This window comes from Microbacterium sp. SCN 69-37 (assembly GCF_001724435.1).
GTDB classification, from domain to species: domain Bacteria; phylum Actinomycetota; class Actinomycetes; order Actinomycetales; family Microbacteriaceae; genus Microbacterium; species Microbacterium laevaniformans.
Genome location: NZ_MEEL01000029.1, coordinates 1 through 57,671, shown reverse-complemented (window position 1 = coordinate 57,671; position 57,671 = coordinate 1). Strand labels below are relative to the sequence as shown.

Genomic DNA, 57,671 nt, shown 5'->3' with positions numbered 1-57,671 from the left:
TTCGGCTACGACGAGTTCCGCGGCGATCAGGCCGACATCGTGGCGCACGTCGTCGCGGGCGGCGACGCCGTGGTGCTCATGCCCACCGGCGGCGGCAAGTCGATCACGTATCAGGTGCCCGCGCTCGTTCGTGCCGGCACGGGGCTCGTGATCAGTCCGCTCATCGCACTGATGCACGACCAGGTCGACGCCCTGCGGGCCAACGGTGTGCGGGCGGCGTACCTGAACTCCACCCAGAATGCGGCCGAACGTGCCGGCGTCGAGCAGGACTTCCTCGCCGGCGAGCTCGACCTGCTCTACGTCGCGCCCGAACGCCTCAGCGCTCCCGCGACGAGCGCCCTGCTGCAGCGGGGCACACTCAGTGTGATCGCCATCGACGAGGCGCACTGCGTCAGCCAGTGGGGTCACGACTTCCGTCCCGACTACCTCGCCCTCGGCGACCTGACCGATCGGTTCCCCGGGGTGCCGCGCATGGCGCTCACGGCGACGGCCACGCGCGCGACCCATCAGGAGATCACCGAGCGGCTGCGCCTGCCCGACGCGCGGCATTTCGTCGCGAGCTTCGACCGGCCCAACATCCAGTACCGCATCGAGCCGAAGGTCGATCCGCGCCGTCAGCTGCTGCAGTTCGTCCGCGCCCAGCCGGCCGGCTCTGCCGGGATCGTCTACGCCCTCAGCCGCAAGTCGGTGGAGCAGACGGCCGAGTATCTGCGCACGCAGGGCGTGGACGCTCTGCCGTATCACGCGGGGTTGGATGCCGCGGTGCGCGCTCACCACCAGCAGCGCTTCCTTCGCGAAGACGGCGTGGTGATGGTCGCCACGATCGCGTTCGGGATGGGCATCGACAAGCCAGACGTGCGCTTCGTCGCCCACATCGACCTGCCGAAGTCGGTCGAGGGCTACTACCAGGAGACGGGTCGCGCCGGCCGGGACGGCGACTCCGCGATCGCCTGGATGGCCTACGGGCTCGGCGACGTGGTGCAGCAGCGGCGTCTCATCGACCAATCGCCGGGGGAGCGGTCGTACAAGATGCGGCTCGGCCAGCACCTCGACGCGATGCTCGCGCTCTGCGAGACGGTGTCGTGCCGTCGGCAGAACCTCCTCGCCTACTTCGGGCAGAGCTCCGAGCCGTGCGGCAACTGCGACACCTGCCTCGACAGCCCCGACACCTGGGACGGGCTGGTTCCCGCGCAGAAGCTGCTGTCGACGATCGTGCGGCTGCAGCGCGAGCGCAACCAGGCGTTCGGCGCCGGACACCTCGTCGACATCCTCCGCGGAGCATCGACCGAGCGCATCCGTCAGCAGGGCCACGACGCGCTCGCGACGTACGGATTGGGAGCGGACCTCAGCGACCAGGACTGGCGCAGCGTCATCCGACAGCTGCTCGCCCGTGGCGTCATCGTCGCCCGTGGCGAGTACGGCGTGCTCGCGGTCGGCGACGAGGGTGCGGCGGTGCTGCGCGGGGAGACCCCCGTGCCGCTGCGCCGCGATGTGCTCGGACGCGGCGGGGGCGCCCCGCGCGTGCGCAAGGCGGCGGCCTCGGATGCTGTGGCCGACGGTGACCGCGACCTCTTCGAAGCCCTTCGCGCCTGGCGCGCCGGGGTGGCGAAGGAGCAGGGCGTGCCCGCGTACATCGTCTTCGGCGATGCGACGCTGCGGGCGCTGGCCGAGCAGCGCCCGGCATCCATCGCGGCGCTCGACGGCATCACGGGCATCGGCGCGAAGAAGCGCGAGGCCTACGGCGAGGGCGTCCTCGCGGTCATCGCCGCGCACTGACGCGCGTGCGCGAGTTGCGGGCTCAGCGGGGTGCCCGTCCATGCAGCGACGACCGAATCCGATGCGAGCCGTAGTCCGCAGGCCACCCGCGCCCCGCGCCCCTCGGTCAGCCCCGGGGGAGGATGTCATCGAGGTGGGCGGCGAGCTCTGCGGCCACGTCCACGCTCTCGCGGTCGTACAGCCACTGGTACTGCAAGCCGTCCCACAGTGCGACGAGCCGCATCGCCTCACGCGCGGGATCGCGGTGCGGCGGCAGGTCACCATCTCGCTGCGCCGCGCGGAGGACGGCGGTGAAATGGTCGATCGTGGCGGCGAAGCGCTGCGCGAAGTCCATGCGCCGGGGCAGGTAGAGCTGGAGCAGTTGCAGGCCGTCCCAGACGGCCGCGATGCGGATGGCCTCACCGTGACCGTCGCGGCGGGGATGCACGGCGCCGACGGTGCGGGCTTCGGACAGCTGGGCGACGAACACCTCGCGCAGCCGGCTGTAGCGCTCGCGCATCGCGGCGTGGGCGGGGTGTCCCCGGGTGGAGCCTTCGCCGACGAGCGCCGCATACACGTCTTCCTCGATCGTCCCGCGATCCTCACGGCCTTCGCCGCGCTCGGCGTCAGTCTCACCGCGAACTGGGGCGCCGGCACTGCCGCGCTGTTCGACGTGCTGTCGGGCCGGGCGCCGGTGCGCGGCAAGCTCCCGTTCGATCTGCCGCGGTCGATGGACGCGGTGAAGGCCTCGCGTCCCGACGTCCCGTTCGACACCGCCGACCCGCTCTTCCGCTTCGGTCACGGCCTCGAGCGCATCCGATGCGACGGCACCGGGCGCTCGTGCCCGTGCGGAGGCGCCGTGGCTTTCGCGGGGAGCCACGGTGGAACTCGGTCTCACAAAACGTGGGTGTGGGTCTCACACAGGGGAGGATGCCGCGGAGGCGCGCCGCTTTGTGGGCAGCGCGCAAGCGTTTTGCGAGCCGCCGTACGCGCTCCTACCGTCGAGCATGAGTTTTCCTGTCCGCTGTCGAAAGGTACGCCGATGACCGACGCCGCCGTCCGTCCGAAGAAGCCCGCCACGAACACGCGAACGCCCGCCGGCGGAGCCCCGACCGCGGCACACACCGCCGCAGAGGCCCACGAGCCGCGCATCCACGTCGACACGGTCACCGATCTGCTGCTGGGAACGTGGGCGCAGACCCGGCGCGAAGCCCGCGAGATGATCAAGGATCCGGCGCTCTGGAAGATCGAAGGGCTGTCGGTCGCCGACCATCGCGAACGCGTGTTCGGCCAGCTGCAGATCCTCGTCGACAACAACGGGTCGCGGCGCGCGTTCCCGAAGAAGTACGGCGGCCTCGAGGACAACGGAGCCAACCTCGCCGGCTTCATGGAGCTCGTGCTCGCCGACCCGTCGCTGCAGATCAAGTCCGGCGTGCAGTGGGGCCTGTTCGGCTCCGCGATCTACCAGCTCGGCACCGAGAAGCACCACGAGGCGTGGCTGCGCGACGTGATCGAGCTGACGCTGCCGGGTGCGTTCGCGATGACCGAGATCGGGCACGGCTCCGACGTCGCCGCGATCGGCACGACCGCCACTTACGACCCGGAGACCGAGGAGTTCGTCATCAACACGCCGTTCCGCGGCGCGTGGAAGGACTACCTCGGCAACGCCGCCGTGCACGGTCGGGCCGCGACCGTGTTCGCTCAGCTGATCACCGGGGGCGTCAACTACGGCGTGCACTGCTTCTTCGTCCCCATCCGCGACGACGAGGGCAACATGCTGCCGGGCGTGCAGAGCGAGGACGACGGGGTCAAGGGCGGGCTCAACGGCATCGACAACGGACGGCTGGCGTTCGACCATGTTCGCGTCCCGAGATTCAACCTCCTGAACCGTTACGGCGATGTCGCCGCCGACGGCACCTACAGCTCCGACATCCCGAGCCCCGGACGCCGCTTCTTCACCATGCTCGGCGCGCTCGTGCAGGGCCGGGTCTCGCTCGACGGCGCGGCGACGACCGCGACCGCGCTCGCGCTGCACATCGCGATCACCTACGCCGGTCAGCGTCGCCAGTTCGACTCGGGGTCGGGCAGCGACGAGGTGGTGCTGCTCGACTACGGCAAGCACCAGCGGCGCCTGCTGCCCCGACTGGCGCAGGTGTACGCGCAGTTCTTCGCGAACGACGAGCTGCTGCGTACGTTCGACGGCGTGTTCAGCGGACGCACCGACACCCCCGACGAGCGCGAGAACCTCGAGACCCTCGCCGCCGCGCTCAAGCCCCTGTCCACGTGGAACGCTCTCGACACCATCCAGGAATGCCGCGAGGCCTGCGGCGGGTCGGGCTTCATGGCCGACAACCGTCTCGTCGGGCTGCACCACGACCTCGACGTCTACGTCACCTTCGAGGGCGACAACAACGTCCTGCTCCAGCTGGTCGGCAAGCGCCTGCTCAACGACTTCGCGAAGCAGTTCAAGGGCGCGGATGCCGCGAAGCTCGCGTCCTTCGCCGCGAAGCAGACCGCCGGCAAGGTGTTCCACGGGGCGGGGCTGCGCCAGCTCGGTCAGGCCGTCACCGACTTCGGCTCCACCGCGCGCTCGGTCGAGCTCGGGCTGCGGGCCGAGCAGCAGCACGAGCTGCTCGCGGAGCGCGTGCGGCAGATGATCGAAGACATCGCCGGGCGGCTGCGCCCGGCATCCAAGGCATCGCCCGCCGAGGCGGCGGCGATCTTCAATGCCAATCAGGCCGCGCTGATCGAGGCGGCGCGGGCACACGGCGAGCTGCTGCAGTGGGAGGCGTTCAGCGACGGCATCGCCGGCATCTCCGATCCCGGCACGGCGCAGGTGCTGGGGTGGCTGCGCGATCTGTTCGGTCTGCACCTCATCGAGAAGCACCTCGCCTGGTATCTGATCAACGGCCGACTGTCGGCGCAGCGCGCGGCATCCGTCTCGAAGTACATCGACCGCCTGCTGCTGCGGCTGCGCCCCCACGCCCAGGACCTCGTCGACGCGTTCGCGTTCGAGCCGGAGCACGTGCGCGCACCCATCGCCTCCGGGGTCGAGCAGGAGCGCCAGCGCGAGGCGCGGGCGTACTACGCCGATCTCGCCGCCTCCGGCGAGGCCCCCGTCTCGGAGAAGTCGCTTAAGAAGAAGTAGCCGCGCGGCGGAGGCTGCCTGCCCCGCCGACTCCGCAGAATGTCACGAACTCCGCACGATTGCGCCCGCATCGTGCGGAGTTCGTGCATTCTGCGGAGTTCGTAGGTGAAGCTGCGGCACGTCGCGGGAGACGGCCGCACCACTGGACGCGCTCATGCCTCCGAGGGTAGCTTGTTTTGAACATGTTCAGAAAGCGGATGCCGGTGCACGAGCAGACACGGCGGCGCGTCGTCGTCGCCGGGGCGTCGGGCTTCATCGGGAGGGCCGTCGTCGAGTCGTTGCGCGCTCGTGGCGACGAGGTCACGGTCGTCGGTCGCACCGCCGGGGTGGCCTGGAACGACGCCGCCGCACTCGTCAGAGCCGTCGAGGGAGCCGAGGTCGTCGTGAACCTGGCGGGGAAGTCGGTCAACTGCCGCTACACCGACCGCAACCGCGACGAGATCCTGCGCTCACGCATCGAGACGACGCGCGCCCTGCGGACGGCGATCGCCGCGGCGTCGTCGCCTCCGGCCGTGTGGCTGAACGCGTCCACCGCCACGATCTACCGGCACCGCACCGATGCCCCGCACACCGAGCATGCCGGTGAGCTCGGCACGGGATTCTCCGTCGACGTGGCGCGGGCGTGGGAGGAGGAGCTTTTCGCGGGAGAGCTTCCGCAGACGCGCCGTGTCGCGATGCGGATGGCGATCGTGCTGGGCGACGGCCCCGCCACCCGGATGCTGACGACGCTCGCCCGCCTCGGCCTCGGCGGATCTCAGCGCGACGGCTGGTGGCTGCAGCACCGCCGCTACCGCGGCATCGGGCCGCATCCGAGCGGCGACGGGCGCGCGCCGCACCACCGCACCCGCGGACGCCAGCGCTTCAGCTGGGTGCACATCGACGACGTCGTGGCCGCGATGCACTTTTTGATCGAGCGTGACGAGCTGGCCGGCGTCGTCAACGTCGTCGCGCCGCAGGCCTCCGACAACCGCACGCTCATGCGCACACTGCGGCGCATCGTCGGCGCTCCCTTCGGGGTGCCCGCCGTCCGCTGGATGCTGGAGCCGGCGATGTGGCTGCTGCGCACCGAGCCGGAGCTCGTGCTGAAGAGCCGCTGGGTCGTCCCCGAGCGGCTGACCGCGGCCGGGTTCGTCTTCGCGCACCGTGACCTGGAGGAGGCGCTGCGAGCGAGTCTCGCATCAGCCGCCCCGCGCGGCGCCCGCGCCGGCGTCGGCGGGGATGTCGGCGCCCGCGGTTAGCCTGACCGAGTGGATGATCTGCGCGAAGGCCCGGACGGCCTGCTCCGGTGCGGCTGGGTGGGCGACGACGCCGAGTACCGGCGCTACCACGACGAGGAGTGGGGTCGTCCCCTGCACGGCGACTGCGCCCTCTTCGAGAAGATGAGCCTCGAGGGCTTCCAGGCGGGGCTGTCGTGGATCACGATCCTGCGCAAGCGCCCCCGATTCCGCGAGGTGTTCGCAAACTTCCAGCCCGCCGTGGTCGCGGAGTTCGACGAAAACGATGTCGAGCGGCTGATGGCGGATGCCGGGATCATCCGCAACCGCGCGAAGATCCTCGCGACCATCGGCAACGCCCGCCTGGTGCGGGAGATGGAGCCGGGTGCGCTCGACGATGTCATGTGGTCGTTCGCGCCGCCGGTGCGGGCCGAGGGCGAGCGTCCGGTCGCGTTCGCCGACGTGCCGGCCGTGACGGCGGCATCCGATGCGCTCTCGAAGGCGCTGCGTGCCGCCGGCTTCCGTTTCGTGGGATCGACGACGATGTACGCACTCATGCAGTCGGCCGGGATGGTCGACGATCACCTCGCGGGGTGTCATCGCGCGGTGTGAACGCGCGAGCGGGTCGACGCGGGACTGTGCGACGTCGCACCCTCGCGGCAGACTGTCGCCATGACACCGGCATCCGAACACGTCGCCGACTCCCACGGCCTCATCCGCGTCGTGGGCGCACGCGAGAACAACCTGCAGGGCGTCGACGTGGAGATCCCGAAGCGTCGGCTCACGGTCTTCACCGGCGTCAGCGGCTCGGGCAAGTCGAGTCTCGTCTTCGGGACTCCAGCGGATGAACGACCTGCTCCTGCTCCTGCGTGACAAGGGCAACACGGTTCTCGTCGTCGAGCACAAGCCCGAGGTCGTCGCCATCGCCGACCACGTCGTCGACCTCGGACCCGGTGCGGGCCGCGCCGGTGGACGCATCGTGTACGAGGGCGACGTCGCGGGGCTTCGTGCCTCGGGAACGCTCACTGGCACCCACCTCGATCACCGTGCGCGACTCAAGACTGCGACGCGTACGGCGCGCGGCGCACTGCAGATCCGCGGCGCCAGTCTGCACAACCTGCGTTCCGTGGACGTCGACGTGCCCCTCGGCATCCTCACCGTCGTCACGGGAGTCGCGGGATCGGGCAAGTCGTCGCTCATCCACGGCAGCCTGCCGGCGTTCGACGACGTCGTCGTCGTCGACCAGACGGCCATCAAAGGCTCGCGCCGTTCGAATCCGGCGACCTACACCGGTGTGCTGGATGCGATCCGCAACGCGTTCGCGAAGGCGAACGGCGTCAAGCCCGGATTGTTCAGCGCCAATTCCGAAGGCGCCTGCGCCGCGTGTCGAGGCCTCGGTGTCATCATCACCAATCTCGGGTTCACACAGAGTGTCGAGACCCGCTGCGAGCTGTGCGGCGGCAGCGGGTTCAGCGACACCGTCCTCGAGTACCGGTGGCAGGGCAAGACGATCGCGGAGGTGCTGGCGATGTCGGCCGACGAGGCTGCCCCCTTCGTCGGCACGGGGCCGGCCCACGCGGTCCTGCGGCGGATGATCGACGTCGGGCTGGGCTACACGACGCTGGGCCAGTCGCTCTCCTCGCTGTCAGGCGGTGAGCGGCAGCGTCTGAAGCTCGCGATCGCGATGGCCAAGCCCGGCGCCGTGTACGTTCTCGACGAGCCGACGACCGGCCTGCACCTCGCCGACGTCGACAACCTGCTCGCGTTGCTGGATCGTCTCGTGGATGCCGGCAACTCGGTGATCGCGATCGAGCACCACCAGGCGGTCATGGCGCACGCCGATTGGATCATCGACGTCGGTCCGGGCGCCGGTCGCGAGGGTGGTCGAGTCGTGTTCGCGGGAACACCTGAGGACCTGATCGCCACGGGTGAGACGCTCACGGCTCGTCATCTGGCTACCTACGTCGGAGCAGGACGATCCAATAGTGGGTAGTTCTCCCCATGCGCAAGGCCACGCAGCCGTTGATTTCGTGACGTAGGCTATCCGGGTCTGCACGACGTGTGCGCCTGCTTCAGCAACAGGTCCCGACGCCACGCAAATGAATACGAGCCCGGAGGGGAGCCGAGCCCACAATGAAGTCCTTTGCGTGGCTTCGCGCGCGCCCGCGTACGCTGATTTCTACCGCCGCGGTCACCGCGGCCGCCCTCGTGGTCGGCTTCTTCGCGGTGTCGTACGAGGGTAAGCCGACGACCGAGGTCGACCTCAACGACGGCGGCGTGTGGGTCACGAAGCAGTCCAGCCTACTGATCGGCCACTTCAACCACTCCTCGCGCGTGCTCGATGGCGGACTGCGCGCCGGCACCTCCGACTACGACATCCTGCAGAGCGGCACCCGTGTGCTCGTCGTCGACTCGACCGCATCGTCGATCGCGGCCGTCGATCCCGCTCGCGTCATCATGTCGGACTCGGCCGAACTCAAGCCCGGGTCCACCGTCGCGATGGGTGCCGACACCGTCGCGGTCATCGAGCCCACCGGTTCACTCTGGACCAGCCCGTTCACGGCCATCAGCGGCATCGGCGCCCAGGGCGCCGAGCCCGTCGCCGACGAGGGCAAGAACGCGAAGATCGCCGTCGGCGTCGACGGCACGGTGTACGCGGCCTCCGCGTCGGAGGCCGCCGTCCGTTCGTACGGCCAGGGCGACGACGGCACGACGGTGCAGAAGTCGTCGCGCGATCTTCCCGGTGTGACGGCCGACCACAAGCTCTCCTTGACCGTCGTCGGCACCACGCCGTATGTGCTCGACCACGACACCAACACGCTCTACGGCGGCGACGGGCTGCGCGTGCAGGTGCCGGGCGACGCCGTGCTCCAGCAACCGTCGGGCACGGCCGACGCCGTGACCCTCGCGACGCCGACGTCGCTCGTGCGCATCCCGACCGGCGGCGGCGATCCTCGGACGATCGAGGCCGGCGGCTCGAAAGGCACCCCCGCCGAGCCGGTCTATGTGGCCGGCTGCGCGTACGGCGCCTGGTCGGGCAGCGGACGGTTCGTCCGCGACTGTCCCGGCGACGCCGACGACGCCGCGCGGGACGTGCCCGGCGTCGAGGCGACGAGCGTGCTGCGTCTCCGGGTCAATCGCGACGTCGTCGTCCTCAACGACGTCTTCGGCGGTGCCGCGTGGATGGCCTCCGATTCGATGCAGCGCGTCGACAACTGGCAGGACATCACGCCGCCCGAGGGCGACGGCGACGACGAGGAGAAGACGACCGAGGAGACGGTGCAGACCACGCTCCCCGAGCGCACCGACCAGAACACGCCACCGATCGCGCAGGACGACCAGTACGGGGTGCGACCCGGCCGTACGACGGTGCTGCCGGTGCTCGACAACGACACGGATGCCGACGGCGACGTGCTCGTCGCCGCACCCGCCTCGACCCCCGCGTTCGGCAGCGTCGAGCCGATCAACAACGGGGCGGCCCTGCAGTTCACCGCCCCCGAGGGGGCGACCGGCTCGACGAGCTTCCGCTACACCGTGGAAGACGGCCGTGGCGGCGAAGCCACCGCGACCGTCACGGTGACGGTGCACCCGTTCGACGTGAACGCGGCTCCCGTGCAGAAGCGCACCACTCCCATCACCGTGGAGTCCGGCGGCACGGCTTCGTACAACGTGCTGTCGGACTGGATCGACCCCGACGGCGATGACATCTTCCTCAAGGACGTCGCCGCCGACGGCGGCGACGAGGCGGACTTCACGCCGGATGGGCAGATCACGTACCGTGCGATCGGCGGCGTCCAGGGGCGCAAGGACGTGCCGATCGTCGTGTCGGACGGCACGGCGGACGGCGCCGGCATCGCGCGCTACGACATCCGCCCGCTCGGCACGACCGTGCCGGTGACCAACTCCGACCACGTCGTCACACAGGTCGGACGCACGGTGACGGTCTCTCCGCTCACGAACGACACGAGCTCCGGCAGTGAGCCCTTGCGCCTCACCCGCGTCGACGAGGTGCCCGGCGCGACGATCGTCCCCGACTTCGCGAACAAGACCTTCACGTTCACGGCCTCCAGCCCCGGCACGTACTATCCGCAGTACCTCGTATCGGCCGGCCCCAACTCCGTTCCGGGTCTCGTCCGCATCGATGTACTTCCGGCATCCAACGAGGACCTGCCGCCCGTCGCGGTGCGCGACGTGGCTCTGCTGCCCGTCGGCGGCGACGTGCTCGTCAACGTGCTCTCCAACGACACCGATCCCGCCGGCGGCATCCTCGTGGTGCAGTCGGTCAGCGCCGTCCCCGGCTCCGGCGTCGCAGCCGCGGTGCTGGGCCACGAGACCGTGCGCATCAGCGACATCGGCTCACTCAGCAAGCAGGTGCGCGTCGGGTACACGATCTCCAACGGCTCGCGCACGGCCGAGGGCGAGATCGTCGTGATCCCGGTGCCGCCGCCCGCGAAGCTGCGCCCGCCGGTCGCCAACGACGACCAAGCCGTCGTGCGCGTCGGCGACACCGTCACCATTCCCGTGCTGGCGAACGACTACCACCCCAACGGCGACACGATGCACGTCGCCCCCGATCTCGTGCCACCGCTGGTCGACCCCGCCGACGGCGAGGCCTTCGTCTCCGAGGACAAGGTCCGTTTCCGTGCCGGCAACACCCCGAAGACCGTCTACGTGACGTACGAGGCCGTCGACTCGACCGGTCAGCGCGACGCGGGGTACGTCACGATCCAGATCCTGCCGCGCAATGACGAGGCCAACTCCGCGCCGAAGCCGCGCGACCTCACCGCACGGACGCTCAGCGGTTCGACCGTCACGATCCCCGTGCCGCTGGACGGCATCGACCAGGACGGTGACTCGGTCGAGCTGGTCGGCATCGCCGACGCGCCGAAGAAGGGGCGCATCGTCGAGACCGGCGCGAACTCGTTCACCTACGAGGCATTCGGCGACTCCGCGGGCGTCGACCGGTTCTCCTACCGGGTGCGCGACAGCCTCGGCAAGGACGCCACGGCCACCGTGCAGGTCGGAATCGCACCCGCGGCATCCGTGAACCAGGCGCCTTACGCGGTGCGCGACACGGTGACGATCCGCCCGGGACGCGAGGTCGCGGTGCCGGTCCTCGCCAACGACTCCGACCCCGACGGCGACGAGTTCGGCTTCGCCGCGGACGACCCGGTGACGCTGCCGCCGAACGTCCCCGGCCTGAAGGCGCGCGTCAGCGGGAAGTATCTGCTCATCACGGCTCCGAACGAGCAGATGAACACGTCGCTGCAGTACGCGATCACCGACTCGCGCGGCGCGCGGGCCTCGACCAGCGTGCAGATCACCGTCGACCCGAACGTTCCGCTCGAGCGTCCCATCGCCCGCGACGACCGCGTGCGCGCCGAAGACGTCAAGGACGGCACCACGGCCGATGTGGCGGTGCTCGAGAACGACGACGATCCCGACGGCACGAAGAGCGATCTCACGGTGACCCTCGGTGCGGGCGGGGACAACGCCCGCGTCGGCGCGGACGGCACCGTGCGGGTGCAGGTCACCGACCAGCGCCAGCTCATCACGTACACGGTCACCGACCCCGACGGTCTCACCGACTCTGCGTTCATCCGGGTGCCGGCGCTGTCGGAGCTGCCGCCGAGCCTCATCTCCACCAAACCCGTCGAGGTCAAGAGCGGCGAGACCATCGACCTTCCGCTGTCGCAGTACGTGCGCGCGGCCGGTGGCAAGAGCGTCGTGATCACCGAGGCCGCCAAGGTGTCGGCGGTGCACGCCAACGGCGCGAACCTCATCAAGGACCAGCAGACGCTCGTCTACACCTCGGCCGACCGCTACTTCGGTGCCGACGCGCTGACGTTCGAGGTCACCGACGGCGACGGTCCCGACGACCCGACCGGGCGCAAGGCCACGCTCACGATTCCGATCACGGTTCTGCCGCCCGACAACCAGTCGCCGACGATGCTCGGCGCCTCCATGAACGTCGCGCCCGGCGAGGATGCCACCGTGCTCGACCTCGCGGCGCTCGCGACGGATCCCGACCCCGGCGATCAGGGCAAGCTCACCTTCCGCATCAAGGGCTCGACCCCTGATGGTCTCACCGCCTCGGTCGACGGCACCCAGCTGAAGGTGTCGGCCGCGGCATCCGCGAAGAAGGGCACGCGCGCCGACCTCACGGTCACCGCCGATGACGGCACGACGACGCCGGCGGAAGCGACGATCTCGATCACCGTCACCGCGTCGACGCGGCCGCTGGCCAGCGCCAACGACGACGTCATCGCCGAGTCGAGCCAGGGCTCGACCGAGTCGGTGCCCGTGCTCGCCAACGACGTCAACCCGTTCCCCGACACCCCGCTCAAGATCGAGAACGCGGTGCTGGAGACCGGGCAGGCCCAGGTCGCCGTCAAGGGCGACCGGGTGGAGGTCACCAGCGACACGTCGTTCGTCGGCACCGTCATCGCGCGCTACCGCGTGATGGACGCGACCGGAGACCCCGACCGCGCGGTCGAGGGACGCATCCGCATCACGGTGCAGGGAAAGCCGGATGCCCCGGGTCGCCCCGTCGTCTCCAGCATCCAGAGCCGCACGGTCGTGCTCTCGTGGACCCCGCCGACCGACAACGGGTCGCCGATCACCGGGTACACCGTCACGTCGACGGCGAACAACTACATGAAGCAGTGCGCGTCGACCACGTGCACCCTGGACGGGCTGACCAACAACGTCGAGTACAACTTCGTGGTCACGGCCAGCAACAAGGTCGGCACGTCCGACCCGTCGCTGCCGTCGGAGACCGCACGCCCCGACGTGCGCCCCGACACCCCCGCGCCGCCGACGCTGCAGTTCGGCGACCGCAGCCTCACCGTGTCGTGGGTTCCGCCGCGCTCGGAGGGCTCGCCGGTGACGTCGTACACGCTGGAGATCTCGCCGGCGCCGCCGTCGGGCATCGTGCAGAAGACGGGCGTCACCGGAACCTCGATCGTCTGGGACGGCCTCGAGAACGGGGCGTCGTACCAGGTGCGCGTGCGCGCCCACAACAAGGCACCGGATCCGAGTGAGTTCAGCCCGTGGTCGGCCGCCATGGTGCCCGCCGGGAAGCCGGATGCGCCGGCTGCGCCGACGACGACGCTTCTCGACCCCGTAGGGTCGCAAGCGCAGATCCGAGTGGATTGGAAAGCGCCCGCGAACAACGGAGACACGATCTCCGGCTACGAGCTGCGCGTTCTGCGCGGAGGCTCGGTCGTCAACACGATCCCCGTCTCGGGCAGCCAGACGAGCCAGGCCGTCAAGGTCGACACGTCGACGACGGACTACACCTTCGACGTCCGCGCCCAGAACAAGGCCGGCTGGGGCGATCGCAGCCCGCAGTCCGCCCCGCGCCGCGGTGTCACCGCTCCGGCGGCGCCGACGGGGGTCGCCGCCACCGAGGGCAACAACACGGTGGGTGTGACGTGGCAGGCGGGTTCCGGCAACGGTGCCACCGCGAACGAGATCCAGTACCAGTACTCCGTGAACGGCGGCGGCTGGCGCGGCGACTGGGTCGGCGGCGGCACCAACGGCGCCGGCACGATCGGCAACGGCCAGGTCAACAACAACGGCACGTACACGATCCGCGTGCGCGCTGTCTCGACCGTCGACGGCAGCACCTACGCCAGTGGGGCCTCCAACGACTCGAACGCCGTGTCGCCCTACGGGCCGATCGGCAACCCGTCAGCGAACGCCTCGGCATCCGGAACGAACATCACGTACTCGTGGTCCTCGCCGTCCCGCAACGGGCGCGACATCGCCACCGAGGTGTACATCGACGGCGGCCTCGTCAGCCGTGACGCGAGCGGCTCGATCGCGCGCGGCTACGGCTACAGCGAGACGCACAGCATCGAGGTGCGCACGAGCGCGGCCGGCCAGACCACCACGGCGTCCGACTCGGCACGCACGGTCGATGCCCCGCCGCCCCCGCAGCCACGGGTGTGGGTCAGTCGTGGCGACTACGTCCCGGGCGGCGGATGCGTCAACGGCTGCTACAAGTACGTGGTGAACACGCAGAACTTCCCCGCCGGCCGGTACAGCATCCAGTGTTGGCACGACACCGGTGGCCCTACGCAGTTCGGCGGCACGTTCGCCTTCAACCTGCCGGCGAACGGCTCCGTCCAGCTCGAGTGCTGGAAGGGCGCCGACGGCAACAACGCGTGGGTCGACATCCTCGGATGGGGCGGGTCGGTCGACACCGAGAAGACATGGTGGCCACGGGGTTGACCCGGCCGCATCGATCAACGACGACAAGGAACGAACGAATGAGCATGACCCCCGAACAGGCCGCGTGGTTCCGCGACACCTTCACGCGTCTCGTCGACAACGTCGATCAGGCGCTCCTCGGCAAGCGCGAGGTCGTCGGCCTCGTGCTTTCGGCGATGCTGGCTGAAGGCCATGTGCTGCTCGAGGACGCTCCCGGAACGGGAAAGACCAGCCTCGCCAAGGCGATCGCCGCGTCGGTGCAGGGAACGAGCACGCGCATCCAGTTCACGCCCGACCTGCTGCCCTCCGACGTCACGGGCGTCACGATCTACGATCAGCAGAACCACCGGTTCGAGTTCCACCGGGGACCGGTCTTCTCCTCGATCGTGCTCGCCGACGAGATCAACCGCGCCTCGCCGAAGACGCAGTCGGCGCTGCTGGAGGTCATGGAGGAGTCGCGCGTCACGGTGGACGGCGTCGCCCACGAGGTGGGTCGTCCGTTCCTCGTGATCGCCACGCAGAACCCCATCGAGCAGTCGGGAACGTACAAGCTGCCCGAGGCCCAGCTCGACCGCTTCATGCTGAAGACGTCGATCGGCTACCCGACGCTCGCCGTCACGGAGCGCATCCTCGCCGGCGCGGTCGATCGCAACCCCTCGGCATCCCTCAGCGCCATCATCACGACGAGCGCGGTCGCCGACATGGCGGACCTCGCCGCCACCGTGCACGTCGACCCCGTGGTCGCGCGGTACGCGGCGCAGCTCGTCGAGCACACGCGCGCGTCCGACGCGACCCGCCTCGGCGTCTCGGTGCGCGGAGCGATCTCGATGATGCGCGTCGCCAAGGTCTACGCGGCCGCGCAGGGTCGCCACTTCGTGGTGCCCGACGACGTGAAGACCCTCGCCGTGCCGGTGTGGGCGCACCGCCTCGTGCTCGACCCCGAGGCGGAGTTCTCCGGAACGACCGCCGAGAGCATCGTCCAGCGGGCGGTCTCCGCCGTGGAGGCCCCCCTGGCGCGGGCCGCCAGTTGATGTCGCCGGCGCCCGACACTCTCACTTCGTCGCGCCGCGCGCGGCGACGGGGTGATGATTCCGGCGTGCCCGCGGACGCCGCCGCGCCCGTCGCCCCGACGACGCCGACGTCGGATGCCGAGGGCGAAGCCGACGCGCCCCTCGTCGCTCCCCGGGAGGCCACCGCGGCCGAGCGCCGGCGGGAGCGCATCGAGGCGGTGCGCCGCCGCGTCGTTCGCGTGCTGCGGGCGATCGGCGACGTGGTGCAGCCGCTGGGGTGGGTGCTGATCGCGACCGCCGTGCTCGTCTGGTGGCTGGCCTTCGCCTACGGCTGGCGCGAGTTCCTCGTCATCGCCGCCGTCATCACGGTGACCCTGATCATCAGCCTCGGCTTCCTCTTCGGCCGCACGACGTACGAGATCGGGCTCGACCTCACGCGCACTCGCGTCGTCGTGGGCGAGCGCGCCGTCGGTGGGCTCATGCTCGCCAACCGCACGCCGCGAACGCTGCTGCCCTCCGAGGTCATCCTTCCCGTCGGCGCCGGGCGCGGCGTCTTCCAGGTGCCGCGCCTCGCCCCCGACGAGGAGCACGAAGAGGTCTTCGCGATTCCGACGACGACACGCGGTGTGCTCTCGGTCGGACCGGTGAGCGTTCGCCGCGGCGACCCGCTGGGGCTGTTCGAACGGGCGCACGACCGCCGCCAGGCCGTCGATCTGTACGTGCACCCGCAGACGACGGCGCTGGAGGGCCTGTCGCTCGGCCACCTCCGCGACCTGGAGGGTCTGCCGGTGCAGCACCTCGCGCGCGACGACGTGTCCTTCCACGCGCTGCGGGAGTACCAGCCCGGCGACGACCTGCGCCACGTGCACTGGAAGTCGACCGCGCGGGTCGGCGAGGTGATGGTGCGCCAGTACGAAGAGACGCGCCGCTCGCACTTCGTCGTGGGCCTGTCCACGCTTCCCGACGAGTATCGCGAGGCGGCGGAGTTCGAACTCGCCATCTCGGTCGCCGGGTCGATCGGCCTGCGCGCCCTGCGGGATTCCCGCGTCCTCGATGCGCGCACTCAGCAGGGGCCGCTGCGCTCGCTCAGCTCCCGTCGCTTCCTCGACGAGCTCTCGATGCTCGGGCACTCGCGCGCCCGGCTCGGCGGCATCGTCGCGCTCGCCGGCGGCATCGCGGCCCATGCACCGGATGCCGCGGTCGTCGTGCTCGTCACGGGCTCGCGCACCGACGCGGCCGAACTCCGCCTCGCGTGCTCACGATTGCCGCTCGGCGTACGCGCACTCGCGGTCGTCGCCGACACCCGGGTGGACGCACCGGCACTGCAGCGCATCGGCGAGGCCGACGTCGTCACCGTCGGTGCGCTCGACCAGCTGCCGCGGGCCGTCCGGAAGGTGCTCTCGTGAGCGCGCGCCCGCGGCTGCCGCGTCGCGCCCCGCGCCCCGCTGCACAGGCGGCGACGATCGAGCCGCGCGTTCTCGCTCTCGACCTGGCCGCCGCCGCCCTGCTGCTCGCGGTGTCGATCGTCGGGTTCGCCCCCACCTTCGATTCGCCGCAGTACCTCGTCGCCGGCGTCGGCGGGCTCGCTCTCGGGCTGGCGCTGGCCTGGGCGGGAGCCCGGTGGCGTCTCGGGGTGCTGAGCCTGACCGGCGCGACGATCGGCGCCTACATCGTCTTCGGCGGTGCGCTCGCGTTGCCGCACACGGCGCTGCTCGGCGTCGTCCCGACGCTGGAGACCCTGCAGCAGCTCGCCCTCGGGACGATCACGTCGTGGAAGCAGCTGCTGACCACGGTGCCGCCGGTCGCGGCATCCGACGGCCATCTCGTGGTCCCCTTCATCCTCACTCTCGTCGGCGCCGTCCTCACCGGATCGCTGGCTCTCCGGGCCCGCCACGGCACGTGGGCGCTGCTGCCCGCGCTCGCGGTGCTGGTCGCGACGATCCTGCTGGGTGTCGCGCAGCCCGCGGCCCCACTCGTCCAGGGCATCGTCTTCGCCGTCGTGGCGACGGTCTGGCTCGCGCTCCGGCGCGCGTGGGACCACGACCGCGCCGCGGTGCGGATCGAGTCGGCGGGGGCCTCGGATGCCGGGGCGGTGCGCAGTTCGCGCACGCGCCGACTCGTCGCCGGTGGGATCGTGCTCGCCGTCGCCTCGGCGGCGGGAATCGCCACCGCCGCGGTCGCCACCCCGCCGCGGTACATCCTGCGCGACTTCATCGTGCCGCCGTTCGACGTCACCGACTATCCGAGTCCGCTGCAGTCCTTCCGCGGCTACGTGCGCGACGACGCCGACAAGACCCTGTTCACCGTGACGGGACTGCCCAAGGACGGCCGCGTGCGGCTGGCGACGATGGACGCGTACGACGGCATCGTCTACAACGTGTCCGACGACGGGGCCGGCTCCTCCAGCGCGTTCACCCCGATCCGCTCCAACATGTCTCCCGCGGCGACCGGCACCGCGGCCACGCTGCGGGTGGAGATCGGCGACCTGAGCGGAGTGTGGGTGCCCGATGTGGGCGCCGTCCGCGACTTCACCTTCGACGGCCCGCGGGCACCGGAGCTTGCCCGCACGACGCACTTCAACGACGCCACCGGCGCCGCCGTCGCCCCTGCGGGGCTTGCGTCCGGCGACGCGTACACGATCGACACCGTCATCCCCGACCTCCCGAGCGACACGGCGCTGGCCGACGTGCCGTTCGCGGCTCTGAAGATGCCGAAGCAGACGGGCATTCCGGAGAAGATCGCCGACATCGCCTCCAAGGCCACCGCCAGCGCCGACACCCCGATCGAGCGCGCGCGGGCACTGGAGAGCTACCTGCACACGCAGGGCTTCTTCAGCCACGGCCTGGGCGACGACGTCGTCTCGCTGTCGGGACACGGGGCCAACCGCATCACGTCGCTCTTCGGCGGCGACCAGATGGTCGGCGACGACGAGCAGTACGCCGTCGCGATGGCTCTGATGGCGACGCAGCTGGGCATGCCGGCACGCGTCGTGATGGGCTGGCACGCCGACGAGAAGCACCCGCAGGACGGTCCGACGCTCACGGCCACCGGCGGCAACCTGCACGCGTGGGTGGAGATCGCCTTCCAGGGCTACGGCTGGGTTCCGTTCGATCCCACCCCCGACGAGGACAACAAGCCCAACGACCAGTCGACCAAGCCGAAGGCCAACCCGAAGCCGCAGGTGCTCCAGCCGCCGCCGCCCGCCCAGCAGCCCGCCGACCTGCCGCCGGCGATCGCGGAGAACCGCGACCAGGACGAGGAGCAGGCCGCAGACCTCAGCTGGCTCGGACCCGTGCTGCTGTACGGCGGCCTCACCCTCGGCATCCTGCTGCTGCTGGCGGCGCCGTTCATCGTGATGGGCGTGATCAAGGGCGTGCGCCGCGCGCGCCGCCGCAACGCCGAGCGCACCGCGGACCGCATCTCGGGAGGCTGGGATGAACTGGTCGATTCGGCCGTCGATCTGCGGGCTCCGGTGGCGATCGGGGCGACCCGTGCCGAGAGCGCGCTCGTCGTCGGCTCGACCTTCGACAACCCGCGCGTCACGCAGCTCGCCACCCGCGCCGATGTGGATGTCTTCGGTCCGGGCGACCCCGCACCCGAGGATGTCGACGCCTTCTGGCGCGAAGTCGATGACATCGTCGGCCAGATGCGCGGATCGACGACCGTCTGGCAGCGCCTTCGCGCACGGTTGAGCGTGCGGTCGCTGCGCCGCAGCGGCTGGTCGTGGCACGCCCTCGGCCAGGCGATCGCCGGCACCGGTCGCGCCGTCGTCGCGCGCGTGCGCCGCGGCATCCGCCCTCGTGGAACGGAGTCCTCCGATGACTGATCTGGATCTCGTGCGGCGCCCGGCACAGGTGGGCCGGCGGGTGGGCGCCTACCTGATCGACGCGGCGATCGGAATGGTCGTCCTGCTGATCGCGGTGGGCGTGTTCGCCGGTATCTCCTTCGGCACCGGAGGGGCACTGCCCCTGCCGCTGGCCGTGGCCCTGGCGTACGTGATCGGTCTCGGTTGGTTCGTCGTCTACACCCTGATGCAGGCCGGCGCCGGCTCGCTCGGTATGCGCGCGCTCGGGCTGCGACTCGTGCGGGAGGGCGGGGCGGTCGATGCGTCGGCCCCGGCATCGCGCCTCGGCTTCGGCCGCGCGCTCGGCCGCAACCTCGTCTGGGCGTTGGGCGGCGCGATCGTCGTCGGGTACTTCTCCCCGCTCTTCGACTCGTCGCCGTGGCACCGGGGATGGCACGACCGCGCCGTGGGGGCCGTCATGACCGATGTCGCCGGCCGCTCGCCCGTGCCGTCGCCCGCAGCCGATTCCGGCGCGGATGCCGCGCCCACCTCGCCCGCGTCGGCTCTGGCGCCGACGGTGCTGCCGGCCGCCCCGATCCTGCCGGTGGGGCAGGCGCCCGAACTCGGCGGCTGGTCGCCCGCCGAGCCTCCCGCGCCGGTGCGGAGCACTCCGCTCGCGAGCGGCGTCATCTCCTTCGTCCCCGGGGTGAGCGACGCCGACCGACTCGATCAGCCCGCGCCCGCGCCCGCACCCGGCCTGCCGACGGTGGAGGTGTCCGACGCGCCGCCGCCGGTCTCCGGCGCGCCGGCCGCCGATCGCGGGCCCGTATCCGGTGCCGGCGTGGTCATCGAGAGCATCGATGAGACACGGATCTCCACCGGCGAACGTCCCTTCGCGCGCCTCGTGTGGGACGACGGAACGCGGCAGGCGCTCTACGGCCGCACGCTCTTCGGCCGCAATCCCGCCCCCGAGACGGGCGCGATGGTCTCACCCGTGCGCGATGAGACCCTGTCGCTGTCGAAGACGCATTTCGAACTGATCCCCGACGATGATCGCGCCGTGTGGGTGGTCGACAGGCACTCCACCAACGGTGTCGCGGTGCGCCGCGGCGACGACCTGCTCCCGCTGGAGCCGGGGGAGCGCACTCGGGTCCGGGCGGGTGACGTGCTCGTGTTCGGCGACCGGCAAGTGAGCGTCGAGGTGACCTCGTGATCGACGCCACGCCGGCGGAGCCCCCGATCGTCGTCCGCGTCGGCGCGGCGTCGCACACGGGTCTTCGCCGCCGCGTCAACGAAGACGCGTACCTCGCTCAGGCTCCCCTCTTCCTCGTCGCCGACGGGATGGGCGGGCATGACGCGGGAGACCGCGCCAGCGCTGCCGTCGTGGCCGAGTTCGCCCACCTGGTCGGTGGTCCGAGCCTCGCCATCGACCAGGTGCGCGCGGCGCTGCGTCGTGCGCGCTCGCGCGTCGAGGCGATCGCCAGCGAAGGACGTGCGGCGGGCACGACACTGTCGGGCGTCGTCGTCGCCGACGTCGGCGGGGTCGGATACTGGCTGACCGTCAACGTCGGCGATTCCCGCACGTACCGCTTCGCGCAGGGCGTGCTCGAGCAGATCAGCGTCGACCACTCGGTCGTGCAGGAGCTCCTCGACGCCGGCGTGCTGTCGGGAGCCGATGCCGCCACCGACAGTCGCCGCAACGAGATCACGCGGGCGATCGGGGCGGGAAGCGAAGGCCAGGCCGACTACTGGATGGTGCCGGCCGAGCCGGGCGATCGCATCCTGGTCTGCTCCGACGGGCTGTCCGGCGAGGTGCCGGCCGATCGGCTGCGTGACATCCTCGCCGAGGAGAGCGATCCCGAAGCCGCGGCGACGCGACTGATCCATGAGGCGCTGCTGCACGGCGGACGCGACAACGTCACCGCGGTGGTCGTGGATGCCGTCCACGTCGCCGGCTACGACGACGTGTACGACACGGCCCCCGCGGGGGCGCGCCAGGCGGAGGCGGACGGCGACACCCGACCGCGCGCGGGCACGAGAGGTGATGTGTGATGACGGATGCGATGACGAAGACGCGGATCGACTACCGGCCGGCGGCGACGGACGACGCGTGGTGGCTCGCGGTCGACGGCGATGCCGTCGTGCTGCTGTCTCCGGCGGTGTCGGCGGCCACGGCCACCGGCGTGTGGCGCGGGCTGGGCACGGGGGGCATCGGCGCCGTCCTCGAGGCGCTCACGAGCGCGTTCGGCACGTCGCTCACGGCGATCCCGCCGTTCGCCCTCGCAATCGCCGAGGCCGGCGGCGTGCGCGTGGCCGTGCGCGGTGACGTCGAGGTCGTCGTCGAGGGCCAGCACCCCGAGGCGGTGTCGGGCGCGGGCGTGGCGACGTGGACCGAGCGTTTCGTGCCGGGGGCCGTGCGCGTGAGCGTCGCCCCTCACGCGGGCTCGCCGGCGCCGGCCGCGGACCTGCCGCTGCGGTCCGGAGTGGTGCGCACCGATCTCGTCGAGATCGACCTCGCCGTCGTGTCCGCGGCGTCCGCTTCTCCTGTTCCTCCTGCAGCTTCCGCTCCGGCCGTGGCCGTCGCCGTGGCCCCGGCCACCGGGCCGTCGGTTGCCGAGGATGCGTCGGATGCCGAGGAGCAACCGGGCATCGCCACCTCCTCGGCATCCGCCATCTCCCCGGCATCCGTCATAGATTCGGTGCCGCCGGGGCTGCTCGGCGGCGCCCCCGAACCGGAGCCCGTGCGGGAAGCCGGACCGGAGCCCGAGCCGGAAGGCGAACCGCAGGCCGCGCCGGCGGCGCCGGCTGCCGACACCTCGGCCGACACGCTGATCCCCGAGGCGACCGCCGCCGAGGAGGTCGCCGCCCCCGTCGACGAGTACGACCTGCTCTGGGGCGAGACCGTGGCCCGTCCGGTGTCCGCCGCTGCGATCGCCGCCGTCGACCCCGAGGCGGAGTCAGCGGCCGAAGCGTCCCCCGCGGCGCCCGCCGCGAACAACGCGACCTCCGCCGGCGACGGCGATGACCTCGGCGACCACGACGGGGCGACGATCGCCGTCGCCGAGATGCGGGCCCTTCGTGCCGAGCGACCCGCGTTCGATTCGACCGACAACGTGCCCGCGCGTCGGCCGGCGCGCGGACGCATCCGGCTGTCGACCGGACGTGTCGTCGAGCTCGAGCGTCCGGTGATCATCGGTCGTCGCCCTAAATCGACCCGCACCACCGGAGCCGACCTGCCGACCCTGGTCGCGGTGGACAGCCCCGATCAGGACATCTCCCGCAGCCACGTCGAGATCCGCGCCGAGGGCGAGCACGTGCTCGTCACCGACCTCGACACGACCAACGGCACCGTGCTGCTGCGCGGCGGCAGCGAACCGGTGCGGTTGCACCCGAACGAGCCGACGATGGTCGTCACCGGTGATGTCCTCGATCTCGGCGATGACGTGACCGTGACCTTCGAGGACCTCCCGTGAGCGCCGCCAAGCGTCCGCCGGCACCGCCGCCCGCCCTGCCCGGATTCACCTACGTCGACGTGCTCGGCTCGGGTGGGTTCGCGGACGTCTATCTCTATGAGCAGCAGCTTCCCCGCCGCCGCGTCGCGGTGAAGGTCATGCTACCCGACCGCTTGGCCTCGGGCTCGGCCGAGCAGTTCACCGCCGAGGCGAACGTCATGGCCCTGCTGTCGACACACCCGGCGATCGTGACGATCTACCAGGCCGGCGTGTCCGACGACGGCCGGCCCTACCTGGTCATGGAGTACTGCTCGCGGCCCAACCTGCAGGTGCGCTCCCGTACGGCGGCGTTCTCCGTCGCCGAGGCGCTGCGGGTGGGTGTGCAGGTCGCGGCCGCCGTCGAGACCGCGCATCGCGCCGGCATCCTGCATCGCGACATCAAGCCGGCCAACATCCTCGTCACCGAGTACAACCGCCCCGCGCTCACCGATTTCGGCATCGCGACGACGGCGGAGTCGGAGGAGTCGTCGGGGGGCATGTCGATTCCGTGGTCGCCGCCGGAGGCGTTCAGCGAGGCCCCGGGATCCGGGGTCGCCACCGACGTCTATGCGCTGGGCGCGACCGTCTACACGCTGCTGGCCGGGCGCTCGCCGTTCGAGCAGCCCGGCGGCCGCAACGGCGGCGCCGATCTCATCCAGCGCATCGAGTCCCAGCCGGTGCCGCCGCTGACGCGGGCCGACGCCCCTGCCTCGCTGCAACTGGTGCTCGAGCGCGCGATGGCCAAACGTCCGGGCGATCGGTACGAATCCGCCCTCGCCTTCGCCCGTGCCCTGCAGCGCGTGCAGATCGAACTCGCCCACTCGGTCACCCCGATCGACATCCTCGACGATGCCCCGCACGAGGATGCCGACGACGACGCCGACGGCGAGCTCACCCGGGTCCGCGGCATCGTCAGCATCGAACCGAACACAAACCCCGCCGCCGGCCCCACCCGCCGCCGTGACAGGGACAACCCGTGGGCGCCCGAGACGACGGGCACCCTGCCCGCGGCATCCACCTCCGCCGCCCCGCCCGACACGGCCGAGCCGACGCTGTTGCGCGGTCCGGTCTCGATCGCTCCGCAGGTCGACATCGATACGTCCTCGACGATCCGCCGCCCCGCCGCCGGGGCGCCGGTGACGGCGCACACGCTCGATCCCGCGGCCGCACGCACGGCGACCGCACCGGAGACCGACGCCGTCGCGGGCGGGGACGAGCCGGTGGTACCGCGGTCCCGCCGCGGTCTGTGGATCGGTCTCGGCATCGCCGCGGCCGTCGTCGCCGTCGTGGGGGCCGTCGCCGTCGGTGCGAGCCTGTTGGCGCCCGCCGTCGAGCCCCAGGCGTCTCCGACGCCGTCGACGACCGCCGTCGCGCAGGACCCGTTCGAAGACGTCGTTCCCGCGGTGACGCAGCTCGCCGGCCGGATCGAGGGCGGCAACGTCGTCTTCACCTGGACCAACCCCGACCCGAAGGACGGCGACGGCTACCTCTGGTACGCGTACACGCTGGCCGGCAACGGCGACGTCCGCAAGGTCACCGAGACCACGGTGTCCCTTCCCGTGGATGCCGCGGGCACCACCTGCGTCGCGGTCACTCTTGTCCGCAAGAGCGGCGTGGCGAGCACCGAGATGCGGAAGTGCGTCCCATGACCGACATTCACGACACGGTTCCGCCCCTCGACGAGGCCGCAGCGGATGCCGCGAGCAGCGACATCACGGTGGAGTTCGCGGGCGAGTACATCACGGTGCCGTCGGGCACACGGTTCACGATCGGCCGGGAGGGCGATCTCGCGATCGACGACAACCGGTTCCTGCACCGCCACTTCCTCTCGATCGAGCAGTCCGCCGGGCTGTGGTGGCTGGTCAACATCGGTTCGCGCCTGTCGGCCACCGTCACCGACACGGAGGGGCGGGTGCAGGCCCAACTCGCCCCGGGCGCCCGCCTGCCGATCGTGTTCGGAGTGACCACGGTCGTCTTCAGCGCCGGTCCCACCACCTACGAGCTGTCCGTGCACACCGCGCAGCCGGCTTTCCGCGAGACGGCACCCGAGAGCGTCCTCGACGGGGAGTCGACGATCGGCGCCGTTCCCCTCACACCGAGCCAGAAGCTGTTGATCCTCGCTCTGGCCGAGCCGGTGCTGCGGCGCGAGGGCACCGGGATGAGCGAACTGCCCAGCTCGGCCGCTGCCGCGCAGCGCCTGGGCTGGAGCATCACCCGCTTCAATCGCAAGCTCGACAACGTCTGCGACAAGCTCGACCGTCAGGGCGTGCCGGGCCTGCGCGGCGGCGTGACCAGTTCGGCCACGAACCGCCGCGTGCGCCTGGTGGAGCACGCCGTCGCCTCGCGACTGGTGGTGCGAGAGGACCTCGCCATGCTGGACGACCCGGCGGCGTTCGATCGCGACGCCGCCGATGACGCACCGCGCAGGAAGGAACAGGGATGAAGCTGCGCACCACGCTGGTCCGCCCCGGAGGCGAGCCGGAAGACCTCGTCATCAACGCCGATGCCGATGCGACCGTGGGCGACCTCGCACGCACCATCGCCGAGCTCGATCCGCGCGGCGGCGGGGCGGCGGCAGGCGACGAGGTGACGCTCGAGGCGTTCGGCACGATCGCTCCGGGCCCGGGAGAGGTGCTGGATGCCGCGGCATCCGTCTCGCACGTCCAGCTGGGTGCGGGCTCGGCCGTGCGCATCGTGCCGACCGGTTATCAGCCGCCGCAGAAGCTCGGCGACGTCGAGATCGCCTCGGGTGCGGGTGCCGGCACCACCATCCCGCTGCAGCGCGGGGTGGTCATCATCGGCCGAGACCCCCAGTGCGACATCGTGCTCGACGACCCGCTCGTCTCCAAGCGGCACGCGCGGCTGGAGGTCGGGCAGGGCCGGGCCGAACTCGTCGACCTGAACTCCGCCAACGGCATCCTCGTCGACGGCGCGCCGGTCACCTACCTGACCGCCGCCGACGGCCAGATCGACGCCGTGCTGGGCGACACGCGCCTGCGCATCACGGCGGCCCCCGCCGACGACACGGCGGCGCCCTCCACGTGGCGGCAGGTGCCGTTCGTGCGCTCGCCGCGGGTGGAGGCGCGCTACCTCGGCGAGGAGCTGCCCGGCACCGACCTGCCGGCACCGCCCGCTCCGCAGATGTTCCCGTGGCTGGCGATGATCGCCCCGGTGATCATGGGCCTCGTGCTGTTCTTCGTTATGAAGCAGCCCTACGCGCTCGTGTTCGTCGCGGCAGCCCCCATCCTCATGCTCGGCACCTGGCTGACGACGCGCCTGCAGGGCCGCGCGCAGCTGCAGCGCGACAAGGACCGCTTCGAGCAGCAGCTCACCCGCCTGTCCACCCGCCTCGAGCAGGAGCGCGAGACCGAGCGCCGCGTCCGCCGCGGCGAGGTCCCCGAGCTCGATCCCATCTGCGCCGACGCGCTCGCCGCCGGGCCCCTGGTGTGGACGCGCCGGCCCGAGCACTGGTCGTTCCTGCACGTCCGTCTCGGCGACGGCACCGCCCCGAGCCGCAACTCCGTCGCCGAGTCGACGAAGCGCGACGCGGCGATCCCGTCGTACGTCGACCGCCTCGACGAGGTCGTCGACGCGTTCCGCGAGGTCGACGACGTGCCGATCCTCGAGTCGCTGGCCGAGGCCGGCGCGATCGGCATCGCCGGCTCGACGGCGCGCGTCGGCGACACGGCGCGGGCGCTGCTGGCCCAGACGGCGGGGCTGCACGCGCCGTCCGACGTCCACATCGTCGCCTTCGTCGGCCCGGCCACCCGTGCGGCGCTTGCCGACCTCAAGTGGCTGCCGCACACGTGGGCCGCCGAGGACGCCCTCGGCACGGCCCCCATCGCCGACAACGCGGCGACCGCGTCGCGCCTGCTGGCCGAGCTGGAGGAGTTGGTCGACACCCGCGCGAAGCAGCTGCGGCGCCTGCGGGCGCTCAAGGCGACGGATGCCGCGACCGCCGCCGGCGCCGAGGTCGGCGAGTCGCGGGGGCGCGAGGAAGAGATGCCGCTTCCGGCATACGTCGTGATCATCACGCCCGACGCGCCCGTCGACCGGGGTCGGCTCATCCAGCTGAGTGAGCGTGCCGCCGGCAGCGGTGTCATCCCGGTGTGGGCGACCTCGCGCGTGTCCGACCTGCCTGCCGCCTGCCGCACGTGGGTCGAGCTTCCCGCCGACGGGGAGGCGAGCGCCAACTTCGTGCGTCTCGGCACCGTCATCTCCCCCCTGCGTGTCGAGGCGTTGGATGCCGCGCGCTTCGGCGTCGTGGCCCGGGCCCTGGCCCGCATCACCGACATCGGCGATGTCGCGGAGGACGCCGGGGACGTGCCGCGCACCATCCCCCTGCTACAGCTGTTGGGGTCGGACATGGCGACCAGCGCCGACGCCGTCATCGACCGGTGGACGCAGAATGCGTCGATCCGTGCGACGCGCTCCGGCGCCGGCTACCAGCCCAAGCTTCGTGCCCTCGTCGGACAGGGCGCGCAGGGCGCTCTGCACCTCGATCTGCGCCAGCAGGGTCCGCACGCGCTCGTCGGCGGCACGACCGGCTCGGGCAAGAGCGAGTTCCTGCAGGCCTGGGTGCTCGGCATGGCCGCCGAGTACAGCCCCGAGCGCGTGACGTTCCTCTTCGTCGACTACAAGGGCGGCTCGGCCTTCGCCGACTGCGTCAGCCTCCCGCACTGCGTGGGCCTCGTGACCGACCTCAGCCCGCATCTCGTCCGTCGGGCGCTGACGAGCCTCCGCGCCGAACTGCACCACCGCGAGCACCTGTTCAACCGGAAGAAGGCGAAAGACCTCCTCGAGCTCGAGAAGGCCGCCGACCCCGACGCTCCCCCCGCACTCGTCCTCGTCATCGACGAGTTCGCCGCACTCGCCAAGGAGGTGCCCGAGTTCGTCGACGGCGTCGTCGACATCGCCCAGCGCGGGCGCTCGCTCGGCATCCACCTCATCATGGCGACGCAGCGCCCCGCCGGTGTCATCAAGGACAACCTGCGTGCCAACACCAACCTCCGCGTCGCGCTGCGCATGGCCGACGAGACCGACTCCGACGACGTCATCGGGTCGAAGGAGGCCGCCCTGTTCGATCCCGGCATCCCCGGTCGCGGCATCGCCAAGACCGGTCCCGGTCGCATGAACCTCTTCCAGTCGGCCTACTCGGGAGGCTGGAGCCTCCGGGCCGAAGCCGAACCCGCCGTCGAGGTGCGCCCGTTCCTGCTCGGCGACGCGCCGGCGTGGGAGAAGCCCGCCGTCGAGGCGCCTGCCGAGACCGAAGACCTCGGCCCCAACGATCAGCAGCTGCTCGTGGCGCGCTTCGGCGACGCCGCGCAGCTGGCCCGCATCGCGCCGCCCCGTCGGCCGTGGCTCGACGAGCTGGCCACCACTTTCGACCAGACCAAGCTGCACCAGCGCACCGACGCCCGGCTGGTGCTCGGCGTCGTGGACGTGCCCGAGCGGCAGGACCAGGTGCCGTTCTTCTTCGAACCCGACACCGAGGGCCACCTCGCGATCTTCGGCACCGGCGGCTCCGGAAAGTCGGTGACCCTGCGCACGCTCGCCGTGTCGGCCGGGATCACCCCGCGCGGCGGTCCCGTCCACGTCTACGGGCTGGACGCCGCGACCGGGGGCCTGCGCATGCTCGAGTCGCTGCCGCACGTGGGTGCCGTCATCTCCGGCGACGACACGGAACGCATCGATCGCCTGTTCGCCACGCTCCGCAGCGAGCTCGACCGTCGCGGTGACGCGTATGCCGCGGCAGGTGCCTCCACCCTGACCGAGTACCGCGCCCTCGCGGGTCGCCCCGACGAGCCGCGCATCTTGCTGCTCATCGACGGGTTCCCCGCGTTCCGCACCGCGTTCGAGGGTGTGTCCGGGCGCGCGGAGGCCTACCGCGCGTTCCAGCAGGTGCTCACCGACGGTCGCGGCCTCGGCATCCACGTGGCCCTCACCGCCGACCGCGGCCAGAGCGTGCCCACCTCTCTTCAGGCGATGATCCAACGCCGCATCGTGCTGCGGATGGCCGACGAAGACGGCTATGCACTCCTCGGGATGCCGCGTGACATCCTCGGCGTCGACGCAGCGCCCGGTCGGGCCATCGTCGACGACCACGAGGCGCAGATCGCCGTCATCGGGGGCACCTCCAGCACGAAGGACCAGTCGCTGGCGATCGATCGGATGGCCGAGGTGATGATCCGCCGCGGCACGGTCGCTGCGCCCGCGATCCGCGCGCTGCCCACCGAGTACACGGCCGATGAGCTGCCGCCCGCGACGCCGACGGGGGTGGCCATCGGGCTGTCCGATCTCGACCTCGGTCCGTTCGGCATCGACGCCCACGGCACGTTCATCGTCGCCGGCTCGCCCGGCGCGGGCCGTTCGACCGCCGCCGCCGCGATCGCGCGGCAGACGCTGCGCGCGCGGCCCGACACGCCCGCGTTCTACATCGGCGACCGTCGATCGCCCGTGCAGGACGTCGTCGCGTGGACCGCGACCGCCGAGTCTCCCTCGGCGGCCATGGCGGTGCTCGGCGCCGTCGATGAGGCGGCCGACCGCGCCCAGGCGGGCGGACCCGTGCCGCTGGTCGTGCTGGAGGGCATCGGAGAGTTCGCCACGTCGATCATCGAGATGAACCTCTCCACGCTCGTCAAACGCGCCGGTCGCGGTGAGGTGTTCTTCGTCGTGGTCGGGGAGATGAGCGAGTGGACGACGAATTTCGGGCTGCTCGGCGAGATCAAGGCGGCGCGGCGCGGCGTCGTGCTGCAGCCGGAGACGATCGACGGCGAGGTCGTTCTCAAGACGCCGTTCCCCCGGTTGGTGCGGGGCGAGCTCCCGGTGGGACGCGGAATCCTGGCTCATCGCGGCAAGACCGTGCGCATCCAGTTCCCGCTGGTGGTCGGGGACGTCCCGGTCGGCGTCGAGTCGGGTACCCTCGCCTCCTCGGGGGCGCAGACATGACCGCGGTGGGCCGGGCGCGCGGGCGCTCATGGGGAGTTCTCCCCATGGTCACCGGCCGCGACGCCGCCTATCTTCGAAACAACAAGACCTCCCGGCACACCGGCCGGGCCAGATGAAAGGGGCCCTCATGGCCAATCTGAATGTCACCTACGACCAGATGAACTCGGCCGCCTCGCGCCTGCGTGACGGACAGAACGAGCTCGAGGCGAACCTGCAGCGCCTGCGTCAGCTCGTCGCTCAGCTCGTCCAGGACGGCTTCACCACGAGCCGCGCCTCGGGCGCCTTCGACGCCTCCTACACCGAGTTCACGACCGGTGCGACCAAGACGGTCCAGGGCATCGAGGGCATGGCCTCGTTCCTCGAGAAGGCCGCTCAGGCCCTGCAGTCCACCGACGAGCAGCTCGCCAGCCAGCTCGGTCAGTGATCGGGAACCTGCGGGGCGCTCGCGCGCCCCGCAGGTTCACGAGGCCTTCCACCTCGCGCCGGTGCGCCGAGTGTGCAGGTGGAGGGCCTCGCGAACCTTGGGGGATGACGATGACAGATGTGCAGCTCGACTTCGACGCCCTGCGCGCCGCGCGCGTGCGCGTCGATGAGGCGCTCTCGACATTCGGGTCGGCCGGAACGGTCGGGGACGACCTTGCCGTCCTCACCGGCGAGGATCGTCTTGCCGGCAAGGTCCGAGACTTCGCCGACAACTGGGACTACAACCGGGGAAAGCTCACCGAGAAGCTGCAGTTCCTGCGCGACAGCATCGATGCGATCGTCGACAGCATGACCGAGGTTGACGACGAACTCGCACGGCAGGCGCAAGAGGCCGCGCCCGAGACGCAGACCGACGGCGAGGGGGAGGGCTGATGAGCGCCATCTCGGTTGAGTTCGAGGATGTCCTTCTCGGTAACCCCGACCAGCTCGACCCCCGCGCGGCCGACCTCGTCACGGCGGCGGCAGCGATCGAGCAGGCGGCGCAGTCGCTCCGAGGACTCATCGACGGGCAGATCTCGCAGTCCACGGATGCCCTGGCCCGTACCGCGACGGAGGTCGCGCGATCGCTCAACAAGGCCCGCACGAGATACCGCAACACCGGGGAGGCCCTGCAGACCTACGCCGCGGATCTGCGCCCCATCCAGAAGGACGCCCGCGCGGCGATCGCCACGGCGGAATACTACGACCAGAGGTCGGCGACGTTACCGAACGACATCTCACGGCGCGAGGGCGACCTGCTGCGCGCCGAGGCCGTCGACGCGCCGCAACATCAGATCGACGAGATCGAGAACGATCTGCGGCGCCTGCGTCAGTCCGAGTCGAACGCCTACGCCCAGCTGCAGGATGCCCGGCAGCAGCTCTCCTCCGCTCGTGACCGCCTGCGCGCGATCGCCGACGCCGCGATCGCCAAGATCGAAACGGCCATCGAGGGCGACAGCGATTCGGCGTACGACAACTGGAACCAGTTCTGGGAGGGCGCTGCCAAGTGGATCGGCGACTGGGCCGCCAACGTGCTGAAGGGCGTGCTCGAGTTCCTCGGCCAGCTGTTGGCGGTTCTGGTGGCGATCGTCGTGATCCTCGTCGCGATCGTCATCGTGGTCGCCCTGCTCGCAGCGATCGCTGCCGTGATCGGCTGGATCGCCCTCGCGGTGCTCGCGGTACTGATCGTCGGCTCCCTCCTGCTTCTGTTCACCCTGCGCGACGGCAGCTCTTCGCGCCAGCCTCGACACGTGGACGATGCGTCCAAGACCTTCGACCGGTCGCCGGCCGCCCCCGACGCCCACGGTGAAGCCCCGGCCGACTACGGAGACCTGTTCGAGGATGTCGGGAGGCAGGACGTTCGCGGTGGGCAGGACTCGACGCACATCCGGGTGGTCGCGATCATGCAGGACGGAAAGGTCGTGGCCTGGCGGGTGCAGCTGCCGAGCACCCAGAACTGGAGCCCCTTCAACGAGCACGGAGGACTCAATGACCTCTCCACCGATGCGATGCTCGCCCTGAATCCCTCCGTGCATACGCAGTACGAACGCGCGGTGTACGACGCGATGCGCCGGGCGGGTGTGTTCGACAGCGATGCACCCATCATGCTCACGGGGTGGAGCCTCGGTGGGATGATGGCCGGCGACATCGCCACCGATCCGGCCCTCGACGGGCGCGTGCAGTCCGTGGTGACGGCCGGGTCGGCCATCGACAAGTATGCCGACGCGATCGATCCGTCGGTGCGCGTCACACAGGTCAACAACGTCTGGGATCCGGTGCACCACCTGGAGCTCGTCGGGTACGGTCGTGACGACGTTCCCGGGCCGAACTGGCAGACCTTCCATCCCGTCGACCCGCGGATACACGACTCGACGATGTACGGTGAGCTCGCGGACGACGTGGTCCCCGACGTGCGCCCCGGAGACGAGATCTTCTTCGCCGGCAACGCGGTCGGAACCACGGAGCACGTGCACGAAGAGGTCTACGTGCGCGGGTGAACGCAGCGGCAGAGAGGTGACGAGAGATGTCCAGGAATCGACTCTGGCACGCGATGGCTGCCACCGCAGTCCTCGCGCTGATTCTGACGGGATGTTCGGGAATGAATGAAAAGGATGTGTCCGACCGGCTCGGCCGCGAGGCTGGTCTCAACGGTGCGCTCGTGGAAGTGCAGCACCCCGGTCTGCCCACCAACGAGAAGATCGTGGTGTGGATGTTCGTCGACGACACGAGCGCTCCGGCCGTTGCCGACGACGTCACCCGCGTCGCGCGCGTGGCAGCCAACGACCCGGACTTGGCAGGAAAGGACCTCACCCTCGCCGCTGTCGAGGGCTCGCCGGCCGACCATACCGACCGCGTCGTGCTGGGATCGTCGGGAGTTCCCGTCATGGCGGCGGTCGCGGAGACCGTGGGTGGTCGAGGGGCCGAGGAGTTCCTCGAGCTCAGCGCCGCTGATGTTCGCCGGCTCGCCGGTCGGCAATGAGTGAAAGCGTCGGCCCACAGCTGCGTTTCCGCCTGCCGGGGGAGTGGATCTCGGTGGACCCGCGAGACGAAGACGCGGCTCGCGATCACAATGCGTCGCTCGCCCGGGAGATCGTCGGGCCCGCGGACGATGCGCCGCTGCTCCGTCGCCGTATCCAGTCCGGATTGGACGATGCGGCTGCCGCAGCGCGCGAGGCCTCGGCACGCCTGTTGCTGATCTGCCGCGAGATCGCGCCGGGCGTGCCAACTCCTGTCGCCATCACGGTCCACACCCCGATCACGATCACGCCTGCCGTGGGAACGGCTCCCGAGTCGGTGATGCGCGCTTTCGAGCTGAGCCTGCCCCACACCCGCGAGCCCGATCTGGAGACGGCGACACGAATGGATGCCGCCGGCTCGGCGGTGCTGCGTCTGCACGCCGTGAGCACGCAGGTGATCGAGGAGGACGGGCAGTCGGCCGTGCAGCGACGTCTGGTCGCGCGCTACTGGTACACCGTTCCGAACAGCAAACAAGTCGCGCTGGTGAACATGTCGACGCCGCTCGGTGACATCCCGCACGCGATGCTGCGCTTCTTCGACGCGATCGTCGCCGCATCGTCGTGGGGCGCGGCTGACGCGGCTTGACGCTCAGCTGCGGTAGTGGCCCAGCACCTTCACGATGATGCCGCGGCGCCGCAGCTCGGCGATGGCGTGCGTCTCCTCGTCGACCGTGCGACCGAGGGCATGCTTGTCGGCGACGACGACGACGTCGCCCGACACGAGACGGCCGAAGAGGCGGTTGAGGCGCTCGGCCCAACTCTCCCCGGTCTCGGGGGCGGGATGACGGAAGCCCTCGATCGGCACCCCGAAGTCTGCGAGGGCGTCACGCTGCGCGATCACCGACGGCAGATCGTCGCGCGCGACGACGAGTCCCACGAGGCGTGAGCCGGCGGGACGAGCAGCCCACCAGTCCGTGCCGGACACCACGACCGGCACGGCCGACGTCACGGCGGGCAGGGCGACCGACTCGGCGTAGTCGGCGGGGGCGCGCTGGTCGTCCGGCTGATCGGTGCTCACGGCATCCATTGTGTCCTACCGCGCCGACACGCGAGCCGATCCGGTTCAGTCGTCGGGGTCGCGTCGCAGCTGGATGCTGAGCTGGTCGGCGTCGAGCTGCGCGAGAGCGTGTCGGAGCGTTGCGGAGGAGTACGACCCCTCGCTCGACACGTCGACGAGACGCTCGCGCATGGCCTCGATCAGAGAGATCCGCAGGTCGATGACACTCGCGGTGCTGATCTCGGGCGCCTCGATCGGAGGGCTGCTCATGCGCTCGGCGAGCTTGGAGAGCACCTCGGGCGGAAACGGCTGGCCCGAGGAATCGGCGAGCCCGGGTGTGCGCAGGTGCGCCAGCGCGGCCTCCCGCAGCTCGTCGGCGAGACGCTCGGCCTCCTCGCTGCTACTGCCGTCGCCGGCGGCCGACGGAATGCGCAGCATGCGGATCACCCACGGCAGACTGAGGCCCTGGACCATCAGACTCACGAGCGCGACGACGAAAGCGATGAGGATCAGGAGCTCGCGGGCGGGTGTCGTCTCCGGGTCGAGCGTCTGCGCGGCGGCGAGGGTGACGACGCCCCGCATCCCGGCCCAGACGATGACGACGCCCTCCTTCCAGCCGAGCGGGGATGCCTGGTAGTAGTCCATGTCGTTCAGGACGCGTCCCACGCGGGCGCGCACACCCTCGACCCGGCGCTGAGCGGACGCCGCATCCGGCGTCCCCGCCGCACGACCGGTCGTGCGGCGGACGAGTCCGCCGCGGCGCGGCGCCGCGTTCGGGTTCTCGCCCGGTTGCGGGCGCAGGTCGCGGAGGTCGCCCTTCTCGACGTCGAAGGCGTCCAGCCGATCGCTGAAGGCCTGCAGTCTGTCGCGCTGCATCCGGCGGGCGCGACGACCGATCAGCGTCACCAGCCCCGACACATACAGCGCCCGCACCGCGAGCACGATCGCGAGGGCGGCGAGGGCGAGGCCGATCCCCACGCCCACACCGCTGTGCTTCTGGACGTTGGCGCTGACGATGTCGCGCAACTCCAACCCCATGATGAGAAAGACCGCGCCCTCCAGCAGCAGCTCGAGCGTGTGCCAGTTCAGCTCGTCCGACACGCGCTGCTCGGGAGTCGACCATCGCGCGGCGCCCTGGCCGGCGGTGATGCCGGCGGCGACCGCCGCGACCAGTCCCGACCCGCCGAGGTGCTCCGTGGGCAGGTAGGCGACGAAGGGGACGATGAAGCCGACGGCGGTGTTCGCCACCGGCTCGCCGATCCACCGCCGCACCCGCAGGGTCAGCAGGCCCACCCCGACGCCGATCACGACCGCGACGAGCACGCCCCAGGCGAAGGCGCCGATCGTGCTCCCCAGCGAGAATCCTGCTGCGGATGCCGCGACGGCGCTGCGCAGCAGCACGAGCGCCGTCGCGTCGTTGAGCAGGCTCTCGCCCTCGAGCATCGTGATGACGCGCGGGGAGATGCCCAGTTTCTTCGCGATGGAGGTGGCCACGGCATCCGTGGGGCTGACGATCGCGCCGAGGGCCACCGCGAGGGCGAAGTTCAATCCCGGGATCGCGAAGAAGAACAGCGTTCCCAACGCGAGGGCGCTGATGACGACGAGGACGACCGCGAGTCCGGCGATCGGCACGGCGTCGCGGCGGAACTCGATCGCCGGCAGGCGCACCGCAGACGCGTACAGCAACGGGGGCAGGATGCCGACGAGGATCAGCTCCGGGGGCACCGAGAACTCGGGCAGCAGCAGTGAGGCGACGAGCCCGATCGCGACGAGGATGAGCGGGCCGGCGACACCCAGTCGGCGAGCGAGGACCGTCGAGACGCCGATGACCGCGATGCCGGCGATCAGCCACGTGAGGTCGGTCACGGTCGGCTCAGATCACGCCGAGGGCCCGCACCGCGTCGCGCTCGGCGACGAGCTCGGCGACGGAGACGTCCAGGCGGGCGCGGCCGCGAGCGTCGAGGTCGAGCCCTTCCACGACGCGGAAAGCCGTGCCATCGCTCGTGACGGGTGCCGAGGAGTACAGCCCCGCCGGCACCCCGTACTCGCCGTGCGACAGCACCGCCGCCGAGGTCCACTCGTTCGCCGTGCCATGGACGAGATCGTGGACGTGGGAGATCGCGGCGTTGGCCGCGGAGGCCGCCGACGACGAGCCGCGCACCGAGATGATCTCCGCCCCGCGCTTGGCGACGCGGGGCACGAAGACGTCGTCGAGCCAGGATGCCGCGGCATCCGCCCCGCCGAGCTTCTCCGCCAGCGCGTCGAGCACCGGACGACCGTCCACGCTCGCGTGGGCGACGTCCGGGAACTGCGTCGCGGAATGGTTGCCCCAGATGGCGACGCCCTGCACCGCCGCCACGGGCGCCTCCAGAGCGGCGGCGAGCTGGGCGAGGGCCCGATCGTGATCCAGCCGAGTCAGTGCGGCGAAGCGTTCGCCCGGGATGTCGGGCGCGGCCGCCGCGGCGATCAGCGCGTTCGTGTTCGCGGGGTTTCCCACCACCAGGACGCGGATGTCGCCGGCGGCGACCTCGTTGAGCGCCGCGCCCTGCGGTCCGAAGATGCCCGCGTTGGCCGCGAGCAGGTCGGCGCGCTCCATGCCGGCGCCGCGCGGGCGCGCCCCGACGAGCATTGCGAGGTTCGCTCCGTCGAAGGCGATGCGCGGGTCGTCGGTGATTTCGACATCGGCGAGCAGCGGGAAGGCGCAGTCCTGCAGCTCGAGCGCCGCGCCCTCTGCGCTCTTGAGCCCCTGGGGGATCTCCAGCAGGCGCAGTCGCACCGGGCGGCCGGCTCCCAGCATGTCGCCGGCGGCGATGCGGAACAGCAGCGCGTAGCCGATCTGTCCGCCGGCCCCGGTCACGGTGACTGTCGTGGCATCCATGTCTCGAGCCTACGGCGACGCGTCACGGGACGATACGGTGGGGCATGACGTTCAACAGCAATGCAGAGCTGGGAGGCACGACCGCACGGCGACGAGGCCGCGGGGGAGGTACCGCAGCCGTCGCCGGCGGCGGTCTCGCCGGGCTCGGCGGCATCGCCGTGCTGCTGCTCATCCTCTTCACCGGCGGCGACGTCACGAGCCTGCTCGGCGGCGCCGGCGGCACCGCGCAGGACTCGGCGATCCAGGGTTGCGACACCGGCGCGGACGCCAACGCGAACGACGACTGCCGCCTGGTCTTCGGGCAGAAGGCGCTCGACGGGTACTGGTCCACGCACGTGCAGGGCTACCGTGCGCCGCAGCTGATCATCGTCGACGGTGCCGCCTCGACCCGCTGCGGCACCGCCTCGAACGCGACGGGCCCGTTCTACTGCCCGCCCGAGGAGACCATCTACGTCGACCCGACGTTCTTCGGCGTGCTGCGCAGCCAGTTCGGCGCGCAGGCCGGCAGCCTCGCCCAGCTGTATGTCCTCGCCCACGAGTACGGTCACCACATCCAGCAGCTGACCGGCATCATGGACCGCTACCCGAACGACGGGACCGGCCCGGCCAGCAACGGGGTGCGCACCGAACTGCAGGCCGACTGCTACGCCGGCGCGTGGATCGCCGACGCGACGGAGGCGAAGGACGTCAACGGTGTCGCCTACCTCCAGCGGCCCACCGACGCGGAACTGCGCGACGCGTTGGACGCCGCGGCCACCGTCGGCGACGACAACATCCAGGCCCAGTCGGGCCGCGTCAACCCCGAGACCTGGACCCACGGCTCGAGCGCCCAGCGGCAGCGCTGGTTCACGGCGGGGTATCAGAACGGGCTCGGAGCCTGTGACACCTTCTCGGTGTCGGGAGGAGAACTGTGAACGGCCCCGCCCACCTGGACGACATCCTCTACCCCGACATCGAGCCGTACGAGAGCGGATACCTGCTGGCCGGCGACGGGCAGCGCGTCTACTGGGAGCAGTCCGGCAACCCCGACGGCAAGCCGGTCGTGTTCCTGCACGGGGGTCCCGGTTCGGGCACCTCCCCGTGGCACCGGCGGTTCTTCGACCCGGAGAAGTACCGGATCGTGCTGTTCGACCAGCGCGGCTGCGGAAAGTCCACGCCCCACATGAGCGCGCCCGACGCCGACCCGCGCTTCAACACCACCTGGCACCTGGTCGCCGACATCGAGCTGCTGCGACGCAACCTCGGCATCGAGACGTGGCAGGTCTTCGGCGGCTCGTGGGGCTCGGCGCTCGCGCTGGCCTACGCCCAATGCCACCCGGATGCCGTGAGCGAGATCGTCCTGCGCGGCGTCTTCACCCTGCGGCGGCACGAGCTGGAATGGTTCTACGAGGGGGGCGCCGCGGCGATCTTCCCCGACCGGTGGGAGAGCTATCTGGCACCGATCCCGGTTCTGGAGCGCTCGCGGCTGATCGAGGCGTATCATCGCCGGCTCACCGACCCGGATCCCGCCGTCCACGAGCCGGCCGCGATCGCGTGGACCACGTGGGAGATGTCGACGCTGACGCTGCATCCCGACCCGGACCTCGTCGCCTCGATGACCGATGCGGCCACCGCGGTCGCGTTCGCGCGCATCGAGAACCACTACTTCATGCACGGCGGGTGGCTGCGCGAAGGGCAGCTCATCGACGACGTCGGCGCGATCCGCGGCATCCCCGCGGTCATCGTGCAGGGCCGGTACGACATCTGCACGCCGATCATGACGGCGTGGGATCTGCACCGGGCCTGGCCGGAGGCCGAGTTCGTCGTCGTCGACGACGCCGGCCACGCGGCATCCGAGCCGGGCATCGCCCGCGCCCTGCGCGCCGCGACCGACCGCTTCGCCACCTGACACCCCACTCCCGCACGCCGTGTCCCACTTTCGGCGGCGGGTGTCCCACTTTCTGTCTCCCGAGCGGGGTGCGGGCGACAGAAAGTGGGACACCGGCGGGGTGGATGCCGTGGCTCCGCCGCCGGAGAACCGGCGGCGCTGGTAGGCTGGAACCACTTGCGGCACCACTCGGGTGCCTCTCGCGTCGTAGAACGCTTCCCTCGCCGCCCGGTTCTGACCGGATGATCGGCTGACATTCTTCGTACGGCGACCCTGTGCGCATCCGCGCAGAGGCCACCGATCCGGGCCCCCGTGCCCAGAAACACCACCATGTCTGACATCACCTTCGGCGCGCTCGGCGTGCCCGCCCCCCTCCTCGACGTCCTCGCGAAGGACGGCAAGACCACCGCGTTCCCCATCCAGGTCGACACCCTGCCCGACACACTCGCCGGTCGTGACGTGCTCGGCCGCGGCAAGACCGGCTCGGGCAAGACCCTCGCCTTCTCGATTCCGCTCGCGGCCCGCCTCGGCGGCCCGCTCGCCGGCGGCACCCGCCGCTCCGGCCGCGTTCTCGGGCTCGTGCTGGCGCCGACCCGAGAGCTCGCGACGCAGATCAACGCGACCCTCGAGCCCCTGGCGGCCGCGTACGGCATGACGACCACGACGATCTTCGGCGGCGTCAACCAGAACCGTCAGGTCGCCGCGCTCAAGGCCGGCGTCGACATCATCGTCGCCTGCCCCGGCCGTCTCGAAGACCTCATCTCGCAGGGCTTCGTCAAGCTGGATGCCGTGGAGATCACCGTCATCGACGAGGCCGACCACATGGCCGACCTCGGCTTCCTGCCCTCGGTCACGCGCATTCTCGACAAGACCCCGCGCGACGGCCAGCGTCTGCTGTTCAGCGCGACGCTGGACAACGGCGTCGACAAGCTCGTGAAGCGCTTCCTGCAGAACGAGGTGCTCCACTCGGTCGACGAGGCGAACTCGCCCGTCGCCGCGATGACCCACCACGTGTTCCACGTCGGTGGCGTCGAGGAGAAGAAGGAGCTCGTGCGTACGCTCGCCTCGGGCACCGGCCGTCGCATCCTCTTCATGCGCACGAAGCACCACGCCAAGAAGCTCGCGCAGCAGCTGACGTCGCAGGGCATCCCCTCGGTCGACCTGCACGGCAACCTCTCGCAGCCCGCCCGCGACCGAAACCTCGCCGCCTTCAGCTCCGGTGCCGCCAAGGTGCTCGTCGCGACCGACGTCGCGGCGCGCGGCGTGCACGTCGACGACGTCGAACTCGTCATCCATGTCGACCCGCCCATGGAGCACAAGGCGTACCTGCACCGCTCCGGCCGCACCGCCCGCGCCGGCGCCGAGGGCTCGGTCGTCACACTCGTGCTGCCCGGTCAGGAGAAGGACGTCAAGGACCTCCTCCGCAAGGCGGCGATCACCGCGACCCCCGTGCCCGTGACGCCGACCTCGCCCCAGGTCACCGCGCTCGTCGGCGAGGTCGCCCCCTATGTCGCTCCCGCGCCGAAGGCCGAGCAGCCCGGCCGTGGCCAGGGCGGCGGCGGTCGCAGCCAGGGCGCCAACGCACAGCGCAAGCGCGCCGCGCGCGAAGGCGCCCAGAATCAGGGCGGCGCTCGTGGTCAGGGCGGCCGTGGTGGCCGCGGCGCCGGTCAGGGAGCGCAGGCGGGTCAGCCTCGCACCGACCGTTCCGGTCGTCCGGCCGCCGAGCGCTCCGCCGCCGGGCGCGAGCAGCGTCCTGCTCGCGACCACCGCCCTGCCGAGCGGTCGGCGCAGCCCGCGGCATCCGGAAACGCCCGCGCCACCGGCCGTCGTGCCTCGCACGGCGGTGGCACCGGCGGCGGAAAGCTCATGGTCGGCTCCGTCGTCCGCCAGAACGGCGGACCGCGACGCGCCGGGCGCTGATCTCGATCGCCCGCTGATCCGATCCGTGCGCTCAGATGCCGCGGATCAGATCGGCGGCGCGCTCGCCGATGATGATGGCGGGCGCGTTCGTGTGCCCGCGGATGACCGTCGGCATGATCGACGCGTCCGCGACCCGCAGGCCGTCGACGCCCCGCACCCGCAGGTCGGAGTCGACGACGGATGCCGCGTCGAGCCCCATCCGCGCCGTCCCGACCGGATGGTAGAGCGTGTGGGAGTAGCGCCGCAGTGACAGCTCGATCCGCTCCGCCGCGCTCATCCGCTCGCCACCGACCGGCTGCACCCAGCCGCCCGTCGTCACGGCGCGCAGTGCCGGGGCCTCGATGAGGCGCTCGCACTCCGCGAGGCCGGCGCGCAGGGTCTCGGCGTCGATGCCTGCGGGGTCGGTCAGATACGCGGGATCGATGATCGCGGCATCCGTCGGGTCGCTGGAGGCGAGGCGGATGGTACCGCGACTCCGCGGCTGCAGCAGGATCGCGCCCACCGTGATGCCCTCCGCGGGCGGCGGTACCAGGCCTTCGCCGACGTACGGCGCCGTCGCGAAGATGATCTCGATGTCGGGCAGGTCGGCGGGCGCGTCGGTGCGATCGGCCACGGCCGTGCGCACGAAGCCGTACGCTTCGGCGACGTTGGAGCTCAGCATGCCGCGCCGGGCGCTCAGGTAGCGGGCGAGCTGGGCGGGCCTGCGCGCTCCGTAGAGCGTTCCCCCGCGCGCCGCGGGCGCGAGACCGGCGACCAGATGGTCCTGCAGATTCTCGCCCACCTGCGGCGCGTCGACGCGAACGCGGATGCCGTGGGAGGCGAGGTGGTCGGCGGGCCCGATGCCGCTCAGCATCAGAAGCTGCGGGGTGTTGATCGCGCCGCCGCAGAGGATGACTTCGCGACGGGCACGGGCGTGCCGGGTGATGCCGCCGAGGTCGACGTAGACGCCCGTCGCCCGTGGCGCCGCATCCGTGTCGTCGTCGGCGAAGGTGACCCGCCGCACCAGCGCATCGGTGAGCACACGCAGGTTCGGGCGCCTGCGCGCCGGGCGCAGGTAGGCGTCGGCGGTCGAGGCCCGGGCTCCGCGATGCTGCGTGACCATCGTCTGCGAGAAGCCCTGCCGTGTCGGGAGGTTCGCCGGAGTGACCGGATGCCGCAGCTCCCGCGCCGCCTGGAGGAACGCGGCCGTGTGCGGTCGGGGGTCGCGCTGGTGCTCGACGGGCTGCGGCCCGCCGGTGCCCTGGGTGGCATCGGCGGCGTCCTGGGTGGCCTCCGCCCGTACGAAGTACGCGGCGAGGGCGTCCCACGACCACGTGTCGCCGGCGGCCTCCGCCCACGCGTCGTAGTCGGCCGCGAACCCGCGGATCCACATCATGGCGTTCAGCGATGACGATCCGCCCAGGGTCTTGCCGCGCGGCCAGTAGATCGTGCGCCCCTCGAGCTCCCGCTGGGGGACCGTGTCGTAGTTCCAGTCGTAGCGACCGCGGAACAGCGTCGAGAATGCCGCCGGCACGTGCAGTTCGAGGGCGGCATCGGTGGGGCCGGCTTCGAGCAGCAGCACGCTGACGGCGGGGTCTTCCGTGAGTCGGGCCGCGAGCCCGGCGCCCGCCGAACCCGCTCCGACGATCACGTAGTCGGCGTCGGGGGCGCCGCCCGTCGCTGCCCGTCGCGGGCTCATGCGCCGAAGGCCTTGACGAGGGTGAGCGCCATCTTGGCCGGATTGCCGTCGATGCGGAAGCGGGTGAAGCCCTCGCAGACGGCAGCGCCTGTGCGCGACGTGACGAACCACGGCGGCTTCGGCAGCACCGACAGCCCGTAGCCCCGCATCGCCGAAGACGCCGAGCGGGGGAACGGTCGGAAGGGTCCCCGCACGACCGTGCGTTCGACGTGGTCGAGCAGCAGGGCGTTGTGCACGACGCCGATGCCGCTGGGCGCGTCCTCGAGGGTGCCGCCGGGGAAGGCGCCCCAGGTGGCGGTCGGTGTGAGAAAGCCGAAGGCCGTCCATGCGTTCACCGCGACCGTGCCGTAGCGGAGGTCGGCGAGCGCCCTCTCGAACCCGTCGCCCAGAGCCTTCTGCGTCTCGGGATCGATCAGCACGTTGGCGCCGAGGGTTCCCACGAGGCGCTCGTTGGCATGCGCCACGGCGTTGTCGAGGAACTCCTGGCCCGTTCCGCGCAGGGCTACCACCCCGAGAACCGGCGAGAAGTACTCCGTCGTCTCGAGGGCCCCGGCGTCGGCCGGGCTCGTTTCGACGAGGGCGCGCGTGCCGCCGCCGCACCACGCGGCATCCGGGTAGGAGGTGCGGGCCGCGTCGAGCTTTCCCTGACTCTGCGGGTACCAGACCGGACGGGACGGCGCCCTGTCGTACGCGGCGCGCAGCTCATCGAGGAACGCGTCGCGCTGCTCCCAATCGTCCGAGAGCAGCACGACCTGCCCGGCGATGCAGTTGTGACCGCTGTTGTGCAGACGCATGGTGACGACATGCTCGGCCTGGAAGCGCAGGTCGGCGTTCGACCACCTCCCCGGCACGATGATGATCGGCGAGACGCCGCCCAGTTCGGCCGTGATCGGCTTCTTCAGCAGCGGCCTGCCGTCGCGGCGGCGCCGTGTGGCGGCACCGGCGGCGGCGGGGGTGTGCGACGGGCCCCAGACGATGGAGCGGAACGTCGCCTCCGACCCCGTGATGTGGACGTGGTCGATCTCCGGATGCTGAGTGAGGTAGGCGCCGACGTCGCCGCCACCGCGGACGATCCGCAGGAATCCGGGCTCGATGAGCGGTGCCAGCGCCCGCTCGAAGACGGACACGAGCGCGTCCTGCGTCGGATTGACCTTCAGCATTGCGACACGGTTGGACGCCAGCAGTTCGTACAGCACATCGAGGTACGGGATGGAGGTGATGTTGCCGGCACCCAGCACGAGCCCGACGCCACCCGCGCTCGCCGGATCGAGCTGGCCGAGCCCCGCCTCTCGGCGCGCCGTCGCGGCATCCACCCCCGGCTGCAGCCAGACCTCGGTGGCGTAGCCCGACAGCAGCAGGGCGTCGGTCGCCGACAGCGGCGAGGTGTGCACGACCGTGCGGTCTCCGGGAGCCGCGCCGATACGGACGCCGTCCAGCGGCGAGCGTCCGACGGCGAGAGCCCGGAGCGTGTCGGCGTAGGCGTCGAGTGCGACGATGGCCGCGTACGGGCCCGACAGCCACTCCTCGCCGCGGAGCGGGTGTCCGGGGGCGAGGCCCTTCGACACGGATGCCGTATCCGCCCATTCCGCTGCGACCGCGGACGTCGCGACGCGCACGCGCTGCAGCAACGTGCGCCGCTGGGCGAGAGTGAGTGCGCGCCACGCGCGCTGTCCTGTGCGCAGAGCTGTGATCGCGGCATCCAGATCGGCGCGCACGTCATCGTCGAGGGTGGGCGCGACTGTGGACCGTTTCGGTGCGCTCGGAGCTTCTGCGGTCACGGCGTTCTCCTTCGAAGCGGTGGTCGCGCTCGCGCGCGGGCCTCCAGCTTACGACCGGATGAGACGCAGTTCCCGAAAAGGTGCGACGCGATGTCGCGTCGTCTCGCCGACGCCCCTCAGATGAGGGAGAGCTCGCGCAGCTTCGCCTCGACGTCGGCGTTGGTCGGCTCGACGTGGTGGGAGGCGTCGGGGTAGACGACGACGGGGATGTTCGTGCGACCGGAGATCTCGCGGGCGACGTCCGCCGCGGCGGGGTCGGCGACCAGGTCGACGTAGGTGTACGGCACACCCAGCTCGTCGAGCTGCTTCTTGGTACGGACGCAGTCGCGGCACCAATCGGCACCGAACATCGTGATCGGGGTGTTCTCGGAGGTCATGATTCCAGCGTACGCTCGGCCGCGCGGGTGACGCCCCGGGTCGCCACCCGGGAGGTGGACTTGTTCTTCGGCGCGTAGACCCAGAGCGCGTGATAGACGAAGCGCACGACGAACGCCGCCGCAAGGGTGATGGCCGCGGCCAGCACGCTCGGGATGTGGGCGCCCTGCACGAGCAGGGGGATGATCGGGATGCGCACGACCGCTTCGACGTTGTTGAACGCGAACGACTTGAGGAAACGCACCCACATCTGGCCGGACTCGGAGCGCATGTCGGCGAAGACGAGGTACTCGAGCAGCAGGAAGTTGCCGATGATCGTCACTTCGCTCGCGATGATCGCGGCCGTGAGGTAGTTCATGCCGAGGTGGATCAGGCCCCACATGATCACCAGGTTCGCGATCGCCCCGACACCGCCGACGAGGGCGAACGCCGACATGCGGCCGAAGCGCAGCATCGCCAGCTGCGTCAGGAAGCGCATGCCCTGGCTGAAGGTGGCCTTGGACTCACCGGCGAAGCGGGTCGCGAACGCGAACGGGATCTCGCCGATGCGCATCTGACGGCGCGCGAGGATCTCGAGCAGGATCTTGAAGCCGCGCGGGCGAAGGTCGTCGAGATCGACGGTGTCGCGGTCGACGAGGAAGAAGCCGGTCATCGGGTCGGTGCAGCCGTGGAGCTTCCGCGGGAACATCGCCTTCGTCAGCAGCGTCGAGGTCCGCGAGACCGCGGTGCGCGTGGCGCCGGCGAGGCCGCCCGCCGTCCCGCCCGCGACGTAGCGAGAGGCGACGACGATGTCGACGTCGCCGAGGGCGGCGCGGTCGAGCATGCGCGGGATGTCCTCGGGCGGATGCTGCAGGTCGCCGTCCATGACCAGGCACCAGCGGGCCTGCGCGTTGCGGAAGCCGTCGAGCACGGCACCGCTGAGTCCACCTTCGGGTTCGTCGCGATGGATGAGGCGCACCGGGAAGTCCGTGGCCGCGGCGACGGCCTGGATGGTCGCGGGCGTGTCGTCGGTGGAGTCGTCGACGAAGACGACCTCGAAGTCGACGTCGTCGAGGGCCGCACCGATGCGGCGGACCAGCTCGGCGACGTTCCCGCCTTCGTTGAAGGTGGGAACGATGACGGAAAGATCCATGGGGATGCGCTCGCGATCGGTCAGGGACAGAACCGTCTCAGCCTACCGAGGCGGAGTTGGGCAACTCCTGTGCGTGCTCTGTCAGTTCTTGCTGGCTCCCGCTCATCTTCTGGCTCCCGCTCACCGACGGTCCTCAGCCGATCTGCTTCTTGAGAGCGGCGACGCCCATGCCGTAGTTGATGCGCACGCAGGGGAGGGTGAGCTTGTCGCTGCCCACCGAGACGTAGCCCTGTTCGATCGTGCGGGCCATCTCGAAGCCCGCCTGGCGCAGGCCCTCGTGCGAGGTCTCGTTGTTGTGCCCGTACGGGTACGCCATCACTTCCTTGACGCCGCCCAGCGCGGCCGCCGAGGCGGTCATGTCTGCGGCGATCTCGGGAGCGGTCAGGTTCACCATCTGGCCCTTGCCGTTGGCTCCCGCGTGATGCATGTCGTGCGTGTGGGACCGCTGCAGGATGAAGCGGTTCTGTGCCGGCACCCCCGAGCCCGTGATCACGAAGGAGGTCGCCATGAGCTGGAGCTGCTCGTTGATCGGCGAGGCCATCGTGAGCCAGCTCGGATCGGCGTCGTCATCGGTGATGATCACCGCATGGTCGGGCAGGTAGAGCGCGCCGTCGATGAACGCGCTCAGCTCGTCCCAGGTGGGCAGATAGAAGGACTGATCCTTGATGTACTGCATCTGGGCGCGGTAGTCCTCGATGTACGCGTAGTTGCCGCGCAGCCAGCCGGACTCGCCCTCGGGCTTCGCGGTGAACTGGTGGTACATGAGGATCGGCACGCGCGCCTTGGCGGCGGCCACGGCATCCGTCGTCGTCCACGCGCCGTAGAGCGTCTGCTGGTGGGCGGTGCAGGCGACCGGCCTCGAGCCGTTGATCCGCGTCGCGGGACTGCCGGCATGTGCAGCGGGATCGGCGGATGCCGCGGCCGCCGTCGCCGCGTCGGCGTACCAGCCCGCGAAGACCCGGCCGGCCATCCGCGGGATCGGCAGGTGGTCGTACAGGCGGTCCTGCACCTGCAGCTGCGGGTCGAGCGCCACGCCCTCGATGTCGAAGCTGACCGCGCACGCTCCCGGAACATCGGCATGCGCCGCCAGGAGTGCTTCGGACGGGGTGAGCGGGGTCGGGGTCGGTGAGGGCGTGTGCGTGACCGGCCTCGGCGACGTCGCGGCATCCGTGTTCTCCGTGGCGCAGCCGGCGACGGCGAGTGTCGCGGTCAGCACCAATCCGATGGCGAATGTGCGGACGAGGCCGCGGTGGCGATGCACGAAACCCATGAAAACAACCCCCAAGGTGGACGGCGCGCCCCCGCGCCGCGCTCATCCTAGGGGGACAGGGTGTCACGCAGCAGAAATGACCGGGTGGGCGGGGGTTTTCTTCGACTTTCGTCGCAGATTCCCGCCGCTCGGGGGGTCTGCCGCGTCCTCCGTGACGTCAGGCCGCCGAATCTCCTTCGGCTACACCGCGGATGCGAAGGGCGCGCCCCGCCATCTCGGTGATCCGGAAGGCCGTTGCCTCCGAGGGTGTGGCCTGGTCGAGCGGCAGCACGCGAACCGGGATCTCGGTGCCGCTTACGGTCAGCACCCCCAGATCCCTTCCGTTGGTGATCAGCGAATACACGCGGGGCCGGGGTGCCTTTGTCTGCTGTGCGACGGGCAGCCCGCCGACACGAGGAAAGAGCATTCTTGTGGCGCGCGCCCGCACCGGGTCTTCACCCTCGGCGCTGCGCGCAGGTAGCAGCCCGATCACCTGGCCGACGAAGAGGTCGAGAGCATCCCGCGTCATCGAAGGGCTCCCGCGCGAGCGATCATGCGGACCCGGAGCGCGCGGCGCGCCGTTCTTCGCCGGCGACGACAGCCGCGTCGAGGGCGCGGCGAAGCTTCGTGCTCGACGTGTGGGCGGTGTAGGGGAAGTACACGACCTCCACTCCCACGGCGGCGAACTCGTACTCGAGGCGCGCGCCCTTCTCGGTGCCGCGCCAGTCGTCGCCTTTGAAGAAGTGCGTGAACCTGACCTCGCGCCAGACGTCGAGCTTGTCGGGCACGACCTCGATATGGACGTCGTCGACGTAGCGGAGGTTGCGGACGATCTCAGCGCGTTCCGCGGTCGGGACGAACGGTTCGACGCCCTTCACCGCCCGCAGCATCTCGTCGCTGACCACGCCGGCAATGAGATAGTCGCATTGCTCCTTCGCGTGACGCAGCACGTTCAGATGTCCGATGTGAAAAAGGTCGAACGCCCCCGCGGCATAGCCGATGCGAACAGTCATGTGCCCCCCAGCAACTGACCTTCAAATCGGAGCCCCCGCTCCGATCCGAGCCCCCCGGCTCGATGCGGGTCCCCCGACCCACACACGCGACGATACTCTATCGGCGGCCTCTTGCGGCGCGCCGGAATGCGGCGAGGTGGGCGGAGGCCGCTTCGTCCCAGCCTCGAGCGGACAGGTCCGGCAGACCCGTGCGTGATCGCGAGGCCTCCCACGCCCGGTGAATGTCCTCGGTCGAGAGAGTGCCGGTGTAGACATGCACCCATCCGCGGCCGACCTCGTCCGCGAGAGCGCGATTGACCTCGTTCTCCGGCAGCAGCACGGCGCGGCCGAGGGACAGCACGGCGAGAGCGGTCCCGCTGTTGTGCATATGCCGGTAGGGGAGCACGACGAGCTCGGACGAGGTGATGGCGTCCACCATCTCGGCATCCGAGAGGAAACGCGCATCGATCGTCACGCGGGCATCGTCCCGCGCACGCTCGTACAGCGTCTGGATCAGCTCATCGGAGGATGCCTTGCCCGCCACGTGCAGCGACAGGTCGGCGCGGTCGCTGCCTACGAAGGCGTCGACGAGGTCTTCGACCCCTTTGTACCGGCGGATGAGTCCCACATAGAGGATGCGACCGGGCGTCGGCTCGGCGGTCGGGAAACGCTCGTACCAGTTCAGGTAGTGGCCGTGCCGGATCGTCGTCGTCGCGATGCCGGGCCGTGCGGGCGTGTGGTCATTCAGGTGTATGTCGAGGCGCGTAAGGGCGTCGATGCGATCCAGGATGCGGTGGTCGACACGGCTGATCCCCTGAGGGCGTTCGAGGTTGTGCAACGTCCGCACGACGGGGGTGCAGCGCAGGCGCCATCGGGCGACGGTGAGCGCGGTGAGGCAGCGACGGGTCAGGCGACCGATGCCCTTGTGGCCCCCGACGAGCAGCTCCGGCCAGTGCACGTGCACGACGTCGTACCGGCCGAGCAGCGCCTTCCGGTAGTCGAATGCGGACACCTCGGCGTCCCGCGACCGGCGAAGTGCCCGGTAGAGCTGGGTGATATACGGATTGGTCGTGTCCTTGGGTTCGCGGAACGACTCCAGGATCGCCAGCGGGCGTGCGCGGTCGTCGCCGGAGGCGGAGGGGGTCGGAGCGTCCGCGGTCGCACTCGCCGTCGCGCGGTCGTACCAGCCCTGGACGATCGCCGGGAGGCGGGTCACCGACCAGCGGTCGGTGGGCGTCCCGCCCGTCGCTGCAGCGCGGAGCACCTGCTCGGCGATCGAGCGCGGCACATCGCCGGAAATGTCGGCGACGAAACCGTTCGGCTCGGCGAGTACCGGGGGGCCGCCGAGCGGCAGGCAGACGACGGGGCATCCGATCGAACTCGCCTCGGCGACCACCCAGCCCGCTTGGTCGTGCATCGACGGGAAGAGGAAGACCGTCGCCGTGCGCATTGCCTCCCACAGGCGGTCTCTGTCGACGTGACCGTGGAACCGCACGCGCCCGTTGACTCCGCGGGCGGCGGCCCGACGCTCAAGTCGGCGCCGGTCGTAGCCGTCTCCGTAGATCTCGAGCGTCCAGTCGGCGAGCTCCGGGCGGCCGACGGCGTCGATCGCGAGTGCGGCGCCCTTCCAACCGAGGAGCCGTCCGGCGAAGACGGCGGTCTTCTCATCGATGACGGCGGCTCGCGGCGGCAGGGCGGTGAGGCACGCATTCGGTTCGACGACCGTGTGCGCGCCGTGGCGGCGAAAGTAGCCGGCGACCTGCGGGTTCTGCGCGACGACGACGCTCGACCGGCGCGCCGACGGAAGGCCGCCCCACGCCCGTAGTGGCGTCGTGAACACGGCGCGGGCGAGCTCCGTGAGCGTCCCCCGGGGGCCGAGCCAGCGAGCGAGGCGCAGGATGGGAAGGCCGCTCGATCCGCCGACGGGACCCCACACCAGCGGAACGCCGCGGAGTCGGGTGAGCCCGGCCGGCATCCAGTCATTCGCGAACGTGACGTGGTGGGCGACGTCGAAACCGACCCGGGCGTGCCACGTGACGGCCAGGCGCGAGATGCCGCGCTGCCAGAGGAGATAGAACCAGTAGAGGTCCCAGGACCGCCGCTTGAGCCTGACGATCCACGGGGCAGGGTCGTGATAGATGACGTGCAGGTGTTCGCGAATCTGGGGCTGAGTGGCGAGGGCGTCCTCGATCATGGTCCGGAACCGCGGGCGCGTGAAGACCCACACGTCGCTCATCTGTGCGGCGGCGACCGCCATCTCCCATCCGGCGCCCGCCTCGGGTCCGGAGTTCGGCCCGCACGCGTAGGCGCTCAGGAGGACTTTTCGGCGCGGGTGGTGCTGCTCCGATGCCCCCGATTCGCCCCGATCGCCGCCCGGTATGTCTGTACGATCCATGCCCGTCCCCCAACGTCGCCAGGAAGCCTACTCGACACGGAGTGTTCAGCGAGGCGGGTGAAGGCGCCATACTGTTCTCAGGGGATGGGGTCTCGGGGCTCCGTGAGTGCGTCGGGGGGCGTCGATGATCAGTGCGTATCCACGCGTCGTCATCGCCATCCCGACGTATCGACGGCCGCATGATCTCACGCGGCTTCTGACCGCACTGCCTCCCGTGATCGAGCGAGCCAGCGGGTTGTGCGCGTCCGTCGACGTGCTCGTCATCGACAACGCCGGGGATGCCGCCGCGATCGCCGACGCGGGTGACGTGCCCGTCCGCTATGTCCGCGAAGTGCGCCGGGGTCTCGCCGCGGTGCGAAACCGCGCGCTCGACGAAGCGGCCGACGCGGACATCCTGGTGTTCATCGACGACGACGAGACACCCGCCGAAGAGTCCTGGCTCGAGCGCCTCCTGGCCGCGCAGCAGTCGTCCGGCGCGGGTGTCGTCGCGGGACCGGTGCGCACCGTCGTGCCGGGCGGACTCGACCGCTGGATCGTCGCGGGCGGCTTCTACGCCCGCGCACATCGGCAGGGCCTTCGTACCCTTGACCCGATCGGGTCCGCCGCATCCAACAACCTGCTCCTCCGGCTCGCCGACGTGCGCCGGGTCGGCGCGCGATTCGACGAACGGTTCGGCAGATCGGGCGGAGAGGACTCTCTGTTCACTTCGCAACTGCGTGCGGCGGGGGTGCTGATGGTCTGGTGCGCGGATGCCGTGGTGCTCGACCACCTGCCCGCCGAGCGGAGGACGCGGGAGTATGCGCTCGCGCGCTCGCGGGGGATGGAGGCCGCAGGCACACGGGTCACCGCGGTCCTGGCTGGCCCTTCACGGGCGCGGCGTGGGTACGTCCGCGCGTCTGCCGCCGCCATCGGCTCCACGCGTCTCGTCGTCGGGGCGCTGCGTCGCATCGTCGGATGGCTGACGGGCTCTACCCGATCCGACGCACGCGGCGCACGCGACATCGCGCGCGGTCTCGGTGCGTGGGAAGGAGCCGTGGGAAGGAGCCGGCACCTCTACGGCGACGACATCGGCAGCACTGAGAGCATGAGCAGCGAGAGGCAGGGCGCGGCGTGATGGCGACAGCGACGACGCAGGGGTTCCGAGAGACGATGAAGACACTGCGGTCCGCGCAGAAGGGTCACGCGCGGGGCGCTCCCGCCTACTCCGTCTACGTGAACCGCCGTATCGGCCGGGTGCTGGCCGCTCTCGCGCACGGCTGGGGTCTGACGCCGAATCAGGTCACCGCTGTCAGCTCGCTGCACACCTTCACCGCGATCGTGCTGTTGGCGACGGTGCCGGTGAGTGTGTGGCTCGGCATCCTCGTGGCAGTTCTGCTGGTGCTGGGGTATGCGTGGGACTCCGCCGACGGCCAGGTCGCGCGGCTCCGCGGGGGTGGCAGTGTCGCCGGCGAATGGCTGGATCACTTCGTGGATGCGGCGAAGATCAGCTCCTTGCATCTCGCCGTGGCGATCGGTTTGTTCCGGTTCGTCCCCGACCTTCCGCCGGTCGTCCTCCTGCTTCCGCTGTGCTTCTCGGCGGTGGCGACGACGACGTTCTTCGGGATGCTGCTGAACGATCTGCTCAAGGGCGCACGAGGCATCCCCTCCACGCACGCCCGCGGTGGGGGCACTGTGCGGCGCTCGCTGCTTCTGCTGCCCACCGACTTCGGGATGCTCTGCCTGAGCTTTGCGCTGTGGGGCACCCCCGCGTTCCTCCCTGTCTACGGCGCGCTCGCCCTCGTGAGCACACTGTTCCTCGCTGCGGCATCCGTCAGGTGGTTCCGCGAGATGCGCCGAGCGGGTTGACGTGGACGCATCGAGACCGCTGGGGCTGGTCGTCGTGAACTACGGATCGGCCCACCTGCTCGCCGAGAACCTCGTGGCATCGGCGGACCGGGCACGTGCCGATGTCGTGGTCGTGGTGGACAACCCGACCGGCCCCGACGAGCGGCAGCGGGTGCGAGAGCTGGCGCGACGCCACGAATGGCGGGTCGTCGAACCGGATCGCAACCTCGGGTTCGGCGGGGGTGTCAACGCCGGCGTCGAAGCGGCGCTCAGCGCGGGCGTGCAGGATCTGGTCGTACTGAACCCCGATGCGATCCTGCTGCCGGGGTGCGTCGAGCGGCTGCGCGCCGCCGACCCGACACACGACGCGGTCTGTGCGCCCCGCATCGTGACGAGCGCCGGCGCCACATGGTTCGAGGGCGCCGACCTCTATCTCGACGACGGCGTCACGCGCGGCAGGGCCAAGCGTGAGCGCTTCGCGGGCGCCCGGCGCTGGGAGTGGCTGACGGGCGCGTGCCTGTGGATCCCGGTCGAGGTCTGGCGGGCGACGGGAGGTTTCGACGAGGAGTACTTCCTCTATTGGGAGGACGTCGACTTCTCGCGGCGCGTCGTCGGTGCCGGTGCCCGGCTCGCGGTCGCCTCCGACGCGGTCGCCGTGCACGACGAGGGCGGCACGCAAGGACGCGCCGCCGGCGCGGCCGCCAAGTCGGAGAACTACTACTTCTACAACATCCGCAACCGCATGCTGTTCGCCCGCAAGCATCTTCCGGCCGAGGATGCCCGGGCATGGGGCGACTCGATCTGGGCGTCGGCCCGCGAAGTCCTCCTCCGCGGCGGCCGCAAGCAGTTCCTCTTCTCGGCGGCGCCGTGGCGAGGAGGGATCCGGGGCGTGCGCTCGGCGCTCCGCCTCCGCGATCGCGGGCGCGGGGGTGGGCGCGCAGACGTCGATGCCCGCAGGAGCGGGCACTAAGATCTGCGGATGACGAGAGCGGGGGCGGATCATGTCCGAGAGTGGTTCCGAGAACAGTTCGGGTGACGACGCCGACCGGGCGGACGACGCGACAGCGCGCGCCCGACGGAATCGGGTGCTGATCGGCGGCGCTGTGGCCGTCGTGGTGGCGGCCATCGCAATCGTCATTGGGGTCATGGCCGCGCGGACCGGCGCGTCCGATGCGGCATCACCGACGCCGGCAGCGACCTCCGGCGCGGCGACGTCCCCCGGGGCGTCGCCCACGGCATCCGTTCCGGCGCCGTCCGGCTCGGGCACGCCGGCGTCGACCGACGCCCCCGCACCGGGTCGGGAGACCCTTCCGCCCGTCTCGCTCGACGATACCGCCGAGGTTCCCGCAGGCCCCGGCGTGCGCGTCACCTCGATCGAGGCCGTCGAGGGCGAAGCGGTCGTCCCGGGCGAGATCGCCGGCCCCGCGTTGCGCGTGACGGTCGAGGTCGACAACACCACTGCGGATGCCATCGACCTGCGTACCGCGACGGTGACGCTGTCGTACGGCGATCCCCTCCAGCCCGGCAACCCGATCTCGAAGCCCGCGGGAGCGGCTTTCCCCGACAGCGTCGAGCCCGGGCAGACGGCGTCGGGGACGTTCGTCTTCGAAGTGCCGAAAGACCAGCGAGACCGGGTGCAGATCGCCGTCGACCTCTCGATCGACGACCCGATCGTCGCCTTCGAGGGATCCGTAGGCTGACCTCCCGCGCATTCGGGGCCACCTCGCGATTGCTCGACGCGTCGAGTTGCCCTAGGATGAGCGCGACCCTATGGGGTGGGTCGATTCGCACGTCGTATGGGGACAACGGTCGCCGTGCGGCTTTCCGGGGGGAAAATTCGTGTCCGTTGTGACGTGGCGCCGTCGCGCCTTTGCAGCCGTACTCATCTGTTCCGCGGTCGTGGCCGCCGCATTGACGGCGCCGGTCGCCGCTGTGGCTGCAGACGGTTCGTCGGTCACCGCGGCGGCGGACACGCCGGCGCCGCTTCCCGACACGGTCTCCGCCGATGCGTTGCCCACGCTCCAGCTGGACAACGGTGTCGTGTGGGCGCAGACGATCGTCGGGACGACGGTGTACGCCGCCGGTCAGTTCTCCAACGTCCGCCCGGCGGGGTCGGCGGCGGGGCAGAACCTCACCGCGCGCGGCAACATCGTGGCGTACGACGTCACCACCGGCGCGCTGGTGAGCTCCTTCAGCCCGTCCTTCAACGGCCGGATCAACGACGTCGCGGCGTCACCGGACGGCAAGAAGCTCTATGTCACCGGTTCGTTCAGTCAGGTCAACGGCCAGAACCGCTCGCGGTTCGCCATCATCGACCTCACCACCGGGGGGCTGCTGCCGGGCACGCTGAGCCTGAACAACATCGGCAAGACGGTGTACGCCACCGCCGACGCTGTCTACGTCGGCGGGTACTTCACCGCGGTCGGCTCCACCCAGCGCATGCGCGTCGCGAAGCTCGTTCCGACCGGCACCTCCGTGCTGCCGTTCGCGGTTCCGGTCGACAACGGCCAGGTGCAGAGCATCGTCGCGGACCCGACCGGCACGCAGGTGGTCATCTCGGGCAACTTCACCACCGTCGGCGGCAGCGACAATCCGGGGTACGGTCTCTACCGCGCCGACGGTCAGTCCGGCGCCGGGCTCCCGCTCGGCGTGAACACGGAGATCCGCGACGCCGGCGAGTCGTCGGGCATCATGTCGCTCGCGACCGACGGCACGAAGTTCTACGGGACCGGCTGGCACTACGGCGGAGGCGGAAACCTCGAGGGGACCTTCGCCGGTAGCTGGGCCGATGGCAGCCGCGTGTGGATCGAGGACTGCCACGGCGACACGTACGACATCGCCGTCGCGAACGGCGTCGCCTATTCGGCGAGCCACAAGCACTACTGCGGCAACAGCGGGGGCTTCCCGCAGACGGATCCGTGGAGCTTCAACCACGCCACGGCGTGGACGACGGATGTCCGGGGCGTCAACACGGGCGACATCTACGGCTACCCCGACCACCCGGGCACGCCGCGCCCCGAGCTGCTGAACTGGTTCCCGCAGACCACGCCCGGAAGCTACACCGGACAGGGCCAGGCGGTCTGGTCGGTGGCGGCCAACAGCGACTACGTCGTGTACGGCGGGGAGTTCCCCAGCGTCAACGGCACCAAGCAGTACGGCCTCGTCCGCTTCGCGAAGCGGACGATCGCACCGAACAAGCAGGGACCGCGCCTGTCGGGCACGGCGTGGGACCCCTCGGTCATCTCGTTCTCCTCGGGTCGCGTGCGCCTGTCGTTCGGGACCAACTGGGACCGCGACGACTACACGCTGACCTACCGCGTGTTCCGTGACTCCGAGACGTCCACCCCGATCCTGGAGAAGCAGATCGGCGCACCGTTCTGGGAGCCGCAGACGACGACGATCGACGACACCGGCCTGGCGCCCGGCAGTTCGCACCGTTACCGCGTGACCGCCACGGATCCCTACGGAAACGTCGCGAAGTCGTCGTGGATCACGGTGACGGTCTCCTCGGAGAACCTCTCCGCGTACGCGCAGTCGGTCATCGACGGCGGTGCCCAGAACTTCTGGCGACTGAGCGAGACCTCGGGAGCCGGCGTCATCGACTGGGCCGGGGCATCCCCGCTCACCCTTGACGGCACCTACACGCGCGGTGCGGGCGGAGCCATCTCCGGCGACACCAACACGGCGACCACGTTCGCCGGGGCATCCGCGGGAACGACCGCACGAAGCGCTGCGCCGAACACGTTCACCGTCGAGGCGTGGGTCAAGACGACCTCGACCTCCGGCGGCAAGATCATCGGCTACGGCGACGCTGCGACCGGCAACTCCAGCAGCTACGACCGCCACGTGTACATGACCAACGACGGGCGCATCGTATTCGGTGTGTACCCGGGTGGAGTGCGCACCGTGACCAGCGCGTCGGCTTACAACGACGGCACGTGGCACCACATCGTCGCGAGCCTCGGCTCCAACGGGATGAACCTCTACGTCGACGGTTCGCGCGTGGCTCAGCGGGCGGACGTCACCTCCGGGCAGGCCTTCACCGGCTTCTGGCGCGTCGGCGGCGACAACATCAACGGGTGGGACTCCCAGCCGTCGTCGTCGACCTTCGCGGGCGACATCGACGACGTGGCGGTGTATCCGACCGTCCTGCCCGCGGCGACGGTGCGTGCGCACTACGTCGCCGCCGGTGGAACGTCGACCCCCGTGGTCGCGCCGACCGACGCCTACGGCGCGCTCGTGTTCAATTCGTCGCCGGATCTCTACTGGCGCTACGACGACACGGCCGGCGCGACGACGGCGGACTCGTCGGGCAACGACGTCGCGGGCGTGCTCGACGGCGACTATGTGCGCGGCGACGCGGGCGCGCTCGCGGGCGGCGTCGGCACCGGCATCCGGTTCCGCCAGACGACCTGCCAGTGGTGGCAGATCGGTTGCACCTCCACCAACGGTGGAACTGCGGCCTCGGCGATCGCCTACGCCAACCCCACCGTCTACTCGGTGGAGACCTGGTTCAAGACGACCTCGACCCGCGGTGGTCGACTGATCGGATTCAGTGGCAACCAGAAGGGCGGATCGGGCGCCTACGACCGCCACGTCTACATGCAGGACGACGGACGGCTTGTGTTCGGCACCTGGACCGGCCAGACCAACACGGTCACCACCGCGACGGCGTACAACGACGGCACCTGGCACCACGTGGTGGCCACGCAGGCCTCCGACGGGATGCGCCTGTTCGTCGACGGCGTCGAACGAGGCACCAACCCGCAGACCGCGGCGCAGGACTACACCGGCTACTGGCGCGTCGGTGGCGATACGACGTGGGGATCGTCCTCCCCGAACCTGATCGGGACCCTCGACGAGACCGCCGTGTACAGCCGTGAGCTCAGCACGTCGGAGATCGCCGCGCACTACGCGGTGGGTCAGGGCCAGTCGATTCCGAACCAGACGCCGGTGCCGACGATCTCGGCGATCACGTCGGACCTGACGGTCTCGGTGGATGGATCGGGCTCGGTGGATCCGGATGGGACGATCGCCTCGTACGCGTGGGACTTCGGCGACGGCCAGAGCGGGGCGGGCGTCACGGCCTCGCACGCCTACTCGGGCGCCGGCACGTACACAGTCTCGCTGACGGTGACGGACGACGACGGCGCCTCGGCGCAGACGACTCAGCAGGTCGTCGTGGTCGCACCGAACGTGCCGCCGACGGCGGCGTTCACCGCATCCGTCGATGGGCTGTCGGTCTCGGTCGACGGTTCGGCGTCGGCGGACAGCGACGGATCGATCGTCTCGTACGCGTGGGACTTCGGCGACGGAGCCACGGCGACGGGCGCGACCGCCTCGCACACCTATGCGGGCGGCGGAACGCGGGCGATCACCCTGACGGTGACCGACGACCGCGGCGCGACGAACGCCACGACGAGCTTCGTCGATCCGGTGATGCCGAATCAGGTTCCGGTGGCGGCGTTTGTGTCGTCGGTGTCGGGGTTGTCGGTGTCGGTGGATGGTTCGGGGTCGTCGGATGCTGATGGTTCTGTGGTGTCGTATGCCTGGGACTTCGGTGACCAGTCGACGGGTTCGGGTGTGACGGCGTCGCATGCGTATGCGGCGGCGGGGACGTATTCGGTGACGTTGACGGTGACGGATGATCGTGGGGCGACGGCGACGAGTGTTGCTGCGGTGACGGTGACGTCGGGTCCGGTGGCGGCGGGTCCGTTGTTCTCGGACACGTTCGCGCGTCAGTTGGCGTCGGGCTGGGGTTCTGCGGATGCCGGTGGTGCGTGGACGTTGCGCACGGGGGCGACGCGGTTCTCGGTGGCCGATGGTGTCGGGAAGGTGTCGTTGCCGAAGGCGACGACGGTGGCGGCGGATACGGCGGTGCTGGATTCGACGGCGACGCGGTTCTCGACGTCGTTCTCGGTGGACAAGGTGAACGAGGCGATGTACATCGGTGCGGTGACGCGTCGTGTCGCTGATGACCAGTACATGGTGCGCATCCGTGTGGGTGCGGACGGGACGGCGCGGTTGAACGTGCTGCGGGG

40 protein-coding genes and 1 pseudogene (1 of these 41 running past the window's edge) are annotated in these 57,671 nt (G+C 70.8%); 29 read left to right on the top strand and 12 right to left on the bottom strand.

Annotated features, from left to right (window positions below; genetic code table 11):
• On the top strand, positions 1 to 1,776 hold the 3' portion of the coding sequence (recQ, locus tag ABS64_RS08615) for a DNA helicase RecQ (protein ID WP_292682799.1). The gene continues 264 nt to the left of window position 1, outside the view; only the last 1,776 of its 2,040 coding nucleotides appear in the window; its start codon lies off the left edge, out of view; its stop codon occupies positions 1,774 to 1,776.
• Positions 1,777 to 1,882: 106 nt separating this feature from the next.
• On the opposite strand, the gene ABS64_RS08610 is transcribed toward recQ, so the two are convergent.
• Complete coding sequence (locus tag ABS64_RS08610) at positions 1,883 to 2,635, bottom strand: TetR family transcriptional regulator C-terminal domain-containing protein (protein ID WP_292682796.1); 753 nt, start codon at positions 2,633 to 2,635, stop codon at positions 1,883 to 1,885.
• A gap of 162 nt (positions 2,636 to 2,797) precedes the next feature.
• Here ABS64_RS08610 and ABS64_RS08605 point away from each other — a divergent pair, with 162 nt between their 5' ends.
• The 20 genes and pseudogenes from ABS64_RS08605 (at position 2,798) to ABS64_RS08510 (ending at position 33,131) form a co-directional block, all read left to right on the top strand.
• Positions 2,798 to 4,903 (top strand): acyl-CoA dehydrogenase, encoded by a 2,106-nt coding sequence (locus ABS64_RS08605; protein ID WP_204946424.1) that lies wholly within the window; start codon positions 2,798 to 2,800, stop codon positions 4,901 to 4,903.
• A 197-nt stretch (positions 4,904 to 5,100) separates the two neighbouring features.
• The gene (locus ABS64_RS08600; protein ID WP_204948144.1) at positions 5,101 to 6,141 is read left to right on the top strand and encodes a DUF1731 domain-containing protein; all 1,041 of its coding nucleotides are present in this window, start codon (positions 5,101 to 5,103) and stop codon (positions 6,139 to 6,141) included.
• 9 nt (positions 6,142 to 6,150) lie between these two features.
• Positions 6,151 to 6,729: a DNA-3-methyladenine glycosylase I gene (locus ABS64_RS08595; protein WP_204946425.1), complete on the top strand. Its 579-nt coding sequence runs from the start codon at positions 6,151 to 6,153 to the stop codon at positions 6,727 to 6,729.
• 60 nt (positions 6,730 to 6,789) lie between these two features.
• Positions 6,790 to 6,990: a hypothetical protein gene (locus ABS64_RS08590; protein WP_204946426.1), complete on the top strand. Its 201-nt coding sequence runs from the start codon at positions 6,790 to 6,792 to the stop codon at positions 6,988 to 6,990.
• Positions 6,953 to 8,110, top strand: a pseudogene (locus ABS64_RS08585) (ATP-binding cassette domain-containing protein); the annotation flags it as partial. The gene ABS64_RS08590 and the pseudogene ABS64_RS08585, both read left to right, overlap by 38 nt.
• 140 nt (positions 8,111 to 8,250) lie before the next feature.
• Entirely contained in the window at positions 8,251 to 14,355 is a 6,105-nt protein-coding gene (locus ABS64_RS08580; protein WP_292682790.1) for an Ig-like domain-containing protein, read from the top strand.
• Positions 14,356 to 14,393: 38 nt separating this feature from the next.
• Positions 14,394 to 15,365, top strand: a complete 972-nt coding sequence (locus ABS64_RS08575) for a MoxR family ATPase (protein ID WP_204946428.1) — start codon at positions 14,394 to 14,396, stop codon at positions 15,363 to 15,365.
• Positions 15,365 to 16,750, top strand: a complete 1,386-nt coding sequence (locus ABS64_RS08570; protein ID WP_204946429.1) for a DUF58 domain-containing protein — start codon at positions 15,365 to 15,367, stop codon at positions 16,748 to 16,750. The genes ABS64_RS08575 and ABS64_RS08570 overlap by 1 nt, the downstream gene beginning before the upstream one ends.
• A complete protein-coding gene (locus tag ABS64_RS08565; RefSeq protein WP_292682785.1) occupies positions 16,747 to 19,170 on the top strand; it encodes a transglutaminase domain-containing protein in 2,424 nt (807 codons plus the stop codon). The genes ABS64_RS08570 and ABS64_RS08565 overlap by 4 nt, the downstream gene beginning before the upstream one ends.
• Complete coding sequence (locus ABS64_RS08560) at positions 19,163 to 20,341, top strand: RDD family protein (RefSeq protein ID WP_292682783.1); 1,179 nt, start codon at positions 19,163 to 19,165, stop codon at positions 20,339 to 20,341. The genes ABS64_RS08565 and ABS64_RS08560 overlap by 8 nt, the downstream gene beginning before the upstream one ends.
• Positions 20,338 to 21,180 carry a protein phosphatase 2C domain-containing protein gene (locus tag ABS64_RS08555; protein ID WP_292682780.1) on the top strand — a complete coding sequence of 281 codons (843 nt, stop codon included), beginning with the start codon at positions 20,338 to 20,340 and terminating at the stop codon, positions 21,178 to 21,180. Before ABS64_RS08560 ends, ABS64_RS08555 begins: the two co-directional genes overlap by 4 nt.
• A gap of 11 nt (positions 21,181 to 21,191) precedes the next feature.
• On the top strand, positions 21,192 to 22,601 hold the full coding sequence (locus tag ABS64_RS08550; RefSeq protein ID WP_292682777.1) for an FHA domain-containing protein: 1,410 nt from the start codon (positions 21,192 to 21,194) through the stop codon (positions 22,599 to 22,601).
• A complete protein-coding gene (locus tag ABS64_RS08545) occupies positions 22,598 to 24,268 on the top strand; it encodes a serine/threonine-protein kinase (protein ID WP_292682774.1) in 1,671 nt (556 codons plus the stop codon). The genes ABS64_RS08550 and ABS64_RS08545 overlap by 4 nt, the downstream gene beginning before the upstream one ends.
• Positions 24,265 to 25,062: a hypothetical protein gene (locus ABS64_RS08540; RefSeq protein WP_112932286.1), complete on the top strand. Its 798-nt coding sequence runs from the start codon at positions 24,265 to 24,267 to the stop codon at positions 25,060 to 25,062. The genes ABS64_RS08545 and ABS64_RS08540 overlap by 4 nt, the downstream gene beginning before the upstream one ends.
• The gene (locus ABS64_RS08535) at positions 25,059 to 29,567 is read left to right on the top strand and encodes an FtsK/SpoIIIE domain-containing protein (RefSeq protein ID WP_292682769.1); all 4,509 of its coding nucleotides are present in this window, start codon (positions 25,059 to 25,061) and stop codon (positions 29,565 to 29,567) included. The genes ABS64_RS08540 and ABS64_RS08535 overlap by 4 nt, the downstream gene beginning before the upstream one ends.
• Positions 29,568 to 29,694: 127 nt before the next feature.
• Positions 29,695 to 29,991, top strand: coding sequence for a WXG100 family type VII secretion target (locus ABS64_RS08530; RefSeq protein ID WP_005054492.1), 297 nt, complete (start codon positions 29,695 to 29,697; stop codon positions 29,989 to 29,991).
• 104 nt (positions 29,992 to 30,095) lie between these two features.
• The gene (locus tag ABS64_RS08525; protein ID WP_051498702.1) at positions 30,096 to 30,422 is read left to right on the top strand and encodes a hypothetical protein; all 327 of its coding nucleotides are present in this window, start codon (positions 30,096 to 30,098) and stop codon (positions 30,420 to 30,422) included.
• On the top strand, positions 30,422 to 32,026 hold the full coding sequence (locus tag ABS64_RS08520; RefSeq protein ID WP_036284357.1) for a hypothetical protein: 1,605 nt from the start codon (positions 30,422 to 30,424) through the stop codon (positions 32,024 to 32,026). Before ABS64_RS08525 ends, ABS64_RS08520 begins: the two co-directional genes overlap by 1 nt.
• A 101-nt stretch (positions 32,027 to 32,127) precedes the next feature.
• Complete coding sequence (locus ABS64_RS08515; protein ID WP_231477020.1) at positions 32,128 to 32,508, top strand: hypothetical protein; 381 nt, start codon at positions 32,128 to 32,130, stop codon at positions 32,506 to 32,508.
• Complete coding sequence (locus ABS64_RS08510; protein WP_036284362.1) at positions 32,505 to 33,131, top strand: hypothetical protein; 627 nt, start codon at positions 32,505 to 32,507, stop codon at positions 33,129 to 33,131. The genes ABS64_RS08515 and ABS64_RS08510 overlap by 4 nt, the downstream gene beginning before the upstream one ends.
• 3 nt (positions 33,132 to 33,134) lie before the next feature.
• Here ABS64_RS08510 and ABS64_RS08505 read toward each other — a convergent pair whose 3' ends face one another.
• Genes ABS64_RS08505 through ABS64_RS08495 form a run of 3 tightly spaced genes read right to left on the bottom strand, consistent with a single transcriptional unit; the run spans position 33,135 to position 36,420 of the window.
• Positions 33,135 to 33,572 (bottom strand): dehydrogenase, encoded by a 438-nt coding sequence (locus ABS64_RS08505; protein WP_036284364.1) that lies wholly within the window; start codon positions 33,570 to 33,572, stop codon positions 33,135 to 33,137.
• A gap of 36 nt (positions 33,573 to 33,608) precedes the next feature.
• The gene (locus tag ABS64_RS08500) at positions 33,609 to 35,408 is read right to left on the bottom strand and encodes a sodium:proton antiporter (protein WP_292682760.1); all 1,800 of its coding nucleotides are present in this window, start codon (positions 35,406 to 35,408) and stop codon (positions 33,609 to 33,611) included.
• A 7-nt stretch (positions 35,409 to 35,415) separates the two neighbouring features.
• Positions 35,416 to 36,420 carry a malate dehydrogenase gene (locus ABS64_RS08495; RefSeq protein ID WP_288120392.1) on the bottom strand — a complete coding sequence of 335 codons (1,005 nt, stop codon included), beginning with the start codon at positions 36,418 to 36,420 and terminating at the stop codon, positions 35,416 to 35,418.
• Positions 36,421 to 36,464: 44 nt separating this feature from the next.
• Here ABS64_RS08495 and ABS64_RS08490 point away from each other — a divergent pair, with 44 nt between their 5' ends.
• The 3 genes from ABS64_RS08490 (at position 36,465) to ABS64_RS08480 (ending at position 40,207) form a co-directional block, all read left to right on the top strand.
• Positions 36,465 to 37,334, top strand: coding sequence for a neutral zinc metallopeptidase (locus ABS64_RS08490; RefSeq protein ID WP_061681050.1), 870 nt, complete (start codon positions 36,465 to 36,467; stop codon positions 37,332 to 37,334).
• The gene (gene pip, locus ABS64_RS08485) at positions 37,331 to 38,308 is read left to right on the top strand and encodes a prolyl aminopeptidase (protein WP_081767936.1); all 978 of its coding nucleotides are present in this window, start codon (positions 37,331 to 37,333) and stop codon (positions 38,306 to 38,308) included. The genes ABS64_RS08490 and pip overlap by 4 nt, the downstream gene beginning before the upstream one ends.
• 309 nt (positions 38,309 to 38,617) lie before the next feature.
• Positions 38,618 to 40,207 carry a DEAD/DEAH box helicase gene (locus ABS64_RS08480; RefSeq protein ID WP_036284374.1) on the top strand — a complete coding sequence of 530 codons (1,590 nt, stop codon included), beginning with the start codon at positions 38,618 to 38,620 and terminating at the stop codon, positions 40,205 to 40,207.
• Positions 40,208 to 40,238: 31 nt separating this feature from the next.
• On the opposite strand, the gene ABS64_RS08475 is transcribed toward ABS64_RS08480, so the two are convergent.
• The 8 genes from ABS64_RS08475 to ABS64_RS08440 all read right to left on the bottom strand — a co-directional run bounded on the left by ABS64_RS08475 (position 40,239) and on the right by ABS64_RS08440 (position 49,806).
• The gene (locus tag ABS64_RS08475) at positions 40,239 to 41,885 is read right to left on the bottom strand and encodes a GMC family oxidoreductase N-terminal domain-containing protein (protein WP_036284406.1); all 1,647 of its coding nucleotides are present in this window, start codon (positions 41,883 to 41,885) and stop codon (positions 40,239 to 40,241) included.
• Positions 41,882 to 43,663 (bottom strand): aldehyde dehydrogenase family protein, encoded by a 1,782-nt coding sequence (locus tag ABS64_RS08470; protein WP_036284376.1) that lies wholly within the window; start codon positions 43,661 to 43,663, stop codon positions 41,882 to 41,884. Before ABS64_RS08470 ends, ABS64_RS08475 begins: the two co-directional genes overlap by 4 nt.
• A 116-nt stretch (positions 43,664 to 43,779) precedes the next feature.
• Complete coding sequence (locus ABS64_RS08465) at positions 43,780 to 44,040, bottom strand: glutaredoxin family protein (protein ID WP_036284379.1); 261 nt, start codon at positions 44,038 to 44,040, stop codon at positions 43,780 to 43,782.
• Entirely contained in the window at positions 44,037 to 45,170 is a 1,134-nt protein-coding gene (locus ABS64_RS08460) for a glycosyltransferase family 2 protein (RefSeq protein WP_292682748.1), read from the bottom strand. Before ABS64_RS08460 ends, ABS64_RS08465 begins: the two co-directional genes overlap by 4 nt.
• Positions 45,171 to 45,303: 133 nt before the next feature.
• Positions 45,304 to 46,440 (bottom strand): polysaccharide deacetylase family protein, encoded by a 1,137-nt coding sequence (locus tag ABS64_RS08455; RefSeq protein ID WP_292682745.1) that lies wholly within the window; start codon positions 46,438 to 46,440, stop codon positions 45,304 to 45,306.
• Between the two features lie 157 nt (positions 46,441 to 46,597).
• Positions 46,598 to 46,948, bottom strand: coding sequence for a hypothetical protein (locus ABS64_RS08450; protein ID WP_292682743.1), 351 nt, complete (start codon positions 46,946 to 46,948; stop codon positions 46,598 to 46,600).
• Positions 46,949 to 46,970: 22 nt separating this feature from the next.
• On the bottom strand, positions 46,971 to 47,432 hold the full coding sequence (locus ABS64_RS08445; RefSeq protein WP_005054525.1) for an adenylyltransferase/cytidyltransferase family protein: 462 nt from the start codon (positions 47,430 to 47,432) through the stop codon (positions 46,971 to 46,973).
• 97 nt (positions 47,433 to 47,529) lie between these two features.
• On the bottom strand, positions 47,530 to 49,806 hold the full coding sequence (locus ABS64_RS08440; RefSeq protein WP_292682739.1) for a glycosyltransferase: 2,277 nt from the start codon (positions 49,804 to 49,806) through the stop codon (positions 47,530 to 47,532).
• Positions 49,807 to 49,930: 124 nt separating this feature from the next.
• Here ABS64_RS08440 and ABS64_RS08435 point away from each other — a divergent pair, with 124 nt between their 5' ends.
• The 5 genes from ABS64_RS08435 to ABS64_RS08415 all read left to right on the top strand — a co-directional run.
• Positions 49,931 to 50,920 (top strand): glycosyltransferase family 2 protein, encoded by a 990-nt coding sequence (locus tag ABS64_RS08435; RefSeq protein WP_036284389.1) that lies wholly within the window; start codon positions 49,931 to 49,933, stop codon positions 50,918 to 50,920.
• Complete coding sequence (locus tag ABS64_RS08430; RefSeq protein ID WP_036284392.1) at positions 50,920 to 51,651, top strand: CDP-alcohol phosphatidyltransferase family protein; 732 nt, start codon at positions 50,920 to 50,922, stop codon at positions 51,649 to 51,651. Before ABS64_RS08435 ends, ABS64_RS08430 begins: the two co-directional genes overlap by 1 nt.
• Before the next feature lies 1 nt (position 51,652).
• Positions 51,653 to 52,600, top strand: a complete 948-nt coding sequence (locus tag ABS64_RS08425) for a glycosyltransferase family 2 protein (protein WP_051498703.1) — start codon at positions 51,653 to 51,655, stop codon at positions 52,598 to 52,600.
• 31 nt (positions 52,601 to 52,631) lie between these two features.
• On the top strand, positions 52,632 to 53,330 hold the full coding sequence (locus tag ABS64_RS08420; protein ID WP_036284396.1) for a DUF4352 domain-containing protein: 699 nt from the start codon (positions 52,632 to 52,634) through the stop codon (positions 53,328 to 53,330).
• Positions 53,331 to 53,469: 139 nt separating this feature from the next.
• On the top strand, positions 53,470 to 57,671 hold a 4,202-nt coding region (locus ABS64_RS08415), incomplete at its 3' end, for a PKD domain-containing protein (protein ID WP_292682727.1).

Coding starts and splice junctions, on each gene's coding strand:
- ABS64_RS08460 (WP_292682748.1), bottom strand. CDS start 45,170: ATGGATCTTTCCGTCATCGTTCCCACCTTCAACGAAGGCGGGAACGTC.
- ABS64_RS08420 (WP_036284396.1), top strand. CDS start 52,632: ATGTCCGAGAGTGGTTCCGAGAACAGTTCGGGTGACGACGCCGACCGG.
- ABS64_RS08495 (WP_288120392.1), bottom strand. CDS start 36,420: ATGGATGCCACGACAGTCACCGTGACCGGGGCCGGCGGACAGATCGGC.
- ABS64_RS08455 (WP_292682745.1), bottom strand. CDS start 46,440: ATGGGTTTCGTGCATCGCCACCGCGGCCTCGTCCGCACATTCGCCATC.
- ABS64_RS08450 (WP_292682743.1), bottom strand. CDS start 46,948: ATGACGCGGGATGCTCTCGACCTCTTCGTCGGCCAGGTGATCGGGCTG.
- ABS64_RS08465 (WP_036284379.1), bottom strand. CDS start 44,040: ATGACCTCCGAGAACACCCCGATCACGATGTTCGGTGCCGATTGGTGC.
- ABS64_RS08580 (WP_292682790.1), top strand. CDS start 8,251: ATGAAGTCCTTTGCGTGGCTTCGCGCGCGCCCGCGTACGCTGATTTCT.
- ABS64_RS08530 (WP_005054492.1), top strand. CDS start 29,695: ATGGCCAATCTGAATGTCACCTACGACCAGATGAACTCGGCCGCCTCG.
- ABS64_RS08505 (WP_036284364.1), bottom strand. CDS start 33,572: ATGGATGCCGTGAGCACCGATCAGCCGGACGACCAGCGCGCCCCCGCC.
- ABS64_RS08560 (WP_292682783.1), top strand. CDS start 19,163: ATGACTGATCTGGATCTCGTGCGGCGCCCGGCACAGGTGGGCCGGCGG.
- ABS64_RS08535 (WP_292682769.1), top strand. CDS start 25,059: ATGAAGCTGCGCACCACGCTGGTCCGCCCCGGAGGCGAGCCGGAAGAC.
- ABS64_RS08600 (WP_204948144.1), top strand. CDS start 5,101: ATGCCGGTGCACGAGCAGACACGGCGGCGCGTCGTCGTCGCCGGGGCG.
- ABS64_RS08590 (WP_204946426.1), top strand. CDS start 6,790: ATGACACCGGCATCCGAACACGTCGCCGACTCCCACGGCCTCATCCGC.
- ABS64_RS08575 (WP_204946428.1), top strand. CDS start 14,394: ATGAGCATGACCCCCGAACAGGCCGCGTGGTTCCGCGACACCTTCACG.
- ABS64_RS08520 (WP_036284357.1), top strand. CDS start 30,422: ATGAGCGCCATCTCGGTTGAGTTCGAGGATGTCCTTCTCGGTAACCCC.
- ABS64_RS08525 (WP_051498702.1), top strand. CDS start 30,096: ATGACGATGACAGATGTGCAGCTCGACTTCGACGCCCTGCGCGCCGCG.
- ABS64_RS08480 (WP_036284374.1), top strand. CDS start 38,618: ATGTCTGACATCACCTTCGGCGCGCTCGGCGTGCCCGCCCCCCTCCTC.
- ABS64_RS08550 (WP_292682777.1), top strand. CDS start 21,192: ATGACGAAGACGCGGATCGACTACCGGCCGGCGGCGACGGACGACGCG.
- ABS64_RS08490 (WP_061681050.1), top strand. CDS start 36,465: ATGACGTTCAACAGCAATGCAGAGCTGGGAGGCACGACCGCACGGCGA.
- ABS64_RS08510 (WP_036284362.1), top strand. CDS start 32,505: ATGAGTGAAAGCGTCGGCCCACAGCTGCGTTTCCGCCTGCCGGGGGAG.
- ABS64_RS08570 (WP_204946429.1), top strand. CDS start 15,365: ATGTCGCCGGCGCCCGACACTCTCACTTCGTCGCGCCGCGCGCGGCGA.
- ABS64_RS08605 (WP_204946424.1), top strand. CDS start 2,798: ATGACCGACGCCGCCGTCCGTCCGAAGAAGCCCGCCACGAACACGCGA.
- ABS64_RS08540 (WP_112932286.1), top strand. CDS start 24,265: ATGACCGACATTCACGACACGGTTCCGCCCCTCGACGAGGCCGCAGCG.
- ABS64_RS08515 (WP_231477020.1), top strand. CDS start 32,128: ATGAATGAAAAGGATGTGTCCGACCGGCTCGGCCGCGAGGCTGGTCTC.
- ABS64_RS08435 (WP_036284389.1), top strand. CDS start 49,931: ATGATCAGTGCGTATCCACGCGTCGTCATCGCCATCCCGACGTATCGA.
- ABS64_RS08430 (WP_036284392.1), top strand. CDS start 50,920: ATGGCGACAGCGACGACGCAGGGGTTCCGAGAGACGATGAAGACACTG.
- ABS64_RS08475 (WP_036284406.1), bottom strand. CDS start 41,885: ATGAGCCCGCGACGGGCAGCGACGGGCGGCGCCCCCGACGCCGACTAC.
- ABS64_RS08445 (WP_005054525.1), bottom strand. CDS start 47,432: ATGACTGTTCGCATCGGCTATGCCGCGGGGGCGTTCGACCTTTTTCAC.
- ABS64_RS08440 (WP_292682739.1), bottom strand. CDS start 49,806: ATGGATCGTACAGACATACCGGGCGGCGATCGGGGCGAATCGGGGGCA.